A 57,671-nucleotide genomic window follows, 5' to 3' on the forward strand; every position below is an offset into this window, starting at 1 on the left:
GACGTACGCAACGCCTCCGTCAAGGAAGCCCTGCGCGAAGGCCAGGAAATCATGGTGCAGGTGGAAAAGGAAGAGCGCGGCAACAAAGGCGCGGCCCTGACCTCCTTCGTCTCGCTGGCGGGCCGCTACCTGGTCCTGATGCCCAACAATCCACGCGGCGGCGGCGTGTCGCGCCGGGTCGAAGGTGAAGAGCGCCAGGAATTGCGCGAAACCATGGACAAGCTGGACTTGCCGCCAGGCATGTCCGTGATCGCCCGCACGGCCGGCATCGGCCGCAATGTGGAAGAGCTGCAGTGGGACTTGAATTACCTGATGCAACTGTGGCGCGCCATCGAAGGGGCCGGCAAATCGGCCTCGGGCGCGTTCCTGATCTACCAGGAATCGTCGCTGGTGATCCGCGCCATCCGCGATTACTTCCAGCCCGACATCGGTGAAATCCTGATCGACACGGACGACATCTACGAGCAGGCCCACCAGTTCATGAGCCACGTGATGCCCGACATGGTGCACCGCGTGAAACGTTACAGCGACGACGTGCCGCTGTTCTCGCGCTTCCAGATCGAACACCAGATCGAGACGGCCTACTCGCGCACCGTGCCGCTGCCATCGGGCGGCGCCATCGTGATCGACCACACCGAAGCGCTGGTGTCGGTGGACGTCAACTCGGCCCGCGCCACCCGCGGCTCCGACATCGAAACCACCGCCTTCAACACCAACTGCGAAGCGGCCGAGGAAGTGGCCCGCCAGCTGCGCCTGCGCGACCTGGGTGGCCTGATCGTGATCGACTTCATCGACATGGAAGTGGCCAAGAACCAGCGCGAAGTGGAACAGCGCCTGAAGGACGCGCTGCACCATGACCGTGCGCGCGTGCAGATGGGCAAGATTTCCCGCTTCGGCCTGATGGAACTGTCGCGCCAGCGCCTGCGCCCTTCGCTGTCCGAAGGTTCGCACGTGACGTGTCCGCGCTGCTCCGGCACCGGCCACATCCGCGATACGGAATCGTCCGCCCTGCAGGTGCTGCGCATCATCCAGGAAGAGGCCATGAAGGAAAACTCGGCCACCATCCACGTGCAAGTGCCGGTGGATGTGGCCGCCTTCCTGCTGAACGAAAAACGCGGCGAAGTGCTGAAGATCGAGAACCGTCACCGCATCGCCGTGATCCTGATCCCGAACAAGCACCTCGACACCCCGCACTACAAGCTGGAACGCATCAAGCACGACGATCCACGCCTGGAAGACAGCCAGGCCAGCTACACGCTGGCCGAGCAGGCCGAAACCGACATGGCCTACAGCAAGCGCCAGAAGGAAGAAGCCAAGCCGCGCCAGGAAGCCGTGGTCAAGACCATCACCCCGGAGCAGCCAGCGCCGATGGTCGAGCGCACCGCCAAGCCAGCCGAGCCGGTCAAGGCCGCCGCGCCAGCCCAGCCAGTGGCCGAACCCGGTTTCTTCGACAAACTGTTCAGTTTCTTCCGCGCCAAGCCGGCAGCGCCGGTCATGCCGGTGGCCCCGACCATCGTCGTCAAGCCCGTGCCGACCGATCGCGGCGACCGCAACGCCCGTGGCCCACGCGGCCGCAGCCGTAACGGCAAGCCAGGCGGCCGCGAGCGCGACGAGCGCGAACCAGGCGCCCGCCCAAGCCAGGAAGAAGGCGCCAAGGCGGCCGACAGCGGCCGTCCAGCCCGTCCACCGCGTCCACCACGCGAAGGCCGTGAAGGCCGTGAGCCACGCGAAAACCAGGCAGCCGAAGGCCAGCGTGAGCGCGGCGAACGTGGCGAGCGCGCCGAGCGCCCACCGCGCCCACCCCGTGAGCCACGCGGCGAGAAGCCACAGGTAACGGAAGCGAAAGTGGAGGAATTGGCATTGACGGCAGCTGTCGGCGCCGCCGTGGTCGCACCAGCGGCTGCGGCAGCGGCAGCAGGCACCGGCCCTGTCGTCGAAGCAACGTCCATCCTGAAAACGGCACCACTGACGGGTCCGGAAGGTGAGGAATCGGACGCCGCTGACGGCGAAGAGCCGCGCCGCCGCCGCCGTCGTGGCGGCCGCAACCGCAACCGCCGCGAACGCGAAGGTGGCGAAGGCATGGAAGCGGGCGCCAACGAAGGTGACGCACCGGTCGTGACCTTCACCGTGGCACCGGAAACGAACGCTGAAACCGTCGCCGCCGTGGCGCCAGTGGCAGTGGCCACGCCAGCAGTGGAAACCGCTGCCCCGGCAGCGGTCGCCGCCGAGCCGGCAGCCCCTGTGGCGGAAGTCGTCGCAGCGGCCGCTCCCGTGGCCCACATCGCGCCAGTGGCCGAAGCCGCACCGGTCGTCGCGCCAGTGGTGGAAGTGGCACCAGTCGCCGTCGCACCGGCAGCCGTAGTCGAAGCCGCCGCAGCTACTGTGACCGAGGCCGCCGCGCCTGTGGTGGCCGAAGTGGCCAAAGTGGCCGAAGTCGCTGCCCCAGCCTTCGAAGTGGCGCAAGCCGTGGCCGTGGCTCCGGCCGCGCCTGCGGTTGAAGCCGTCGTCGCCGCACCCGTCGTGGCCGCACCCGTCGTCGCCGAGCCAGTGGTGGTGGCAGCCGCCGCGCCAGTGGCAGCGCCCGCCCCTGCTCCAGCGCCGGTGGCCGCCGCGCCGGTAGCGCCGATCGACCTGCAAGCCGTACTCGGCTCCGCCGGCCTGACGCTGGCGGCCACCGACCCGGCCAAGCTGCGCGCCGCCCAGGAAGCCGCCGCCAAGGCAGTGGCTCCCGTGCGCGTGCCACGCGAGCGCAAGCCGCTGCCACCGCAAGCGGACGAGCCGCTGGTGCAAGTCGACACCCGCCGTTAAGTCCAGCCGTGCGGGGTCATCCCCGCCGGCTGTACACAGAAAAGGGAAGCCGCGCGCTTCCCTTTTTTTCGCCCTTCCCAAGCCGCTCTTTTGCGGGCAGACTGAGGGCCGCATTGATTTCCCGCCCATGACAGGATGCCACGCCGATGAACCAGCCTGACTTGCACCGTCCCGCCCCCGTTAGCCTGCGCACCGCATTCCGGTACTGGCTCAAGCTGGGCTTCATCAGCTTTGGCGGCCCGGCCGGCCAGATCGCCATGATGCACACGGAACTGGTGGAACGGCGCCGCTGGATCTCCGAACAGCGCTTCCTGCACGCGCTGAACTATTGCATGTTGCTGCCCGGCCCGGAAGCGACCCAACTGGCCATCTACATCGGCTGGCTGCTCCACAAGACGCGCGGCGGCATCGTCGCCGGCGTCCTGTTCGTCTTGCCATCGCTACTGATCCTGACCGCTTTATCGTGGATCTACATGGCCTACGGCAGCGTACCGGCGGTCGCGGCGGTGCTGTACGGCATCAAACCGGCCGTGGTCGCCATCGTGCTGGCGGCGGCCTGGCGCATCGGCAAACGAACCCTGAAAAATGGCGCGCTGATCGCGCTGGCCGCCGCCGCTTTTGTCGCCATCACCCTGTTTCATCTGCCATTTCCGCTCATTGTCGCCGGCGCGGCGCTGATCGGACTGATCGGCGGCCGGTCCTGGCCGGCGCTGTTCCAGGTGGGCGGCGGCCATCCCGGCCAAGCCGCATCCTACGGCCCGGCCCTGATCGACGACGACAGCCCCACACCAGATCATGCCCGCTTCTCCTGGCCGGCCCTGCTCCGCGTGGCCCTGGCCGGCTGCGCGCTGGGCACGCTGGCGTGGCTGGCGCTGGCCCTGTCCACCGGCGCGCGCGCGCCGCTGGCGCAAATGGGCTGGTTCTTCACCAAGGCCGCCATGCTGACCTTTGGCGGCGCCTATGCGGTGTTACCTTATGTCTACCAAGGCGCCGTGGACAACTTCCACTGGCTGCTGCCGGCGCAAATGATCGATGGCCTGGCGCTGGGCGAGACCACGCCCGGCCCGTTGATCATGGTGGTCGCCTTCGTCGGTTTCGTGGGCGCGTGGAGCAAGGCCGTGTTCGGCACCAAGCTGCTGGCGGCCGGCGCGGCGGGCGCCACGGTGGCCACCTTCTTCACCTTCCTGCCCTCCTTCCTGTTCATCCTGGCCGGCGGCCCGCTGGTGGAAGCGACGCGCGACAATATCCGCATGACCGCCCCGCTGACGGCCATTTCCGCCGCCGTGGTGGGCGTGATCGTCAGCCTGGCCGTGTTTTTCGGCATGCATGTATTCTGGCTGGATACCCCAACGCCGCACCTCGACTTGCGGGCGGTATTGCTGGGCGGTATGGCCAGTATCGCCTTGCTGCGCTACCAGATGGGAACGATCAAGCTGATACTGGCCTGTGCGATCTGCGGCCTCGTGCTATCGTATCTCCGTTAGCGGCATCCTGATGCCCGTGTTCTTTGCTGTACCCGGCAGTAATTGTGTAATCATTCATGACTGAAAAAATCATTTTCGTGGCCAACCAGCGCCATCAGGTGCCAGCCATCCCCGCCGTGCCGGAAGCGCCCACCGGCCGCGTGACGGACCAGCTTGCCCGTCCCTTGCACGACCTGCGCATCTCCGTCACCGACCGCTGCAACTTCCGCTGCGTGTACTGCATGCCCAAGGCCGTGTTCGACCAGAATTACAGCTACCTGCCGCACAGTTCGCTGCTCTCGTTCGAGGAGATCACCCGCGTGGCCCGCCTGTTCGTGGCCCATGGGGTCGAGAAAATCCGCCTGACGGGCGGCGAACCGCTGTTGCGCAAGGATGTGGAACGGCTGGTCGGCATGCTCAGCGAGCTGAAGACCGTCAGCTGCCAGCCGCTCGACCTGACGCTGACCACCAACGGCTCGCTGCTGGCCAGGAAAGCCCAATCGCTCAAGGATGCCGGCCTGCGCCGGGTCACCGTGTCGCTGGACGCGCTGGACGACGCCATCTTCAAGCGCATGAACGACGTCGACTTTGCCGTCGAGGACGTGCTCAAGGGTATCGACATGGCGCACCAGGTGGGACTGGGCCCGATCAAGGTCAACATGGTGGTCAAGGGGGGCATGAACGACGACCAGATCCTGCCCATGGCGCGCCACTTCAGAAATACGCCCTACATCCTGCGCTTCATCGAATACATGGACGTGGGCGCCTCGAACGGCTGGAACCTGGACGAAGTGATTCCCTCGGCGGAAGTGCGGCGCCGCATCCACGCCGAATTGCCGCTGCTGCCGGCCGACCCCAACTACACGGGCGAGACGGCGGCCCGCTGGCGGTATGCGGACGGCGGCGGCGAAATCGGCCTGATCTCCAGCGTGAGCCAGGCGTTTTGCAGCGATTGCACGCGGGCCCGCCTGTCGACGGAAGGGAAGTTGTATACTTGCCTGTTCGCCAGCCATGGCCACGACTTGCGCGCCCTGCTGCGCGGCGGCCACAGCGACGACGACATCGCCGGCGCCATCGCGCTGCTGTGGCGCGCGCGCGCCGACCGCTATTCGGAAACGCGCACGCAGCACACCAGCGGACTGGGCGAGCGAACCAAAAAAGTTGAAATGTCTTACATCGGGGGATAGTTTGTCTTTGAACAGCAAGGTAAGTGGCCTGATACTGGCCGGTGGTCGTGGCACCCGCATGGGCCGTGTGGACAAGGGCTTGCAGCCATTCCGTGGCAGCACGCTGGCGGCCCATGTGCTGCAACGGCTGGCGCCCCAGGTGGCCAGCGTGGCCATCAACGCCAACCGCAACCTGCCCCAATACGAGGAATATGGCTGTCCCGTGCTCAGCGACGAGCTGACCGGCTTCGAAGGCCCGCTGGCCGGCCTGCAAACGGGCTTGCGCCACTGCGCCACGGAACTGCTGCTGACGGCGCCCTGCGATTCGCCCTTCCTGCCGCCCGACCTGGCCCAACGCCTGGCCAGCGCCCTGCAGTCGCAGGATGCGGAGGTGGCCGTGGCCGTCACGCTGGAAGCGGACGAGCAAGGCGTGGTCCAGCGCCAGCTCCATCCCGTGTTCGCGCTGCTGCGCGCCGGCCTGCTGCCGCAACTGGATGCCTACCTGGCCACCGGCGCGCGCCGCATGGAAGGCTGGTACAAATCGCTGCGCCTGGCCGAAGTGGTGTTCGAGGACGCCGCCGCCTTCCGCAACATCAACACACTGGGCGAGCTGCAGCAGCTTGAAGCGGCCAACGGCCAGGCCGACCAGCCGCTCACGCTGGCTGCCGTGGCCAGTTGCCTGGACGCCTACGACCCCGACGCCATGTCCGTGCGCGACGCCCAGCGCATCATCGGCGACTTCATCACCCCCATTCAGTCGGCCGAAAAAGTGGCGCTGCGCAGCGCCCTCGATCGGGTGCTGGCGCAGGATGTGATCTCGCCCATCAACGTGCCGGCCTACGACAATTCGGCCATGGACGGCTACGCGCTGCGCGGCGCCGACCTGCCGCAGGAAGGCAACGTGACGCTGGACGTGATCGGCATCGTCTACGCGGGCCGCCCCACGGCGCTGGCCTGCGGCGCCGGCCAGTGCGTGCGCATCATGACCGGCGGCGCCATGCCGGAAGGCTGCGACACGGTGCTGCCGCAGGAACTGGCCGCCGCCATCGGCGACGGCACGGTCACCATCGCGGCCGGCGTGCTGCGCGCGGGCGACAACCGCCGCTTCAAGGGCGAGGATTTGGCCGAAGGCGGCGTGGCCATCGCGCGCGGCAAGCTGGTGCGCCCGGCCGACCTGGGACTGATCGCCTCGCTCGGCCTGGCCGAAGTGGCCGTGCAGCGCCGCCTGCGGGTGGCCTTCTTCTCCACCGGCGATGAGCTGCGCTCGGTCGGCGAGACGCTCGACACGGGCTGCGTCTACGACAGCAACCGCTACACCCTGTTCGGCATGCTGCAACGGCTTGGTTGCGACGTGATCGACATGGGCATCGTCAAAGATGACACGGTGGCGCTGGAAGCGGCGCTGCGCAGCGGCTGCGAGAACGCGGACGCCATCATCACCTCGGGTGGCGTGTCCGACGGCGCGGCCGACTACACGCGCGCCATGATGGCGCGCCTGGGCGACGTGGCGTTCTGGAAGCTCAACATGCGCCCCGGCCGCCCGCTCGCCTTCGGCAAGATACTGTCCAACGGCCGCAGCGCCTGGCTGTTCGGCCTGCCCGGCAATCCGGTCGCGGTGATGGTGTCGTTCTACTTCTTCGCCCGCGCCGCCCTGCTGCACATGATGGGCGCCAACGCCCCGCTGCCGCTGCTGCGCGCGCGCGCCCAGTCCGGCATCCGCAAGCGTCCCGGCCGCAGCGAATTCCAGCGCGGTGTGCTCAGCACTGGCGCGGACGGCCAGCCGCAAGTGCGCCTCACGGGCGCCCAGGGCTCGGGCATCCTGCGCTCCATGTCGGAAGCCAACTGCATGGTGGTGCTGCGCGACGACCAGGGCAACGTGGCCGAAGGTGACATGGTCGACGTGCTGCCGTTCGAAGGCTTGCTGTAAGCGACGCCGCGGTTCGTCCCAGCTATTGGTCCCGGCGGTTCGTCCCTACTCGTCTTTCTGTAATCGCGCCAGCGCCTCGGCCGGATCGGCATACAACGAAGGATCGGTGGCCGCGCGCCGGAACGCCCGTCCCAGGCTGGCGCGCATGAAGGTGCTGTGGGCGAAGCGCGTCACCTTGCTGTAGTAGCGCTCGTGCAGGCCGTTGACCATGGCCACGTAGTCGTCCATCAGGTCCGGCGCGATCGAGAAATTGTCGTAGTTGATCACGGCCGGCACCTTGTGCCCCAATCCTTCGAGCCGCTGCGCCACCAATGCCCGTATGGCTTCGATGGTGGCCCGGTCGGCCACTTCATAGCCCTCGAAATTGGCGAAGAACAGTTGCTGCTGCGGGTCGTAGACGAGGCGCTCTTCCAGTGGCCGCGCCAGGAAATCGGCCCGCCAGCCCATGGCGGCGGTACCAAAGATGCGCGCATCCATGGTCTTCAAGCCGGCACTGATGGCGGGCCGGAAGCTCATGTGAGCCAGGATGTCGCGCTCCAGGTCGATGCCGGGTGCGATCTCGATCAGTTCCAGTCCCTGCGGCTGCAAGCGGAACACGCAGCGCTCCGTCACGTACAGCGCGCTCTGGCCGCGCCGCAGCGCATATTCTCCGCTGTAGGTACGGTGCTCGACCTCGTCGACGAACTTGCGCGCCTGCCCTTCCCGCAAGATGCACAACTGCCCATCGCGCACAGCCACCTGCAGCGCGCCGGCCGTAAACGTGCCCACGAACACCACCTTCTTGGCGTTCTGGCTGATGTTGATGAAGCCCCCCGCACCGGCCAGCCGCTCACCGAATTTGCTCACGTTCAGGTTGCCGTGGCGGTCGGCCTGGGCCAACCCCAGGAAAGCCACATCGAGCCCGCCACCGTCATAAAAATCGAACTGGTAGGGCTGGTCGATGATGGCGTCGGCGTTGGTGGCGGCGCCAAAATTGAGGCCACCGGCCGGCAGCCCGCCGATCACGCCCGGTTCCGCCGTCAGCGTCACCAGGTCGAACACCTTTTCCTCGGCCGCCACGGCGGCCACGCCTTCGGGCATGCCGATGCCCAGGTTGACGACGTAATTGGGCTTAAGTTCCATCAGCGCGCGGCGGGCGATGATCTTGCGCTCGGACAGAGGCATGGTGGCCAGTGTCCCCAGCGGTACCCGCAGCTCGCCCGCGAACGCCGCGCTGTAGGGTTCGGCGAAGGTCTGCATGTGGTATTCGGGCTGCTCGGCCACCACCACGCAATCGACCAGGATGCCGGGAATCTTGACCTCGCGCGGCGGCAGCGTGCCCCGTTCGGCGATGCGCTCCACCTGCACAATCACGATACCGCCTGAATTATGGGCCGCCATGGCGATGGCCAGCGCTTCCAGCGTGAGCGCCTCGCGCTCCATGGTCACGTTCCCGTTGGCGTCGGCCGTGGTGCCGCGGATGATGCCCACGTGAATGGGTTGGGCCTTGTAGAACAGGTGTTCCTTGCCGCCCACCGTCATCAGCTCGACCAGCTCCTCCGTGGTGCGTTGATTGATCTTGCCGCCGCCGTGGCGCGGATCGACGAAGGTGCCCAGGCCCACATGCGTGAGCAGGCCGGGCTTGCCGGCGGCCGTGTCGCGAAACAGCTGGCTGATCACGCCCTGCGGCAGGTTGTACGCCTCGATCTTGTTGGAGGTGGCCAGCTGCTGCAGCTTGGGCACCAGCCCCCAGTGCCCGCCCACCACGCGCTTGAGCATGCCCTCGTGGGCCAGGTGATTGAGGCCGCGCTCCTTGCCGTCGCCCTGCCCGGCCGCGTACACCAGCGTCAAGTCGCGTGGATGGCCGCCGCTGTCGGGCGCCAGGAAGCGCCGCTCCAGCGCCACCGCGATGTTCTCCGCGAAGCCCACGCCGACAAAGCCACCGCTGGCGATGGTGTCGCCGTCGCGGATCAGGCCCACGGCGTCGGCCGCGCTCACGATCTTGTTGCGCCGCACGGCCGGCATGGCCAGCGACGAGAAATCCGGGCTACGAACAGGCATGACAGTCTCCGCTCAGAATGACGCCGGGGGATGATTCCCCTCTATCGATCCGTACCGCTGTACTCCTTGTACTCGCTGCTTCTACTGCGCCGCTTCCCTACGCTACTTCTGATTCATTCACATCCTGGTCAGGCCCCAGCAGCAGCTGCGCCGCCTCACTGGGCAAAGCTTCCACCGACTTGAGCTTGCGCGCCATCTGGCGGCTGCGCGTCTCGGCCGATTCGATATTCTTGGCGGCCCGTTCCAGCGTCAGCTTGGTGGCCGACAGCACGTCGCCGAACTTGGAGAACTCCGTCTTCACGGCACCCAGCACCTGCCACACTTCCGACGAGCGTTTTTCCAGCGCCAGCGTGCGGAAGCCCATCTGCAGGCTGTTGAGCAGTGCCGACAGCGTGGACGGACCGGCGATGCTGATGCGGTTGGTGCGTTGCAGTTCGTCGGCCAGGCCGGGGCGGCGCATCACTTCCGCGTACAGGCCTTCGGTGGGCAGGAACAGGATGGCGAAATCCGTCGTATGCGGCGGCGCCAGGTATTTGTCGGCGATGGTCTTCGCTTCGCCACGCACGGCCCGTTCCAGTTCGCGTCCGGCCGCCGCCACGCCGTCGGCATCGGCCCGCTCGGCCGCATCCAGCAAGCGTTCGTACTGCTCCTTGGGGAACTTGGCGTCGATCGGCATCCACACGGGCGGACCGCCTTCCACATGGCCCGGCAGGCGCAGCGCGAACTCCACCCGCGCGCCGCTGCCGGCGATGGTCTCCACGTTGCGCGCATACTGTTCCGGCGTCAGCACCTGTTCCAGCAGCATTTCCAGTTGTACCTCGCCCCAGGTGCCGCGCGTCTTGACATTGGTCAGCACCCGTTTCAGGTCGCCCACGCCCAGCGCCAGCTGCTGCATCTCGCCCAAGCCCTGGTGCACCCGTTCCAGCCGTTCCGACACTTGCTGGAACGACGCCGACAGGCGCGACTCCAGCGTGGCATGCAGCTTCTCATCCACCGTCTTGCGCATCTCCTCCAGCCGCGCGCCATTGTCGGCCTGCAGGTCGCGGATCTTCTCCTCCAGCGTGGCGCGCACTTCCAGCATGCGCTGCGCGTTCGATTCCGTCAGCCGGATCAGCGCCAGATTCATGCTCTCGCCAAAACGCTTCAAGCTTTGCGCCTGTTCCTCGCGCCCGCTCTGGCCCTGGCTATCGATCTGGCGCCGCATCGCTTCCAGCTGCTGGGCATTGGCCGCTTGCGCCTGCGCCAGCAACTGCGCCATGTCCTGGCGGCTGGCCTGGGCCGTCGCCTGCAGCTGCATGCGCACTTCCCGCTCCACGCGTTCAATGCGCTCGGCCAGCGCGGCCTCGCCCGCGCCCGTGCTGGCCTGCCCGCGCGCGCGCAGCAACGCCAGCACCTGCAAGGCCAGGACGGCGATACCCACGGCCAGCAGGACGATGAATTCAGTGGTGGTCATGGTCAATCCGGCTTGTTGCGCATCCAGTCGGCCGTCTGATAGAACGATTCCATCAGCCGCAGCCGCAAGTCTTCGGCGATGCCCACGTCCTCCATGGCCCACGCCATGGCACGCAGCCACTGGTCGCGTTCCTGGGTGCCGATGGCGAACGGCATGTGGCGCGCCCGCAAGCGGGGATGGCCGAAGCGTTCAATATAGGCGTCCGGCCCGCCCATCCAGCCGCACAGGAACCAGAACAGGCGGTCACGCGCGTTGTCCAGCGACGGCGGGTGGGAGGCGCGCAGCAACGCGAATTCCGGCTCCAGTTCCATCAGGTCGTAAAACCGGTCGACCATCTCGCGCACGCGCGTTTCGCCGCCGATCACATCGTAGAGAGTTTGAGGTTCAGTCATAACCCCCATCATAGCGCACGCGGGGCCGCCATCACAGCGCGGCGGCCCCGGTGGCGCGATGGACGCCCGTCCGGCCCACGTTCGACTCACCTGGGGCTCGAGTTCAGCTCACGCGGGGCGCATGCCGGGCCCGTGACGGGCTCATGACGAGCTCACACCAGCGCCAGCCGGCGCGAACGGCGGCTGGACGACCAGCTCTCCAGTTCCACCTGCTCGCGGATGGCGGCGCAGCCGGCCAGCACCCGCGCTTCCTGCGCCGGGTCCAGCCCCGCGTTCAGCGTCAGGCGCACCAGCGCGCGGTTCTTGGCCGTGGCCGGCGCGCAGAACATGGCGCCGTATACACCCTGCCGCTCCAGCGCCTTGCGTAGCGCCAGCGTGCGCGGTTCGGTGCCCGCTTCGAGCGCGATGATCTGCTCGGTGCCGTCGCTCACGTTGTAGCCCAGCGCGTCCAGCCCGGCCCGCACGCGCGCGGCGATGCCGGCCAGCGCGGCGCGCCGGCCGTCGGCCGCCGCCACGAAGTCGATGGCCGCGTCGAACCAGGCCAGTTCGTGCTCCAGCAGGCAGGAACTGAAAATGGCGGGGCGCGACTCGGACAGGAAATAGCCCTTGAATTTGCTGGAGCAGGTGATGATGCCGGCCCGGCCCGCGAACGCCTTGGCCAGCGAGGCGGTACGGAAGTGCACGCGCTCGGCCAGGCCCAGTTGCGCCACCAGTCCGGCCCCGCGCGGGCCATGGGTGCCCAGCGAGTGCGATTCGTCCACCACCAGCAGGCAGCCGGTGTGCTCGGCCAGTTCCACCAGTCCCACCAGCGGGGCCACGCTGCCGTTGGTGCTGTACAGGGCGTCGACGGCGATGATGCCGGGCCCGCGCCGGGTCACCTGGCGCCGCAAATGGTCAAGGTCGTTGTGGAGATAGGCGATGGCCTCGGCGCCTGCCGACTGCACGCCCTCCCACAGCGAGGCGTGGGCTTGCATATCCAGGTAGACGGGCACGCCGGGACCCGCCAGGCATTGCACCAGCCCCACGTTGGCGGCCCAGCCCGATTGGCTCAGGATGCCGTCCTCGGCGCCCATCAGCGCCGCGAACTTGCGTTCCAGCCGGTGCTGGGGGCTGCCTTCCTGCAGGTAAACGGCCGACATCAGCAATGCGGCGCCACCGGCCAGGCGCTCGGCTTGCGCCCGCACCAGGGCTGGCTCGCCGCCCAGGCACAGATAGTCGTTCCCGGCCAGGATGATGGCGTCAGCCGGGGTGGGTTGCCAGGCATGGGGATGCTCCCCTCCCAGCAATTGTTCGATACGGCGCACGTAATGGGCGTCCATACGGCTGGTGACGTAGTCGGGCAAATGATGTTCGGCGGCAGGCAGGCGCGCGCGGACGGGGGCGGGGGCCGGAGCGATAGCAAAGGACATATATTCCTCTTCTGGAATGGTTGTTTTATTTGAACTACACCCAAGACACTGCCGTTTCGTCACGCAGTGGGGTTGATACGGATCAACGAGGTGCGCGAAAGGCCCTGATCCGTTGCGAATCCGGCGCATCATGAAATTTTGATAAAAATCAAACCACCATGCCCCCTCTTGCTCGCGCGCAGTGGAAGCACTGGCGACACGGCCTGCTGCTGTCGCTGCGCCGTTACCATTGCCACGACGAACACACCACCGCCCGCGTGCTGTTGCTGGCGGCCATGGGCACGGTGGGCATGCCGCTGTATTACGTGATCTGGCACTATTTCTTTCCGCAGGAATATGACAGTCTGACGCTGCGCGGCATCGGCCTGGTGCTGTGCGCGCTGGGCCTGCGGGCGCGCCATTTCAGCCGCCGCTGGCTGGAGCGCTACCTGCTGCTGACGCTCAGCTACAACTTTTCCTTCTTCTTCAGCTACATGTTCCTGATGAATCACGCCTCGGGCGTGTGGGGCGAATCGCTGTTGATCGCGCTGGTGGTGCTGTTCCATTTCGACACGGGACTGGCCTGCCGCGCCTACGTGGCCGGCACGGTGGCGGCCTGCCTGGCCGTGGTGGTGCCCGGCCATGGCGACTTATTGCTGAGCCGCAATGTGCTGCAACAATTGCCGATCCACTGGTTCACCATCGCCGTGCTGTCCGTGGCCAAGGTCAGCCGCGACGTGCTGGAGCAGGAAAAGCTGGCCGGCCTGGGCGCCGGCCTGGCCACGGTGGCGCACGAACTGCGCACCCCGCTGGCCAGCGTGGACGCCAACGTGCGCGGCCTGGGCCGGCTGGCGCGCAATGGCGCCAATGGTGGCGATGGCGCCGGCCGGCTGGACGCGCTGGGCCGCATCCAGTTCGAAGTGCGCCATATGCACCACATGATCGACCTGTTCCTGCTCAGCGCCACGGCCGTCAACCGCAACCTGCGGCCCACCGAGTCCGTCTCCATGGCCGAGGCGGTGAACGCGGTGCTGCAGCGCTATCCGTTCACCAGCGCCAGCCAGCGCCAGACCGTCGTGTGCGAAGTGCGGCACGACTTCCGCTTCGCCGGCCAGAACGAGCTGACCGTGGTGATCCTGCTCAATCTGCTGCGCAACGCCCTCAAGGCCATCCACCGCGCCGGCAAGGGCCGGGTGCGGATCGTGATCGACGGCGCCCGACCCACGCCGCGCCTGCTGTTCATCGACACCGCCTGCGGCGTGGCGCCGCGCCAGTTGCCGCTGATCTTCCGCCGCTTCTATTCCTACCCCGCGCATAACGGCACAGGAATAGGTCTTGCGCTATGCAAAGAAATCATGGAGGCATGGGATGCTACTATTCGCTGTGTCTCGCGGGAGACCGCCTACGCGATCTTCATCCTGGAATTTCCTACGTTTAGTGCAGCAGACCTTAGGTGAACCATGCAATTGCCCGTTTATACTCATCCGACCCTGACTGTCCTGGTGGACGACAGCGACTCGTTCCTGAAAAGCCTGTCGTTCCAGCTCGACCCCATGCTCGCCAGCAAGACCTTCCACGACACCAGCGTGGCGCTGGACTGGCTGACCCAGAGCCGGCCCGGCGACGAGGTGCCGCTGCACGTCAATTTCGACACGCAAAACCAGCCGCCCGACCAGTGCAATGTGGCGCTCGACCTGGAGCGCATCTACCGCATCAGCGAACAGCGCCAGCGCTTCGCCACGCCGTCCGTGCTGGTAGTCGATTATTCGATGCCGCAGATGAACGGGCTGGAGTTCTGCCAGGCGGTGCAGCACCTGCCCTGCAAGAAGATCCTGTTTACCGGCGCGGCCGACGAGAAGATCGCTGTCACCGCCTTCAACCGCGGCCTGATCGACCGCTACATCAAAAAGAGCGACGATAACGCGCTCGACATCCTGGAAATCGAGATCGCCGCCCTGCAAAAAGCCTACTTCGTGGAACAGTCGGAAACGCTGCGCGAGATGGTGGTGCTGCACAACTACCAGTTCCTCGGTGATCCGGCCCTGGTGCAACTGGTGGAGGAACTGAGCCGCAGCAAGGGCTTCGTCGAACACTACATCTTCCCCAACCCGACCGGCATCCTGTTCTTCGACAAGGCCGGCCACCCCACGCTGATGATGATCGAGACGGAACAGGGCATGAGCGCGCAGTATGAGATCGCGCGCGACAGCGAAGCGCCGCCGTCGCTGCTGAACGCGCTGCAAGAGCGGCGCGTGATTCCCTTCTTCAGCGATGCCGATGGCGACGGCATGTATTCCAGTGCCGTGGGCGAGCACTGGCACCGCTATTGCCAGCCGGCCCAGGTTTGCCAGGGCCGGGAAACCTATTACTGGGCGCTGTTCCCGCTGCCCGCCCATTACTTCGATGGCCCCTTGTTCTCCTACGCCCAGTTCCTGCAGGAGCAACACGAACCTGCCTGATGGCGGCGTGACGGCGGGCGCCGGCCGGCGCGCCGTCCACACATCATCGACGCCCCCATCACAGCGCCGTCAGGCCGCCTCGCGCAGCGTCTGCAAAGGCGGCCGGCGCAGCACGCGGCGCAAGCCCAGCCAGCCGCCCACCATGGCGCACAGCGCCCCGGCCAGCAAGCCGGCCAGCCACACGGTGGGCTGGAAAGTCCAGTCGAACTTGAACTGGTAAGTGGCCAGGCCCCAGCCCATGGCGGCCGCGCCGGTGGCCGCCAGCAGGCCGGCCAATCCCCCCACCAGCGCGAACTCGATCAATTGCGCCTGCGACAACTGGCGCCGCGTGGCGCCCAACGCCCGCAGCAGGCCCGCCTCGCGGCTGCGCTCATCCTGCGATCCCATCAACGCCGCATACAGCACCAGCACGCCCGACGCCAGCGTGAACGCGAACAGGAATTCCACGGCCGCCACCACCTGGTCCAGCACCGCTTGCAACTGACGCAGCAAGCCGCCCACGTCCACGATGGTCAGGTTGGGATAGTCGCGCGTGAAGGCATTCATCAGCGCGCCCTGCCCGGGCGGCAGATGGAAGGCCGTGATCCAGCTTTGCGAGGTGCCTTGCAGCGCATGCGGATTGAGAATCACAAAGAAGTTGACCCGCATCGAGCCCCACTCCAGCTTGCGCAGGCTGGTGATGGTGGCCTCCACCGGCGCGCCGGCGATGTCGAAGCGCAGCTTGTCACCCAGCTTCCAGCGCAGCGTCCTGGCGATCCCCTCCTCCACCGACGCTTCGGCCACGCCGGGCCGGTCAGCGAACCAGGCGCCTGCGCTGATGCGGTTACCCTGCTGCGGCTGGGTCATGGTGGACAGGTTGAATTCGCGGTCGGCCAGGTTTTTCGCGCGGTCTTCCGTGTAGGTGTCGGCCGTCACGGGCTGGCCGTTCACGGCCGTCAGCCGGCCCCGTATCATGGGGAACTGGGGCGCCTCGTGCACGCCCGCGCGCGCCAGGCGGGCCGCCAGTTCGTCGCGCTGCTCAGGCTGGATATTGATGATGAAACGGTTGGGCGCGTCGGCCGGCGTGGCGTTGCGCCAAGCTGTCATCAAATCGCCCCGCACCACCGTCAACAACAACAGCGCCATCAAGCCCAGCGACAGCGAGACGATCTGCACCAGCGTGGCGCCGGGCCGGCGCTGCAAGGAAGTGAGCGCGAAGCGCCAGCTTTGATGGTCGATGGCGCCGCGCAGCGGCTTGAGCGCGGCCAGGCCCAGCCAGCCGGCCAGGCCGAACAGGGCGAACGCGCCCACGAAACCGAGCGCCGTGTAGAGCGCCAGCTGGGTATCGCCGGCCTGCCACAGCAGCAGCACGACGAAGCTGGCCAGCCCCAGGCCATAGGTGGCCAGCGCCAGCGGCTGGGGCGCGGCCTGCTCGCGCCGGATCACGCGGTTGTGCGGCACGTTGCGCAACTGGAGCACGGGCGGCAGCGCGAAGCCCACCAGCAGCAGCATGCCGGCCGCCAGTCCCTGCAAGGCCGGCGCCACCGTGGGCGGCGGCAGCGCCACCGCCACCAGGCTGCCCAGCGCCTGCAGCAGCACATAATGGGCCGCGTAGCCAATCGCCACGCCCAGCGCGCTGCCGGCCAGGCCCACCACCAGGAATTCGATCAGGTACAACGCCGTCACCTGGTTCTGGCTCAGGCCCAGGCAACGCAGCATGGCGCAGGCGTCCAGGTGGCGCAGCATGAAGCGGCGCGCGGCCATCGCCACGGCCACGGCGGCCAGCAGCGCCGACAACAGGCCCACCAGCGCCAGGAAGCGCTCGGCCCGGTCCAGCGTGGCCCGCATTTCCGGCCGCCCCGTCTCCAGCGATTCGATCCGCACGCCCTTCACGTTATGGCGCTGGATCTGCTCCTGCAGCCACAGGCCGTAGGCGGCGGCCTGTTCCGCCTGGGCCGGCGTGGGCGCGGCCACCAGCAGCCGGTAGCTCACGCGCGAACCGGGCTGGATCAAATGGGTGGCTTCCAGGTCGGACAGGGCCAGCATCACGCGCGGCGCGAAATTGAGGAAGCCGGCGCCGCGGTCCGGTTCGGCGGAAATCAGCCGCGCCACCGTGAACGCGCGGTCGCCCAGCCGGATCGTGCCGCCCAGGCCCACGTTCAGGCTACCCAGCAGGCCGGGATCGAGCCACACCGTGCCGGCGGCGGGGATGCCGGCGGCGGGCTGGCCTATGCTTTGCTCGGCTTGGGCCGGGTCGTCACTGAGTTTGAGTTGCCCGCGCAGCGGGTAGCCGGGGCTGACCGCTTTCAGCGCGGCCAGCTGGGCCTGCGACTGCGCGCCCTCGCCGGCTTGCGCCATGCTGGCGAAACCGACCGTGTCGGCCAGCAGCAGGCCACGGCGCTGCGCTTCCGCACGCCAGGCCGGGTCCACCGGCAGGTCGGCGTTGATGACCACGTCCGCGCCCAGCAACTGGTGCGCGTCGCGCTCCATGCCCGTGCGCAGGCGGTCGATGAAAAAACCGGACGCGGCCAACGCCGCCACCGCCACCGTCAACGCCACCAGCAGGAAGCGCAACTGGCCGGCGCGCCAGTCGCGCGCCGTCATCTTCAGGGCCAGGGTCAGCATGCCGCGTCCGCCTTACAGCTGGGCGAAGAAGGCGTCCACCTCGTCCAGGTAGCGCTGCTTGACGTCGGCCGGCAGGAAGGCCGCCGCGAAGCTGTTACGGGCCAGGCGCTGGGCGTGCGACAGGCCCAGCGGCAGCGCCTCGAAGGTGGCCAGGAAGTTGGCGTTCATGTAGCCGCCAAAATATGCCGGGTCGTCCGAGTTGATGGTGGCCATCAGGCCGGCGTCCAGCAACTGCACCATATTGTGCTGCTCCATACGGTCGAACACGCACAGCTTGACGTTCGACAGCGGGCACACCGTCAGCGCCACCTGCTCGCGGGCCAGGCGCGCCGTCAGGGCCGCGTCCTCCAGGCAGCGCACGCCGTGGTCGATGCGCTCCACATGCAGCACGTCGAGCGCCGTCTCGATGTAGGCCGGCGGGCCTTCCTCGCCCGCATGGGCCACCAGGTGGAAGCCCAGCTCGCGGCAGCGGGCGAACACGCGCGCGAATTTCTCGGGCGGGTTGCCCACTTCGGACGAATCGAGGCCGATGCCGATGAACTTGTCACGCAACGGCAGCGCCGCCTCCAGCGTGGCGAACGCGTCCTCCTCGGACAGGTGGCGCAGGAACGACAGGATCAGGGTGGCGCTCACGGGGCTGTCCTGGCAGGCGCGGTAGATGCCGTCGATCACGGTTTGCATAGGCACGCCGCGCGCCGTGTGGGTTTGCGGGTCGAAGAAGATTTCCGTGTGGCGCACATTGTCGGCCTCGGCGCGGCGCAGGTAGGCGGCCGTCATGTCGTAGAAGTCCTGCTCCTTGAGCAGCACGCTGGCGCCGGCATAGTAAATGTCGAGGAACGATTGTAGGTCGGTGAAGGCATACGCTGCGCGCAGCGCTTCCACGGACGGATAAGCGAGCGCCACGCCGTTGCGCTCGGCCAGCGCGAAGATCAGTTCCGGCTCCAGCGAGCCTTCGATGTGGATGTGCAGTTCGGCCTTGGGCATCTGTTGCAATGCGGCGCGCAATTGGTCGTTCATCATGTTTTTTTCCTTGGTCTGGCAGGGTTGACGCGGCGTTGTTACAGCCATCAACAGCCATCTTAGCGCATGCGCGCCGCGCCTGCGGGCGGGCGCCGCTGTTGCGGCGCCATTTCTCATTTCGCGGCGTGTGATGCGCGCTCTCGGCAGCCGTGATATGGTGATATCCATGGGTCGGAAAAACGCCGGAAACGCCATCAAAAACACATTGAAAATACCATAAGCCGCTCATTTTAATCTTTTAGAATCAATGGCTTATAAAGTATTATTAAGAATGAAGTGACATAGCGCTTGACTTCCTGAACCAATAGAGCAATGATAAATTTCATAGACGTAAGATGCGTTACGACGAACTAACATAAAGCCGGCCAACATCCATCGCGCGGCGATAAACGTCAGCTCCAAGGGCCGGGCAATCCGGACCGCCACAGGGAAGCGGACGAGAACAACAAAAACCATCAGGAGTCAGTAAAGACCAAGAAAATCAGGCAGAGACCACAACACCGACTGCCGGGACACAGTGACTTGTAGGCTTACATTAAAGGACATTCAAATGACCATTTTTGACAACTACGCCGCACGGTACGAACGGACTCGCGAAGAGGAAATGTCGATGTCGGAATATCTTGCCCTGTGCAAGAAGGACCGCCTGACCTACGCCAGCGCCCCCGAGCGCATGCTCGCCGCGATCGGCGAGCCGACCTTGGTCGACACCCGTAACGATACCCGGCTGTCACGCATCTTCGCCAACAAGGTCATCAAGATCTACCCCGCGTTCCGCGAGTTCTACGGCACCGAGGAAGTGATCGAGCAAGTGGTGTCCTACTTCCGCCACGCGGCCCAGGGCCTGGAGGAACGCAAGCAGATCCTGTACCTGCTCGGTCCCGTCGGCGGCGGCAAATCGTCGATCGCGGAGAAGCTCAAGTCGCTGATGGAACATGTGCCCTTCTATTGCCTGAAAGGGTCGCCCGTCAACGAATCGCCGCTGGGCCTGTTCAACGAGGAAGAGGACGGCACCATCCTGGAAGAGGATTACGGCATCCCGCGGCGCTACCTGCGCAACATCCCCAGCCCATGGGCCGTCAAGCGCCTGCATGAATTCAACGGCGACATCAACCAGTTCCGCGTCGTCAAGCGCTATCCGTCCGTGCTGAAACAGGTGGCCATCTCCAAGACCGAACCGGGCGACGAGAACAACCAGGACATCTCCTCGCTGGTGGGCAAGGTCGACATCCGCAAGCTGGAAGACTACGCCCAGGACGATCCGGACGCCTACAGCTATTCGGGCGGCCTGTGCCTGGCCAACCAGGGCTTGATGGAATTCGTGGAAATGTTCAAGGCCCCCATCAAGGTGCTGCACCCCTTGCTGACGGCCACCCAGGAAGGCAACTACAAGGGCACGGAAGGCTTCGGCGCCATCCCCTTCGACGGCATCATCCTGGCCCACTCCAACGAATCGGAATGGAAGTCGTTCAAGAACAACCGCAACAACGAAGCGTTCCTGGACCGGATCTACATCGTCAAGGTGCCGTACTGCCTGCGCGTGACGGACGAGATCAAGATCTACGACAAGCTGGTGGCCAATTCCTCGCTGTACCAGGCCCCATGCGCGCCCGGCACCCTGAAGATGATGGCCCAGTTCGCCATTCTGTCGCGCCTGAAGGAACCGGAGAATTCCAGCGTCTACAGCAAGATGCTGGTGTACGACGGCGAGAACCTCAAGGATACCGATCCCAAGGCCAAGTCCATCCATGAATACATGGACTACGCGGGCGTGGACGAAGGCATGAACGGCCTGTCGACCCGCTTCGCGTTCAAGATCCTGTCCAAGGTGTTCAACTTCGACACGACGGAAGTGGCGGCCAATCCGGTGCACCTGCTGTACGTGCTGGAACAGCAAGTGGAACGGGAACAATTCCCGCCCGAGACGGAACAGAAATACTTCTCCTATATTAAGGAGTACCTGGCGCAGAAATACGTGGAATTTATCGGCAAGGAAATCCAGACCGCCTACCTGGAGAGCTATTCCGAATATGGCCAGAATATCTTCGACCGTTACGTGACGTTCGCCGACTTCTGGATCCAGGACCAGGAATACCGCGATCCGGACACGGGCGAGAGCTTCGACCGCGAGTCGCTCAACAACGAGCTGGAGAAGATCGAGAAGCCGGCCGGCATTTCCAATCCGAAGGACTTCCGCAACGAGATCGTCAACTTCGGACTGCGGGCGCGGGCCAACAACGGGGGCAAGAACCCGGCCTGGACCAGCTACGAGAAGTTCCGCACCGTGATCGAGAAGAAGATGTTCTCCAACACGGAGGAATTGCTGCCCGTGATCTCGTTCAACGCCAAGGCCAGCGCCGAGGACGCCAACAAGCACGCCGACTTCGTGGCGCGCATGGTGGAAAAAGGCTATACGGCCAAGCAGGTGCGCCTGCTGTGCGAATGGTACTTGCGCGTGAGGAAGTCGTCGTAAGACGGTTGTGGGCTTCAGCCGGGACGCGCCGCGCGCGTCCCGCCCCGACCGCCGGATCAATAGCAGCAGGAGGCATCTTTTGACTTACCTCATCGACCGTCGTTTGCAGGGCAAGAACAAGTCCGCCGTCAACCGCGAGCGTTTCCTGCGCCGTTACAAGGCTCAGATCAAGGACGCCGTGGGGCGCGCCATCAAGGGCCGTTCCATCACCGATATCGAGAACGGTGAAAAAGTCTCCATTCCCGTCAAGGACGTGGGCGAGCCGTCGTTCGGCCACGCCCATGGCGGTGTGTGGGAGACCATCAACCCCGGTAACGAGGAATACCAGAAAGGCGACCTGATCAACCGGCCCAAGGGTGGCGGCGGGGCCGGCCGCGGCAAGGCCGGCAATAGTGACCAGCTGACCGAGGATGATTTCATCTTCGAATTGTCGCGCGAAGAATTCATGAATTACTTCTTCGAAGACCTGGAATTGCCGCACATGGTCAAGACCCAGTTGACGGCCACCACGGAATTCAAGAACCAGCGGGCCGGCTACACGGTGTCGGGCACGCCCTCGAACATCCACGTGCTGCGCTCCTTGCGCGGCGCGCTGGGGCGGCGCATCGCCGTGGGCGGCACGTCGCGCAAGCGGGTGATCGAAGCCGAGCGCGAGCTGGAGGAATTGCTGCTGGCCGGCGCCCCGCTGGAAGATCCGCGCGTGGTGGAACTGAAAAAACTGATCCACCACCTGCACACGCGGCTGCTGGCGATACCCTACATCGACCCGTTCGACCTGCGCTACAGCAACCGCATCAAGGTGCCCAAGCCCATGACCCAGGCCGTGATGTTCTGCATCATGGACGTGTCGGGCTCCATGGACGAGACGCGCAAGGATACGGCCAAGCGCTTCTTCATCCTGCTCTACCTGTTCCTCAAGCGGGCCTACGACAAGATCGACGTGGTCTTCATCCGCCACCACACGGCCGCGGCCGAGGTGGACGAGGAGGAATTCTTCCACTCGCGCGAGTCGGGCGGCACGGTGGTGTCGTCGGCGCTGCACCTGCTCACCAAGATCATCGACGAGCGCTACGGCGGCGGCCAGTGGAACAGCTACGTGGCCCAGGCCTCGGACGGCGACAACTGGGACAACGATTCCGTGCTGTGCCGCCAACTGTTGATCAACACCATCATGCCCAAGGTGCAGTACTACACCTATGTCGAGATCACGGACGGGCCGCCGCAAAACCTGTGGGAGCAATACGCCCAGGTGCCCGACCACCATCCCAATTTCGCCATGCAGAAAATCGTCACGCCGGCTGACATCTACCCGGTGTTCCGTGAACTTTTCAAGAAGCAGCCGAAATGATGAACCAGATGCTAAAAAAACCGCGCCACCCCAACGCCCTGCCGGAACAATCGGAATGGACGTTCGACCTGATCGAGCAGGCGCACGAGGAAATCCGCCGGGTGGCCGAGAATTTCGGACTGGACACCTATCCCAATCAGCTGGAGATCATCACGGCCGAGCAGATGATGGATGCCTACACGTCCGTCGGCATGCCCGTGTCCTACAACCATTGGTCGTTCGGCAAGCACTTCCTGGCCACGGAAAAGGGTTACAAGCGCGGCCAGATGGGGCTGGCCTACGAGATCGTCATCAATTCCAACCCCTGCATCGCCTATTTAATGGAGGAGAACAGCCTGACCATGCAGGCGCTGGTGATCGCGCACGCGGCCTATGGCCATAATTCTTTCTTCAAGGGCAACTATCTGTTCCGCACCTGGACCGACGCCGAAGCCATCGTCGACTATATGGTGTTCGCCAAGAACTACATCGCCGAGTGCGAACAGCGGCATGGCATCGACGCCGTGGAATTGCTGCTCGATTCCTGCCACGCGATCCAGAATTACGGCGTGGACCGCTACAAGCGCCCGGCCAAGCTGTCGCTGGCCCAGGAATACGCGCGCCAGAAGGAACGCGAAGCCTATGTGCAGTCCCAGATCAACGAGCTGTGGCGCACCGTGCCGCGGCGCGAGGAAGAGGAAGTGGACAAGACCAACCACCGCTTCCCGCCCGAGCCCGAGGAAAACCTGCTGTACTTTATCGAGAAGTACGCGCCGCTGCTGGAACCGTGGCAACGCGAGATGGTGCGCATCGTGCGCAAGATCTCCCAGTACTTCTACCCGCAGCGCCAGACCCAGGTGATGAACGAGGGCTGGGCCACGTTCTGGCACTACACCATCCTCAACCAGTTGTATGACGAGGGCGTGGTGGGCGACGGCTTCATGATGGAATTCCTCAAGAGCCATACCAACGTGGTCTACCAGCCGCCCGTCAACAGCCCTTATTACAGCGGCATCAACCCGTACGCGCTCGGTTTCGCCATGATGACGGACATCCGCCGCATCTGCGAGCATCCCACGGCCGAGGACAAGGAATGGTTCCCCGACATCGCCGGCAGCGACTGGCGCAAGACGCTGGACTTCGCGATGCGCAATTTCAAGGATGAAAGCTTCATCGCCCAATACCTGTCGCCCAAGCTGATCCGGGAATTCCACTTCTTCGCCGTGCTCGACGACGACAACAACGAGAAGCTGGCCGTGTCAGCCATCCACGACGACCTCGGCTACCGCTACGTGCGCCAGCAACTGGCCGAGCAGTACAACCTGGGCAACCGCGAGCCCAATATCCAGGTGTGGTCCGTCAATACCCGCGACGACCGCGCACTCACCCTGCGCCATACCCAGTTCCAGCGCCGGCCCTTGAACCAGCAGGCCAACGAAGTGCTCAAGCACGTGGCGCGGCTGTGGGGCTTCGACGTGCACCTGGAAACGGTGAGTCCGAGCGGCGAAGTGGTCAGCTCGCTGGAAGTCAAGCGCGAAAAACGGGCCCGCAACAGCTGACCCGGCAGCCGCCCAACGGCCGCCCCGGCGGCCTCCCCCATGCGCGCGGAGGCCGCCGTTCTCAACCCGGTTTGAATCGGCAATGCATGCTGCGGTGCGGAAGTCAAATTTTTTTTGATGAAATTTGTATAGCGCATTCAGAACAAGTTTCATCGAAGCAACGGAAATCACAGAATTTTCCATCGATATACAAAAAATCTGCCACACAAAATTCCGCGTTATTTGAATTTGAAAAACAAAGTAACGCTCTCAATTATCTTGCATCAAAAACGCGCTGAAGTTACTTGCTTTTTGTACCAGAACGGTGCAGACGCACCGCAACAAAGCACCGCCCACAGAGGCTAAGCGCATGAAATTTAACCGGTTTTAGGCTTGAAAATTCTATGTAAAATCAAGAATTCGTATGTATAATTCGCCGACGTCCCGGATGCGACTGTTGTTTTGTGTCGCCATTTTGGGGTTTGGTAGCAACAAAAAAGAGTTGGTATTGGAGAAAGCAGGCATGAATTTCACGCACAACGAGAAAAGCGCCGGGAAGAACGTAACAGGCATCACAATCGTGGTTCTTCTGCACATCCTGGTCGCTTACGGGATCGTGTCAGGCTTGGGCAAACGGATGGTCAGCAAGATGATCGAGCCGGTTGAAACCAAGATTATCGAGGAAGTGAAACCTCCTCCACCGAAAGAGCTCCCACCGCCACCCCCGCCGCCGGAAATGAAAGCGCCACCGCCGCCTTTCATCCCGCCAGTTGAGGTGAACGTGCAGCAACCGCCACCGGTACAAAACACGATCGCCAACGCGACCAACGTGAAACCGGCGACGAATGACCTGCAGAAGGCGCCACCGGCCCCGCCGGCAGCCCCTCCTGGCCCGGCCAAGTCGGTGCATATTCCAGCAGTTTACGATTTCAACGCTTGCGCAAAACCAGAATGGCCTAAGTCATCGCTGCGCAACGAAGAAACCGGTACGGTGACCTTACAGTTCCTGGTGGGCACGGACGGTCACGTACTCGAATCCAAGGTCCTGAAATCGAGTGGTTTCAGAGAACTGGACAAAGCGGCCGTGGCAGGGATTAGCAAATGCAAATTCAAGCCAGGCATGACCGACGGCAAGCCAGAACAGTCGTGGACGCAAGTGCAATACGTTTGGACGCTGGAGTAAACCGAGACCTCTCGTCTCACCGAAGTTCGTTGTTAACCTACATTCAGCGATCTGATTATTTTATCAATTTGGAGGAAGCATGTTTAAGAATACCCGTTTGTCCGCTGTACTGGCCGCTGTGCTGTTTTCGGTGACCGCAGCTACCGCCCTGGTAAGCGCACCAGCCATGGCTGAAGACGCGCCAGCTTCGGCAGCCGCTTCGGCACCAGCAGCAGCGCCTGCAGCGGATGCGGCAGCAGCAGCACCGGAAGCGTCCGCTCCAGCCGCCAAGGTCACCAAGGAAGAAGTGGAAAACCCATACGGCTTCGAAGCGGTCTGGAACGGCGGTTTCGTGTCGCGCGGCACCCTGATCATCCTGTCGCTGATGTCGATGGGCTCGTGGTACATCATCATCACCAAACTGATCGACCAGATGAAGATCTTCAAACAGTCGAAAGAAACGTCGGCCAAGTTCTGGAAAGCTTCGTCGATCGCCGCTGGCTCGACCGCGCTGACCGATGGCTCGCCTTTCCGTTTCATCGCTGAAACCGGCACCAAGGCCACCGCGCACCACGACGGCGCCCTGCTGGAACAAATCGACCTGTCGACCTGGGTCACCATGTCGATCCAGCGCGCTGTGGACAAAGTCCAGTCGCGTCTGCAAGATGGCCTGTCGTTCCTGGCAACCGTTGGTTCGACCGCACCGTTCATCGGTCTGTTCGGTACCGTGTGGGGTATTTACAATGCACTGATCGCCATCGGCATGTCCGGTAACGCGTCGATCGACAAAGTGGCAGGTCCTGTGGGTGAAGCGCTGATCATGACCGCCTTCGGTCTGTTCGTCGCCGTTCCTGCCGTGCTGGGCTACAACTGGCTGGTGCGTCGTAACAAGGCCGCCATGGAAGACGTACGTTCCTTCAGCGCCGACGTGCACTCCGTGCTGATCTCGGGCGCCATGTCCACCAGCGAAGCTGGCCGTGCCGCCGGCGCTAAAAAGATCGGGTAATCATCATGTCGATGTCCGTAGGCTCCGATAGCGGAGATGAAGATCAAGTCATGTCGGAAATCAACACGACGCCCCTCGTGGACATCATGTTGGTTCTGCTGATTATCTTCCTGATCACGAGCCCGGTTGTTCTGAAGCTGATCAAGATCAAGCTGCCAGAAGAAGCCAACCAGGTTATTCAGACCAAGCCGGAAGATGTCAACATCGTAGTGAGCAAGGATGGCGACATCTACTGGAATCAGAAGAAAATGAAGGACACGAATGAGTTGTTCGATTTTCTGAAGCTGGAAGCAGTCAAGCTGCCGCAGCCGGAAGTACACGTACGTGGCGACCAGGAAACGCGCTACGAAGCGATCGGCAAGGTGATTTACACGACCCAGCGTGCTGGTATCCAGAAGGTCGGCTTCATCACCGAACCGCCTGATAAGGGTTAATGCCCTGCCCGCCCCGGACGGCCACAGCGCGCCGGGGCGGATCCAGCCCCCTTCTTAAAAGGAAACACCATGAGTATGAATGTCGGTTCGGGCGGCGCCCAAGGCGCGGATCCGGAACCAATGATGGAAATGAATATGACGCCCCTCATCGACGTGATGCTGGTGCTGATTATCATGATGATCATCACGATTCCTAAGGCTAACCACTCGGTGAACTTGAACATGCCGGTCGGCACCCCGCCGCCACCGACCAAGGAACCCGTTGTGGTCACCATCGACGTGGACTTCGACGGTACGATTCTGTGGGACAACGCGGTCATTCCTGACCGTCACTCCCTGGAAGCGAAACTGATGGATGTGGCGGCGCAAGCCGACCAGCCGGAAGTGCACCTGCGCCCCAACAAGCTGGTGTCGTACAAGGTTGTGGCAGGCGTGATGGCTTCGGCCCAGCGTCTGGGCGTGACCAAGATTGGCCTGGTCGGCAACGAACAGTTCCAATAAGAAGTTGGTTCAAAGTGACCATGGCGCCACTCCGACGCCATGGACTATTTGAGCACTTCTGCAGTACGTTCCCTTTACAGCAATGATAGGCAGGATTATCCTGCCTATTTCGCATTTTGAAGAAAGATTCCTCCCCATGACCAAGTTTCGTCTCGCTCATCTCGGCCTGGTAATGGCCGCCATCGGTTTCACCGCGGCAGCTCCCATCGTTGGCCTGAGCCCGGTCGCCTACGCCGCCGACGCCGTGCGCGCGGAAATCGGCAAGCCCCTGCAGGAAGCGCAGAAACTGGCACAGGCAGGTAAGAACAAGGAAGCGCTGGCCAAGCTGAAGGAAGCCGACGCCGTGGGCGGCAAGACCCCCAACGAAATCTACATGATCGAGCGCACCCGCGCTTCGGCCGCCGCCGCCGCCGGCGATAACGACGCCGCCGCCAAGGCCTTCGAAGCGGTGATCAATTCCGGCAAGCTGTCGCCTGCCGAAGCCCCCAAATTCACCCAGGCCCTGGCCGGCATCTACTACCGCGCCAAGGACTACCCGAAAGCCATCATCTGGATCCAGCGCTCGCTCAAAGACGGCGACAATCCGCAGATGCATGAACTGCTGGTACAGACCTACTACATCAGCGGCAAATACGCGGAAGCGGCCAAGGAACTGCAATCGTCGCACGCCAACAGCGAAGGCTCGCTGCAGATGCTGGCCAATATCCAGCTGAAACAGAACGACAAGGCCGGCTACGTGCAGACCCTGGAAAAACTGGCCGGTTCCTATCCGAAGACCAGCTACTGGGCCGACCTGCTGAACCGCGTGTCGGGCAAGCCTGGCTTCTCGGGCACCCTGTCGCTGGACGTGCTGCGCCTGCGCCTGGCCAACGGCCTGCTGGCCAAGCCGGGCGAATACATGGAAATGAGCCAGCTGGCCCTGCAAGCTGGCAATCCGGCTGAAGCCCTGAAAGTGATCGACCAGGGTTACAAGAAGAATGTGCTGGGCGTCGGTTCCGACGCGGCCCGCCACCAGCGCCTGAAGGACCTGGCTGTCAAGACGGCCGCCGATAGCGAGAAGACGGCCGCGGCGCAGGAAGCGGAACTGACCAAGAACAAGGATGCCGATGGCTTGAGCAACCTGGGCTTCGGTATGGTCACGGCAGGCAAGGTCGATAAGGGCCTGGATCTGATGACCAAGGCCGCCAAGATGGACGAGGCCAAGCACCCTGAAGAGCTGAAGCTGCACCTGGGTATCGCCCAGGCTCAGGCCGGCAAGAAAGCGGCCGCCCTGGCGACGCTGAAGACGGTCAAGGGCACGGACGGCGCCGCCGACCTGGCCCGTTACTGGACGCTGCAGATCAATCACCCAATGTAAGGTGGTGGGAGGCGATCAAGGGCGGCTCCGGCCGGTTCTCGATCCGTCCCTCTAAAAAGCGCGGTTTATCCGCGCTTTTTGCGTTTACAGGGCCGAAATCGGCCCCTCACTGCCCCTTGCGGCTGTGCTTAGTCCAAACAGTCCGTATAATCCTCCATTTAGCGACAGTTTTCCTCACATCCCATGAAGGTATTTCGCGGACTCCCCAACGCGGCGGCGCGCGCGCCGTGCGCGTTGACAATTGGCAACTTCGACGGCGTGCACCGGGGCCATCAGGCCCTGCTGGCGCATGTGCGCGCCGCCGCCGACCGGCTCGGCCTGGAAGCGGCCGTGATGACGTTCGAACCCCACCCCCGTGAATTCTTCGCCCGCCGTGCCGGCGACCTGTCCAAGGCCCCGCCCCGCATCGCCAACTTGCGCGACAAGCTGCAATCGCTGGACAACAACGGCATCGACCGCGTCATCGTCGAGCACTTCTCGGAACACTTCGCGGCCTTGACGCCGCAGGAGTTCACGGAAAAAGTGCTGGTCGACGGCTTGCACGTCAAATGGCTGATGGTGGGCGACGACTTCTGCTACGGCGCCAAGCGCGCCGGCAACGTCGCCCTGCTGCAGGAGGCGGGCCGCCACTACGGCTTCCAGGTCGAAACCCTGCCCACCGTGATGAATGGCGAGATCCGCATCTCGTCCTCGGCGGTGCGCACCGCGCTGGCCGCCGGCGACTTCGCCCACGCCCAACAGTTGCTGGGCCACCCGTACGCCATCTCCGGCCACGTGATCCACGGCGCGAAACTGGGCCGCACGCTGGGCTTCCCCACCCTCAACCTGCGGGTGCCGCACCGGCCCGCGCTGGCCGGCATCTTCATCGTCCAGGTGCACGGCCTGGCCGACGCGCCGCTGCCAGCCGTGGCCAGCCTGGGCGTGCGCCCCACGGTGGAGGACAGCGGCCGGGTGCTGCTGGAAGTGCACGTATTCGACTTTAACCAGAGCTGCTACGGCCGCCAGGTGCGGGTGGAATTCCTGCACAAGCTGCGCGACGAGGAAAAATATGTGGACCTGCCCACGCTGACGGCCGCCATCGATCGCGACGCCGAGCAGGCGCGCGCCTGGTTCCGCGAGCACGCCGGCGCGAGCAATGGCGCGACCGGCGCCACCGACCGAATTTGAGTGCGCAACGCAAAGCCAAACGCGCCGGCACTCCCAAGCAAATACGATAGACGTCACCTAGAAGATAAACATGTCCGATAACAAACCAGCCAATCCGAAACAAGACAAGCAAGGCAAGAAGCCCGAGAGCAAATACCCCGTCAACATGACGGAAACCCCCTTCCCCATGCGCGGCGACATGGCCAAGCGCGAGCCGCAATGGGTCAAGGAATGGCAGGACAAGAAGATTTACCAGCGCATCCGCAAGGCGGCCGCCGGCCGGCCGAAATTCGTGCTGCACGACGGCCCACCGTACGCCAACGGCGACATCCACATCGGCCACGCCGTCAACAAGATCCTCAAGGACATGGTGGTCAAGTCGCGCACCCTGGCCGGCTTCGACGCGCCCTACGTGCCGGGCTGGGATTGCCACGGCATGCCGATCGAGATCCAGATCGAAAAACTGTACGGTAAAAACCTGCCCACGGCCGACGTGCTGACCAAGGCCCGTGCCTACGCCCACGAACAGGTGGAGCGCCAGCGCAAGGACTTCATCCGCCTGGGCGTATTGGGCGAGTGGGAAAACCCTTACCTGACCATGAACTACTCGAACGAGGCCGACGAGCTGCGCGCCCTGGGCCAGCTGCTGGAGAAGGGCTTCGTGTATCGCGGCCTGAAGCCCGTCAACTGGTGCTTCGATTGCGGCTCGGCCCTGGCCGAAGCGGAAGTGGAATACGCCGACAAGCGCGATCCAGCCATCGACGTGGGCTTCAAGTTCGCCGAGTACGACAAGCTGGCCACCGCCTTCGGCCTCGATAAGCTGCCGACCGAGAACGGCTTCATCGTGATCTGGACCACCACGCCGTGGACCATCCCGTCCAACCAGGCCCTGAACGTGCACGCCGAAGTCAAATACGCGCTGGTGGAAACCGTGCGCGACGGCCAGCCGCTGCTGTTGATCCTGGCGCAGGACCTGGCCGTGTCGTGCCTGGCCCGCTACAAGCTGGAAGGCACCACCATCGCCACCTGCGACGGCCAGGCCCTGGCCGGTATCGGCTTCCGCCATCCGCTGCACGCGCGCGACGCCTTCTTCGACCGCCTGTCGCCGATGTACATCGCCGACTACGTGACCACCGAAAGCGGTACCGGCGTGGTGCACTCGGCACCCGCCTACGGCCTGGACGACTTCATCTCCTGCAAGGCGCACGGCATGAAGGATGACGCCATCCTGACCCCGGTGCTGGGCGACGGCAAATACGCCGAATCGCTGCCCCTGTTCGGCGGCATGACGATCTGGGAAGCGTCCAAGCCGATCTGCGCGGCCCTGAAGGAGAAAGGCGCGCTGTTCGAAGTGAAGATGTTCGACCACAGCTACATGCACTGCTGGCGCCATAAGACCCCCATCATCTACCGGGCCACCTCGCAGTGGTTCGCCGGCATGGACGTGCATCCCAAGGATGGCGGCCCGACCCTGCGCCAGACGGCCCTCAAGGGCATCGACGCCACCCGGTTCTTCCCGGACTGGGGCCAGGCGCGCCTGCACGGCATGATCGCCAACCGTCCCGACTGGACTTTGTCGCGCCAGCGCCAGTGGGGCGTGCCGATGGCCTTCGTGGTGCACAAGGAAACGGGTGAACTGCACCCGCGCACCCCGGAACTGCTGGAACAGGTGGCCAAGCTGATCGAAAAGAGCGGCATCGACGCCTGGCTGCAACTGGACCTGAAAGACCTGATCGGCGACGAGGCGGCCCACTACGACAAGAACAAGGACACGCTGGACGTGTGGTTCGACTCCGGCACCACGCACCAGACGGTGCTGCGCGGCTCGCACCAGCAGCAGTCCCACTTCCCGGCCGACCTGTACCTGGAAGGCTCGGACCAGCACCGCGGCTGGTTCCACTCCTCGCTGCTGACGTCGTCCATGCTGAACGGCGCCCCACCGTACAAGGCGCTGCTCACGCACGGCTTCGTGGTCGATGGCGAAGGCAAGAAGATGTCCAAGTCGGTCGGTAACACCGTCTCGCCGCAGGACGTGTCCAACAAGCTGGGCGCCGATATCCTGCGCCTGTGGGTAGCCGCCACCGACTACACGGGCGAACTGTCGATCTCCGACGAGATCCTCAAGCGCGTGACGGAATCGTATCGCCGCATCCGCAACACGCTGCGCTTCCTGCTGGCCAACACCTCCGACTTCGACCCGGCGCAGCATGCCGTGCCGGTGGCCGAACTGCTGGAGATCGACCGCTACGCGATCGCCAACATGGGCGCGCTGCAGGCGCAGATCACGCAGCACTATGAACAGTTCGAATTCCATCCGGTCGTCTCCAAGCTGCAGAACTTCTGCTCGGAAGACCTGGGCGGCTTCTACCTGGATATCCTCAAGGACCGTCTGTACACCTCGGGCCTGACTTCGCACGGCCGCCGTTCGGCGCAAACGGCCTTGTGGCACATCACGCAAAGCCTGCTGCGCCTGATGGCGCCGGCCCTGTCGTTCACGGCCGAAGAAGCATGGGCCATCTTCGCCGGCCCGGCCTCGTTCCAGGCCAGCGACGAAACCATCTTCACCCAGACCTGGTGGCAACTGCCGGAACTGGCCGATGGCGCCGCCCTGCTGGCCAAGTACGAGGCCCTGCGCGCCGTGCGCGCCGACGTCACCAAGCAACTGGAAGACCTGCGCACCTCGGGCGCGATCGGTTCGTCGCTGCAGGCGGAACTGAGCATCAAGGCGGCCGGCGACAAGTACGCGCTGCTGGCCAGCCTGGAAGATGACCTCAAGTTCGTGTTCATCACCTCGCAGGCCAAGGTGGCCAAGGTGGCGGGCGAAGCGGAGGAAACGGTGGAAGTGGCCGCATCGGCCGCCGATAAGTGCGAGCGCTGCTGGCACTACCGCGCCGACGTGGGCAGCCACGCCGACCACCCTACCCTGTGCGGCCGCTGCCACAGCAACCTGTTCGGCGCAGGCGAGCGCCGCAAGTTCGCTTAAGTCTGTACTATGCCTGCCTCCGCCGCCGCGCCGCCCAGCACCCGCTGCGCACGGCGCGGCGGCGGTCACGAAACCAACCGACATTCCATGGCCACCAACAAATCCCGCTTTTCCGCCAAACCCCAATCCAGCCTGACGCCATGGCTGGGCATCGCCGCCATCGTGATCCTGCTCGACCAGCTGTCCAAGATCACCATCACCAAGCTGTTTACGCTCGGTGAGGAAAAAGTCGTCACCTCCTTCTTCAACCTGGTGCTGGCCTACAATCCCGGCGCCGCCTTCAGCTTCCTGCGCGACGCGGGCGGCTGGCAGCGCTACTTCTTTACCGCCATCGCGCTCGGCGCGGCGGCCTACATCATCTTCCTGCTCAAGAAGCATGGCGGCCAGCGCCTGTTCTGCTGGGCCCTGGCCCTGATCCTGGGCGGCGCCATCGGCAACGTGATCGACCGCCTGCTGTATGGCCACGTGATCGATTTCCTCGATTTCCACCACAAGGCATTCGGCCACTTCCCGGCGTTCAACCTCGCCGATTCGGCCATCTGCCTTGGCGCCGGCCTGTTCATCCTCGATGAACTGCGCCGCGTGAACCGCTAAGCACGGAGCACCAGCATGGACCTCACCGGTAAGAAAATCGTCCTCGGCCTGTCCGGCGGCGTGGCCTGCTACAAGGCGGCCGAACTGTGCCGCCTGCTCACTGGCCAGGGTGCCAGCGTGCAGGTGGTGATGACGGACGCCGCCGCCCACTTCATCACACCTGTCACCATGCAGGCCCTGTCGGGACGGCCCGTGTTCTCCAGCCAGTGGGATCCGCGGGTGGACAACAACATGGCCCACATCGACGTCACCCGTGGCGCCGACGCCATCCTGATCGCGCCCTGCTCGGCCGACTTCATGGTCAAGCTGGCCCACGGCGTGTGCGACGACCTGCTGTCGACCATGTGTCTGGCCCGCCCACGCCAGTTGCCGCTGCTGATCGCGCCGGCCATGAACGTGGAGATGTGGCAGAACCCGGCCACCCAGCGCAACGTGGCCCAGCTGCGCGAGGACGGCATCGTCCTCTTCGGCCCCGGCGCCGGCGAACAGGCTTGCGGCGAAGTGGGCCTGGGCCGCATGCTGGAACCGCAGCAGCTGCTGGAGGAAGTGATCGCCGCCTTCCAGCCCAAGACCATGGCCGGCAAGCGCATCCTGGTCACGGCCGGCCCCACGTTTGAAGCCATCGACCCGGTGCGCGGCATCACCAATCTGTCTTCCGGCAAGATGGGCTACGCGGTCGCGCGCGCGGCGCGCGAAGCGGGGGCCGAGGTGCTGCTGATCTCCGGCCCCACCGCCCTGCCCACGCCCTACGGCGTGCAGCGCGTCAACGTGCAAAGCGCGCAGCAGATGCACGACGCCGTGATGGCGGCCGTGGAAGGCCAGCACGTGTTCGTGGCCGTGGCGGCCGTGGCCGACTGGCGCGTGGCCAACAGCAGCGCCCAGAAAATGAAGAAGAAGGGCGACGGCTCCGTGCCCGAACTCAAATTCGAACAGAACCCGGACATCCTGGCCACGGTGGCCGCCCGCACCTCGCTGGCCGGCCATCCCTATTGCGTGGGCTTTGCCGCCGAATCGGAAAACCTGCTCGAATACGGCGCCGTCAAGCGCGAGAAGAAAGGCATCCCGCTATTGGTCGGGAATATCGGCCACCACACCTTCGGCCAGGACGACAACACCATCATCCTGTTCGACGAAAACGGCCACACCATCCTGCCGCGCGCCGACAAGCTCACGCTGGCGCGCCAGCTGGTATGCGAAATCTCCAAGCGGATCGACAAGTACTCGCTGTTCCAGTGACGCTTGCGCTCCATCACCACCTGAATCACCTGAAACCGCAACAATGAAAAATATCGACGTCAAGATCCTCGACCCACGCATGAAGGACATGCTGCCCGCCTACGCCACGCCCGGCAGCGCCGGCCTGGACCTGCGCGCCTGCATCGACGCCCCCATCGTCATCGAGGCCGGCCAGACCGTGCTGATTCCCACCGGCCTGGCGATCCACGTGGCCGATCCTGGCTACGCCGCCATGATCCTGCCGCGCAGCGGCATGGGCCACAAGAACGGCATTGTGCTGGGGAATCTGGTAGGCTTGATCGATTCCGACTACCAGGGCCAGTTAATGGTATCGACCTGGAACCGCGGCCACAGCGCCTTCACGCTGCAGCCCATGGAGCGCCTGGCGCAATTGATCATCGTACCGGTGCTGCAGGTCGGGTTTAATATCGTCGAGGATTTCGACGCCAGCGAACGCGGTGCGGGCGGTTTCGGCAGCACCGGCAAACACTAAGGACAGGACAGACCATGCCTCACTCCGGCCAGCAGCCAGGCGCACCGCGCCGCCAAATCGCCAAACCATGGGCCGCCATGACGGCGGTGCTGCTGCTGTCGGCCTGCTCCATGTTCAAGACGGCGCCGCCGGCGCCCGCGCCCACCATCACGCGCCCCGCGCCGGCGCCCGAACCGGTGGTGGTCACGGCCCGCATGCTGGAAGCGCGCGACACGGTGAGCCGCATGGTGGCCACCCAGGAACGGCTGTACCAGATCGTGGCGCCGCTGCTGATCAACAACGCGGACCTGTGCCGCACCCACGCCCACGAATTATTGGGCTTCACGGCCAAGAACAAGTACTCCTATCCCGGTGAATTCGCCGACGCGGCCCAGGCCGCGCTGGGCTACGGCGAACAGCTGCAGGTGTCGGGCGTGCTGCCCGGCAGCGGCGCCGCCCGCGCCGGCCTGCGCAAGGGCGACGAGCTGGTGTCAGTAGAAGCGCAGCCGCTGCCCACTGGTCCCAATGCGGAAACCCAGGCCGCCCGCATCCTCGGTCCGCTGGTGGGCCGCCATTCCGCGCTCAGCATCACCGTGCGCCGGGGCAGCGCCGTGCGGGCCATCACCGTGCCCGTCACCCGCGCCTGCGCCTTCAAGGTCGACCTGGGCAACGCGGACAACATCAATTCCTATTCGGACGGCCAGCGCGTGCTGATCACGCGCGGCATGGTCAACTTCGCCCAGAGCGACGAGGCAATCGCCTTCGTGCTGGCCAAGGACATCGCCCACAACGTGCTGGGCCACGCCAACACCACGCGCCAGGCTTACACCGTGGGCGGCATGATCGACAACCTGGTGGCCGTACGGCCCGACACTTCGCTGCTGATCGGCAGCGCCGGCATCAAGCCCGTGCCGCAGGATCTGGACGCGGCGGCCGACTACCTGGCGCTGTACCTGCTGGCCCGCGCCGGCTACAACATCGAACACGCGCACGCCTTCTGGCAGCGCCTGGCCGGCCAGTACCCGCCGACGGTACTGAACGGCTACACGGCCATCCATCCCGCCACCAGCTACCGGCTGGGCGTGATCGACAAGACGGTGGCCGAGATCAAGGCCAAGCAGGCCGCCCGCAAGCCGCTGCTGCCCTGATCCGGGAGCCAGTCATGCGCGCCCTGCTCCTGCCCTTGCTGCTGCTGATCTGCTGCGGCACGGCGCAGGCGGCGAAAGGGGCGCATGGCAGCGCGGCCCACCACCGGACCCACTGGCACCGCGTGGGACGGGCCGAAGGCGCCACGCTGTACCTGGACCGGGCCAGCATCGCGCGCCTGGAACAGGGCCGGCGGGCGTGGACGCTGCGCAGCTTCCGCCGCCCGCAGAACACGCCGGGCGGCAAACCATTCCGCTCCATCAAGGCGCAGCACGTGTATGTATGCGGGGCGCGCAGCGCTATCCTGCAGGCGCAGATCTACTATCCCGAAGCGATGGGCCGTGGCGAGCCGGTGGAGAACTACCGCTTCGAACAATTCAGCCCCGAAGCCATCGCCCCCGGCAGCCCATACGCGGCCGCGCTGGCCGCCGTATGCCGCCGCCGCTAGCGGGCGACGCCTCTTGCCATCTACTTGAAGTTGGGGAAGTCGGGGAACACTGCGCCCATCACCCACGTGAGGGCGACGCAGAACAACACGGCGATGATCAGCACGATCAGCAGGCGCCCGAACTTGGGATTGCCGTCATCGTGGTTGGCGGATTGGGTCATCAGGGCTTCCTGCAGGCTTTGGAGAGCCATAGTATAGTCGAATGGCTGCATCCGGGGCGGGCCACCGACATGAGCAGCCTAGCCCGCACGGCCCATGAGTTCAACAGCAAGAACCAGGTGGCGCGCACGCCGCCGATACCCGACAATCACGCTTTTTCAATGGGACGCCGTCCATGAGCACCGCCAACCTGTTCCGACTGATCCTGCTGGCCGCCATCTGGGGCGGCTCCTTCCTGTTCATGCGCATCGCCGCGCCGGTGCTGGGCGCGGGGCTGCTGATCCAGTACCGGGTGCTGTTCGCCGCCTTGTTCCTGGCCATTGTGGCGCTGACGCTGCATAAGCCCTTGAACTTGCGCCAGCACTGGAAGCATTACCTGATCCTGGGCCTGTTCAATTCCGCCCTGCCCTTCCTGCTGTTCGCGTACGCCGCGCGCAGCCTGTCCGCCTCGCTGATGGCGGTGCTCAACGCCAGCACACCGCTGTGGGGCGCCGTCATCGGCGCCGCCTGGTCGCGCCGCATGGTGTCGCCCACCGTGGTGGCGGGGCTGCTGCTGGGCGCGGCCGGGGTGGCGCTGCTGGTCAGCTTCGACCATGTGAGCGCTGGCCCGGGCGCCGGCATCGCCATCGCGGCCGTGCTGTTCGCCTCCTTCAACTACGGCATCGCCAGCAACTACGCCAAGTCGGCCAAATCGGCGCAAGCGGTGCCGCCGTTCGCCAACGCCCACGGCAGCATGTGGGCCGCCACCTTGCTGGTGCTGCCTGTACTGCCGTGGTTCCCGGCGCCGGCCACGCCCACCATCGGCATCATGGGCGCCGTGCTGGCCTTGGGCGTGTTGTGCAGCGGCGTGGCTTACCTGATCTACTTCCGCCTGATCGAGGATGTGGGGCCGGCGTCCGCGCTCACGGTGACCTTCCTCAGCCCCATGTTCGGCATCCTGTGGGGCGTGCTGTTCCTGGGCGAGACGACCGGCTGGTACACCTGGGCCGGTGCCGCCATCGTGCTGTTGGGGACGGCGCTGGTGACGGGCTTCCGCCCCAGCCTGGGCGCGCCGCGCAAGGCCAGCGCGACATGACGCAGTCCGCCGCCGCACAATTCACGCTGCCGCTGCCGGCCAGCTACCGGCTGGACGACGTGCTGGCCTTCCACCGGCGCGACGCGGAAAGCGTGGCCGAGCAGGTCAGCGCACGGCAGCTGCGCAAAGGCATGCTGCTCGACGGTGTGCCGGTGGTGCTTGAGATTGCGCTCAACCTCGCGCCCGACATGGAGCACGACCGCGCGCACACCGGCGCGCGATCGAGCGCCACCTGCACCGTGCTGGCCGACGGCCCCTGCACGCCAGCCATCGTGGCCTACGCCCGCGCCGCCGCCGACGCCGTGCTGGGCCTGCGCATCGATCCCCAGCCATTCGCCGAGTTCACGGCCGCCGATCCCCTGTTCGGCCCCCTCACGCGCGCACAGGCAGGCCTGCGCGTGGTGCAGTCGGCCACCGTGTTCGAAGCGCTCACCTGGGCCATCATCGGCCAGCAAATCAACCTGCCGTTCGCCATCGCCCTGCGCCGCACCTTTATCCTGCAGGCGGGACGCCAGCACAGTTCCGGCCTGTGGTGCTACCCGGACGCGAGCAGCGCGGCCAAGCTCGGACCGGACGTGCTCACGACACGCAAATTTTCGCGCGCCAAGGCCGAGACCGTGCTGCGCCTGGCGCAATTGGTGGCCAGCGGCGAACTGCGGCTGGCGTTGGGGCCGGATTATGGCATCGAGGAAGTATCGGCCGCACTGCTGGCCGTGAAAGGCATCGGCCCGTGGACCGTCAATTATGGCCTGCTGCGCGGCTACGGCTATGCCGACTGCTCGCTGCATGGCGACGTGGCCGTGCGCGCCGCGCTGCAGCGCTTACTGGGTGAGCAGGACAAGCCCGACCTGGCGCGCACCGAACAATTCCTGGCCCGCTACCGCCCCCACCGCACCATGGCCGCCGCCCACCTGTGGGCCAGCCTGCATCCACCCGCAAATGGGCAGGACACGACGCCACAGAGCTGAGGGGCCGAGGCTTGGTGCCCGGTCCCGCGCCACTTATTCCCCGGTCCACTGCCACGGCGCCCGGCGCCGGTAGATGACATGACCGCGCTCCCGTTCGCACGGCGCGGGACGACGCGCGCGGCGCCGCAGTACACGATAAGCTCTTATGCCGCGCATGCTTCCACCTCCCGGGCGAAGTGGCCGAACTGCTCGGCCGTAAGGGGCTTGCTGTAGTAGTAGCCCTGGATTTCATCGCAGCCGTGCTCGCGCAGGAACTCCAGCTGGGCCTGCGTTTCCACGCCCTCGGCGATGGTGCGCAAGCCCAGCCCGCGCGCCATGGCGATGATGGCCGTGACGATGGCCCGGTCCTCCGAATCGGCGCTGATGTCGCGCACGAAGGACTGGTCGATCTTGAGCTTGTACACCTTGAACTTCTTCAGGTAGCTGAGCGAGGAATAGGCGATGCCGAAATCGTCGATCGCCATGCGCACGCCATGCTCGTGCAACTGGTCCATCACGGCGACGGCGGCCGGCGGATCGTGCATGGCGCCGCTCTCGGTCAGTTCCAGCTCCAGGTACTGGGGCGGCAACTGTTCCTCGGCCAGGATGGTGGCCACCATGGCCGGCAGGTTGGGATGGCGGAACTGCACGGTCGACAGGTTGACGGCCATCACGAACGGCGCCATGCCTTCGTCCAGCCACGCCTTCATCTGGCGTACGGCGCGCCGCAGCACCCATTCGCCGATCGGCACGATCAAGCCGCTATCCTCGGCGGCCGGAATGAATTCGTCCGGCGACACCTGGCCCAGCACCGGATGGTGCCAGCGCAGCAGCGCTTCGGCGCCGATCAGGCGCCCATCGCGCGCGCTGACCTGGGGCTGGTAGTGGATGGTCAGCTGGTGCTGCTCGAGCGCGTGGCGCAGCGCGCTCACCAGTTGCATGCGGCGCACCGTCAGCGCTTCGATCTCGGCGGTAAAGAAGCAGTAGCGGTTACGGCCATTCTCCTTGGCCCGGTACATGGCGGCGTCGGCGCACTTGACCAGCCCTTCCGGGATGCCGCTGTCGTCCGGGTACAGGGCGATGCCGATCGAACCGCTCACCGCCAGTTCATGCTGTTCGATGGAGAAGGTCTCCTCCACCACGTCCAGGATACGCTGTGCCGTCTGCGCCAGGCCGGCCACGTCCACTCCTTGCAGCAGGAACACGAATTCGTCGCCCCCCTGGCGCGCCACCATGTCGTCGGCGCGCATGATGGTGCGCAGCCGCCGCGCCAGCGCCACCAGCAGCGCGTCACCCACGCTGTGGCCCAAGCTGTCGTTGATGTCCTTGAAATGGTCCAGGTCCAGGAACAGCAGGGCCAGTTGCTGGCCGCTTTCCGCGGCCTGGGCGATGGCGTGCTGGATGCGTTCGTCCAACTGCACCCGGTTGGGCAGGCCCGTCAACACGTCGTAATGGGCCAGGTACTGGATGCGTTCCTCGGCCGCCTTGCTCTTGGTGATGTCGCGTGACACGCCGAACAGGCCCACCACGTTGCCGGACGGGTCATGGATGGGTCCCTTGGTGGACTGGAACAGGATGCGCTCGCCATCCTGGTTGACCATGTACTCCTCCTTGGTCTGGGTACGGCCCGACGCGATGATCTCGCGATCCAGCTTCAGCAGCGCCAACGCCGTGTCGACCGGCAACATGGCCAGGTCGTCGCACCCCAGTACTTCGTCCTGGGTGCGGCCAAGGTAGGCGGCCGCCGCGCCATTGGCCAGCAGGTAGCGGCCTTGCAAGTCCTTGACGTAGATGGCGTCCGAGGTACCGCTGACGACGCTGGTCAGCAGGTTGCGGTCCACGTCGCGCCGGTGCAGGGCGCGGCGCAGCACTTCGCTCAGCACGCTGACCACGACGCCGTTCAGCACCAGCAAGCTCCACACGAGCAAATCGGTGCCGCTGTTGAAGCGCATGGTGTACAACGGTTCGATGGCCAGCAGCTTGTCGCCCACCGTCGCCACCGCCGTGGCCAGCAAGCCCGGCCCCAGGCCGCCAAGCATGGCGCTCAGGATGATGGGCAGCACGAACAGGATCAGCCAGGGATGATGATGGTCGATCATCACCATGTTGAGGCGGGCGAACAGGGTGGCGCCGGACAGCGCGGCCGCCAGCACGTAGGCCAGCGCGCTGTTGCCGCGCTCGGGCGCCAGGCCGATCGCCATCATGGACAGCAGCGGTTGCGCGCGGCCCTCGTCGCCGCCCACGGCACGCAAGGCGAGGAAATAACCGACCGCCGTGCTGACGACGAAAAACACGCCCTTGGCGGTGGACAGCCAGGCGGCGTCCCGCACATTGAGCACACTCAACAACATCTGGTCGGACAGGAAGATCCAGGCCAGCGCCAGGATGGTGTAGCTGACGGTGACGAGGGTGATGAAACGATTGCGCGAGCTGGCCATCTCATCCCCCTTTCAGGTATCGGCAGCGGTGAATCCACGAGGCGTCCGGCCGAGGGCGGGACGGCGGTTCCGGGTGGTCCCGGCGGGTTCAAACGGCTGGCACGGTGTTTGGGGGCGCAGACTGGCGTTTCAGGAGCGACAACCCGCGGGACAGAGGGGGATTGCCAACTCAACGCATATTATTGAAGAGTAGCACCGATCTTCCATTATGACCACGCATCTTGCGCTGGCTCAATAACGGAGTGGCATTTCCATGATCTGGGTCAAATCATCGCCCGACAGTGTTGTGGTTGGTCGCGGCAATAAAAAAACCGTCACCAGCTTAGCACGGATGACGGTTTTTTTGGAATTTGGTTGCGGGGACAGGATTTGAACCTGTGACCTTCGGGTTATGAGCCCGACGAGCTGCCAGACTGCTCCACCCCGCGTCTGATGTGATCATTATAGGACAGTTCAGCGATTTAGGCAATATCAATCCCGAAATCGCCGCTGATAGGCCATATAAATATCGAGACTGGGCCAGCGGCGCGCCGCCCGGCCCGGTTTTCCCTCTGGCGTGGCCGCCGCGGACATGCCGCGACGGCTGCAATGGGTGTAAAGTAAGCACATCACGACTTGAGCTACCGTCCCATGAAATTTTGTTCCGAATGCGCCCACCCCGTGTCCCTGACCGTGCCGGCCGGCGATAACCGTCCGCGCTATGTCTGCACCCACTGCGCCACCATTCATTACCAGAACCCGAAAATGGTGCTCGGTTCGATTCCCGTGTGGGAGCGCGACGGCCAGACCCAGGTGCTGCTGTGCCGGCGCGCCATCGAACCGCGCTACGGCTATTGGACCCTGCCGGCCGGTTTCATGGAAAACAATGAAACCACTTCCCAGGCCGCCGTGCGCGAAACGGTGGAGGAAGCGGGCGCCAACGTCGAACTGGGCCAGTTGTTCACCTTGCTCAACGTGGCGCGCGTGCACCAGGTCCACATGTTCTACCTGGCCACGCTGCGCGACCTCGATTTCGCGCCCGGCGAGGAAAGCCTGGAAGTGAAGATGTTCACGGAAGCGGAGATCCCTTGGGATGAGCTGGCCTTCCCCACGGTCCGCACCACGCTGGAGCTGTTCTTCGCCGACCGCGCCCGCATGCGCGAAGGCGGCGGCCACGGCTTTTATACCCAGGACGTCGACCGTCCCATGCGCAGCGACGTCTGAGGCGGCCGTGATTCCCTGGCTCGAAGCGCACAGCCCCTTCCCGGACGTGGCCAGCGCCCTCACGACGGACGCGCCCGGCCTGCTGGCGGCCGGCGCCGACCTGTCGCCCCAGCGCTTGCTGGCGGCTTACCAGCGCGGCATCTTCCCCTGGTTTTCCGAAGGCCAGCCCATCCTGTGGTGGAGCACCGACCCGCGCATGGTGCTGATGACGGAACAATTCCGCATCAGCGACAGCCTGAAGAAAACCCTGCGCAAGGTGGAACGCAGCCGCCACACGGATGGCCGCTGGCAGGTGCGCTTCGACAGCGCCTTCGAACAGGTGATGCGGGCCTGCGCCGCGCCCCGCAAGGATGGCCCCGGCACCTGGATCTCGGAAGACATCATCGCCGGCTACACCGGATTGCACCAGCTCGGTTACGCCCACTCGTCCGAGCTGTGGCTGGATGGTAAGCTGGTCGGCGGCGCCTATGGCGTGTGCATCGGCCGCATGTTCTACGGCGAATCCATGTTCGCCCGCGTCAGCGACGGCTCCAAGGTGGCGCTGGCCTATCTGGTGCAATTCCTGCGTAGCCAGGGCGTGGCCATGATCGACTGCCAGCAAGAGACGGGCCACCTGGCCTCGCTGGGCGCCGCGACTATGCCGCGCGCCCGCTTCCTGGCGCATCTGCGCAACAGTATCGCCTTGCCGCCAATTTCCACTTGGGAACCAATTGCGCCCTTGCCGTGCGCCGGTTAAGCTGGACCTGCATGCGCGTGCGCACGCCACGGCGGCCGCGACGCGTTAAGATATGCCTGAACGCACTTCTGTTTTGCCACCGTATCGATAGGACACGTGCATGACGCACCTGAACGACCTGCCTTTCGCGACGCTGCAGTTTTACACCACGGCGCCCTACCCTTGCAGCTACCTCGATGGCCGCCAGGCCCGCTCGCAGGTGGCGACCCCGTCACACCTGATCAACGCCGACGTGTATTCAGAGCTGGTCAAGAACGGCTTCCGCCGCAGCGGCATCTTCACTTACCGCCCGTATTGCGACGGCTGCCAGGCCTGCATCCCCGTGCGCGTGGTGGCCGACCTGTTCACGCCCAGCCGCACCCAGCGCCGCGCCTGGATGCGCCATGGCCAGTTGCGGGCGGCCGTGGCCACGCTGTCGTTCTCGGACGAGCACTACGCGCTCTACCTGCGCTACCAGAGCGCGCGCCACGCCGGTGGCGGCATGGACCAGGACAGCCGCGACCAGTACGCCCAGTTCCTGCTGCAAAGCCGGGTCAACACGCGGCTGGTCGAATTCCGCGATCCGGACGGCACGCTGCGCATGATCAGCATCATCGACATGCTGTCGGACGGCCTGTCGTCCGTGTACACCTTCTTCGACCCGGATGTGGAAGGCGCCTCCTACGGCACCTTCAACGTGCTGTGGCAGATCGAGCAGGCGCGCGAACTGGGCCTGCCCTACGTCTACCTGGGCTACTGGATCGAGGACAGCCCCAAGATGAGCTACAAGATCAACTTCCGGCCGTTGGAAGCGCGCATCCGGGGCCAGTGGGGCGTGTTGCAACCAGGACGCTAACGAACAGTCCCATCTAGGGCTTGCCGGCCGGACACGGTAAAATATCGCACCTCATTCAAAGTGCCCCCATGTCCAACCATTTCCTGTATTCCCTGGCCCGCCCGCTGCTGTTCTCCATGGACCCCGAGTCGGCCCACCACCTGACCCTGCCAGCCCTGAAGCGCGCCGCCGCGCTGGGCTTGACCAAGTGCCTGCCGCAACCGCAGCCCGATCCGCGCACCGTGATGGGCCTCACGTTCAAGAACCCGGTCGGCCTGGCCGCCGGCCTGGACAAGGATGGCGCCTATATCGACGCGCTGGCCGACCTCGGCTTCGGCTCGATCGAAGTGGGCACCGTGACCCCGCGCGCCCAGCCCGGCAATCCCAAGCCGCGCATGTTCCGCCTGCCGGCCGCGCACGCCATCATCAACCGCATGGGCTTCAACAACGGCGGCGTGGACGCCTTCGTGGCCAATGTGCAAGCGTCGCGCTTCTACCAGGACAAGGCCGGCATACTGGGCCTGAACATCGGCAAGAACGCCGACACCCCGATTGAACGGGCGGTCGACGACTACCTGCTGTGCCTGCAAAAAGTCTACCCTTACGCCAGTTACGTGACGGTCAACATTTCCTCGCCCAACACCAAGAATCTGCGCCAGTTGCAAGGCGGCTCGGAACTGGATGGCCTGCTGGCCCAGCTCAAGGACGCCCAGTCGCGCCTGGCCGACCAGCACAAGCGCTACGTGCCGCTGGCCTTGAAGATCGCGCCGGACATGGATGGCGAACAAGTCAAGAACATCGCCGACGCCCTGCTGCGCCACAAGATCGACGGCGTGATCGCCACCAACACCACGCTCAGCCGCACCGCCGTGCAAGGCATGCGCCATGGAGAGGAAGCGGGCGGCCTGTCGGGCGCGCCCGTGTTCGAACTGTCGAACCAGGTGATCCGCCTGCTCAAGGCGGAACTGGGCGACGCCCTGCCCATCATCGGCGTGGGCGGCATCATGAAGGGTGCGGACGCCTGCGCCAAGTTCGACGCCGGCGCCCAGCTGGTGCAACTGTACAGCGGCCTGATCTACGCCGGTCCGGCCCTGGTGCGCGACTGCGCGGCCGCCCTTCGCAAGCGCTAAGCCATGCTCTACACTACTCTCGGTAAGACCGATGTGAAGGTCAGCCGCATCTGCCTCGGCACCATGACCTTTGGCGAGCAGAATACGGAAGCGGACGCGCACAGCCAGCTCGACCTGGCGCTCGAGCGCGGCATCAACTTCATCGACACGGCCGAGATGTACCCCGTGATGCCGCGCGCCGCGACGCAAGGCAGCACGGAGCGCCACATCGGCAGCTGGCTCAGGAAGTCCGGCAAGCGTGACCAGGTGGTGCTGGCCACCAAGGTGGCGGGGCCGAATCCCAATATGCACTGGGTGCGCGGCGGCCGCAACAACCTGGATGCGGCCAACATCCGCGCCGCCATCGACGACAGCCTGCGGCGCCTGCAAACGGACTATATCGATTTATACCAATTGCACTGGCCCAGCCGCAACGTGCCCATCTTCGGCGCCAGCGTGTTCAATCCCGACCAGGAACGCACCCATGTGGCGATCGAGGAAACGCTGGCCGTGCTGGGGCAGTTGCAGCAGGAGGGCAAGATCCGCCACATCGGCGTGTCGAACGAATCGAGCTGGGGCGTGAGCGAGTTCATCAAGCAGTCCGAGCTGAAGGGTTTGCCCCGCATCGCCACCATCCAGAACCTGTACAACCTCACGGCGCGCCATTTCGAAACCAGCCTGCTGGACGAAACCTGCTACCGCGAGCAGGTCAGCCTGCTGGCCTACAGCCCGCTCGCGTTCGGCCAGCTCAGCGCCAAGTACCTCGACGATCCCAAGGCGCACGGCCGCCTGACCATCTTCCCGCCCAACTGGAGCCCGCGCTACCTGCGGCCCGGCGTGCTGGCCGCCGTGGCCCAATACGCGGCGCTGGCGCGCGAGCACGGCATGACGCCCGCGCAGATGGCGCTGGCGTGGTGCTACACGCGCTGGTTCGTGGCCTCCACCATCATCGGCGCCACCAGCCTGGCGCAGCTGGAGGAAAACATCGGCGCGCTGGACGTCAAGCTCACGCCGGACGTCATGGCGCGTATCGACGCGATTCACGCCAGCCTGCCCAATCCGGGCCAGTAAGCGGCCGCGGACCGGGAACCCTAAGCCACCGGGGCCGGCAACCGCCGCGCCTCCGGTCTGGCCACTGCCGCTGACTGCTGCCCCGCCAGCCTGAACACACTCACCGCCTCGGCCAGTTGCTCGGCCTGGTCGCGCATCGATTGCGCGGCCGCCGCCGCTTCCTCCACCAGCGCCGCGTTCTGCTGCGTGACATCGTCGATCTGCACGATGGCCTGGTTGACCTGGGCGATGCCTGAACTCTGCTCCTGGCTGGCCGCGCTGATCTCGGTCATGATGTCGGCCACCTGCCGCACCGCCTTGACGATGCCGTCCATCGTCACACCCGCCTCGTCCACCAGGCGCGCGCCGGTATCCACCGTCTCCACCGAATCCACGATCAAGGCCTTGATCTCCTTGGCCGCCGCCGCCGAGCGTTGCGCCAGGTTGCGCACTTCGCTCGCCACCACCGCGAAGCCGCGCCCCTGCTCGCCCGCGCGGGCCGCTTCCACCGCCGCGTTCAAGGCCAGGATGTTGGTCTGGAATGCGATGCCGTCGATCACCGCGATGATATCGACGATCTTGGTGGAAGACTCCTTGATGGCGCCCATGGTGGCCACCACTTCGCCCACCACCTTGCCGCCCTTGGTGGCGAACTCGGACGCCGATACCACCAGCACCGTGGCCTGGCTGGCGTTCTCGGCATTCTGGGTCACGGTGGAAGTGAGCTCCTCCATCGAGGACGCGGTTTCCTCCAGGCTGGAGGCTTGCTGTTCCGTACGGGACGACAAGTCCAGGTTGCCGCTGGCGATCTCGTTGGAAGCAGTGCTGATGGTGTCGCTGCCGGAACGCACCCGGCCCACGGTGCGCGCCAGGCTGTCGTTCATATTGCCCAGCGCGCGCAACAAACGCCCCGTTTCATCCATGCTGGCCGATTCGATCTTCATGGTGAGGTCGCCGCACGCCACCGCTTCCGCCACGCTCACGGCGCGGCTCAGCGGCCGGGTGATGCTGCGCGTGAGCCAGTAAGCGATAAACACTGCCAGCGCGGCCGCGATCACCGTCAGTGCGATCATCATGGTGCGTGCGCTGGTATAGGCAGTGTGCGCCTCCAGCGCGGCCTTATTGGTGGCCGCGATCTGGTACTTGACCAGCTCCTGCAAGGCATCCAGGTAGGCGGTCTGCTCCTTGCGCACGGTGCTCAGGAGGTAGGCCACATTCTCATCGCGTTTGGTATCGTCGGCCGATTTGGCGACGAAAGCACTCTGCACCACCATGTAACGGTCGCGCGCCGCCAGGACGGCCTTCAGTTTCGCCTTGCTTTCGGCGTCGACATCGTCCTCGATCAGCTTGTTCAGTTTATCGAGGTGGAGGGCGATATCGGCCTTCTTGTCTTCAACCCGCTTGAGCTCTTTCTTCACCGTGTCCGGATCGGTCGACAACATGGCGTTGCGCATGGCGCGCGCGATGTCGTTCACGTTGCCCACCGTCTCATAGGCTTCGATCACCTTGGGCACCTTGTCGGTGGCCAGATCGTCCGTGCCGTCATTCAGCTTGCCCAGATTGCCGATGCCGACCACCGACATGCCGATCATGAAGAGCAGCGACAGACCCAATCCAGCAGCCAGGCGCGTCCCTATCTTCCAGTTTCCGATATCCATTTGACGCTCCTTAAAAAGAGGCTTCAGACGTATGGCAACAACCGTGTTTCAGCATAGCTTGAAAATTTCTGCCCGAGATGGCCTTGCCGCGTCATTGGGCCGCCAACCGGACCCGTGCGCGACGCCCGCGAGGGACGGTATCCATGGCGTCTGGTGCCCTGTTTCGTTTCCACCACAAATCGCCTTTCCTTGACCATGCGACGTCCACGCACGCCGTCCCCGCCGGCAACTTATTTCATTACTGTATATCATTAGTCGAAACGATTCGTGGGCGGCAATTTTGCCCGCTGTTAAGCTTTTTTTTCCACCAATTCCGGAGAGAGCCGCATGCGTTTCCGCCCCCGCCATACCCCCACCCCGCCGGCCGTGCTGGCCACCACCCTGATCGCCACCCTGGGCTTGCCCGCCGCCGCGCAAGAGAGCGCGCCGCTGGAAGGCGAATTGCCGTCCGTCGTGGTGGTCACCGGCACCTATGCCAAGAACCGCCGCACGGTCGATTCCGAATCGCCGATCGACATCATCGGCGCGCGCGAACTGCAAGCGACGGGCTCGACGGAACTGGCCACCGTGCTGGGCCGGCTGCTGCCCTCGGTCAATTTCCCCCGCCCATCCGGCGCCGACGGCAGCGACGCCGTCCGGCCCGCCCAGTTGCGCGGCCTGTCGCCCGACCAGACTTTGGTGCTGGTGAACGGCAAGCGCCGCCATACCTCGGCCGTGGTCAACGTCAACGGCACCCAGGGCCGCGGCTCGGCGCCGGTGGACTTGAACGCCATCCCGCTGTCGGCCATCGACCACATCGAAGTGCTGCGCGACGGCGCCGCCGCCCAGTATGGTTCCGACGCCATCGCCGGCGTGATCAACATCATCCTGAAAAAAGGCCCCACCGGCGGCGATGCCGAACTGGGCTTCGGCGAATACCAGAAGCGCGATGGCAAGCAAGTGTCGCTGAAAGGCTCGACCGGCTTCGCGCTGGGCGACAGCGGCTGGCTGCGGCTGGCCGTCGAAGCGGCCGACCGCGATCCCACCAACCGCGCCGGTCCCGACCTGCGCAACGTCAAGGACCCGCGCTACGGCCAGGTCAACCAGCGTTACGGCGATCCGGAAACCCGGCCCCGCACCGTGTTCGTCAACAGCCAGGTCACCATCAACGACGACCTGGAGTGGTACGCCTTTGCCAACTACGGCCAGCGCGACACCTCGGCCGCCGCCACCTGGCGCACCTTCGGACGCTCACCCATTTATCCGGAAGGTTTCCTGCCACTGGAAAACAGCAGTTCCACTGACCAGTCGCTGGTGACGGGCTTGCGCGGCGAGGCGGGCGGTTGGCGCTGGGATGCCAGCTTCAACTACGGCAACAATGAATTCCAGCTCGACCTGGACCACACCGTCAACCTCGATTTGTTCGCCAACAGCCCCACGCATTTCTATGCAGGCAAGCTGGAGAACACGCAAACGCTGCTGAACCTGGACGTGGCGCGCGAATTTCCCGTGGCCGCCTTCAGCGGTCCGCTGACGGTGGCGCTGGGCGCGGAAGCGCGGCATGAAAAATACGAGATCGGCGCCGGCGACCCGGCGTCCTACCAGGGCAGCGGTTCGCAAGGCTTTTCCGGCTTCCGTCCCGTCAACGCGGGCAGCAACAGCCGCCACAACGAATCGCTGTACCTGAACCTGGAAGCGGAAATCAGCCGCCGCTTCTCCGGCTCGGCCGCGCTGCGCCATGAACGCTACAGCGATTTCGGCAGCACCACCTCCGCCAAGGGCTCGACCCGCTACGCAGTCAACGACGCCGTCTCCGTGCGCGCCACGGCCTCGTCGGGCTTCCGTGCACCGTCGCTGGCGCAGCAGTTCTACACCATCACCACCACCAACTTCTCCGTCATCAACGGCGTCAACACGCCGATCGAAACGGGCACCTTCGCCGTCGGCAGCGCGGCCGCCACGGTGCTGGGCGCCACCCAGCTCAAGGCCGAGAAGGCGCGCAACTATAGCCTGGGCCTGCAAGTACAGCCGACCAGCAACTGGAACGCCACCATCGACGCCTACCGCATCGACGTGGACGACCGCATCGCGCTCTCTTCCAACATGACGCTGTCGGACACGCTCAAGCGCTCGCTGGCCGCGCAAGGCATCCCGGTGGGCGCGGGCCGCTACTTCACCAACGCCATCGACACCCGCACCACGGGCGTGGATGTGGTGAGCACCTATCGCTGGAACCTGGCGCTGGTGGGCCGCTTCGACTTCACGCTGGGCTACAACCACAACAAGAACACGGTGGAGCGGGTGGCGCCCAATCCCGCTCTGCTGACGGCCAACGGCTTGACCCTGATCGACCGCCAGACCACCAACCGCATGACGGTCGGTTCGCCGCGCGACAAGTTCAGCCTGGCCACCGAGTACACGGCCGGCCCATGGAACGGGCGCGCCACCGTGACCCGCTACGGCAGCTTCACCGTGCCGCAGAACAATCCCACGCTGGACCAGGTGTACGCCCCGCAATGGGTGCTGGACCTGGCCGCCAGCGTCAAGCTGGGCGACCGCTGGAAGCTGACGGCCGGCATCGACAACGCCACCAACCGCTATCCGGACCAGGTGACGTCAGCCGGTAACCTCAACAACAACGGCATCAATCCCTACAGCGTCTTCGCGCCGAACGGCTTCAACGGCCGGTTCTACTACGCGAAAGCCGGCTACAGCTGGTAATTGGCCATGTCAAAAAGCCCATGGCGTTGTTGTCGCTGCGCCTCGCCATGGTCAATTTGAGACAGCTAAAAAAAATGGATCAGGCGGCGGCGGCGCCCAGTGCGGCGTCGATTTCCGCCCGGGTCAGCCCGGGTGCGAACTGCTGGATGAAGTCATAGGCGTAGCAGCGCAGGTAAGCGCCGCGCCGCACGGCCAGGCGGGTGGTGTTGGTGGCGAACAAATGGGAGGCTTCCACGGCGCGCAAACCTTGATCGCGCCCATGGTCGAACGCCATCGAAGCCACGATGCCCACGCCCAATCCCAGCGACACGTACTGCTTGATCACGTCCGAATCCATGGCCGTCAGCACGATGTCCGGTTGCAGGCCGGCCTGGGTGAAGGCGGCGTCGATGTGGCCGCGGCCCGTGAAGCCCTGGTCGTAGGTGATCAGGGGCACGTCGGCCAGATCCTCCAGCCGGATCGGGGTGCGCGTGAGCAGCGGGTGGCCATCCGGCACCACGATCAAATGGCTCCAGCGGTAGCACGGGAACGACACCAGTTCCGGATATTGCGACAAGCCCTCGGTAGCGATGCCGATATCCGTCTTGCCCGACAACACCCACTCCGCGATATGCTCCGGCGCGCTTTGCTGCAGGCCGATACGCACTTCCGGGTACGCCGTGCGGAACGACTGCACCACGCGCGGCAGCGCGTAACGGGCCTGGGTGTGGGTGGCCGCCACGTTCAGCGTGCCGCTGCGCTGGCCCGCGTATTCCAGGCTGGCCTGCTGCAGGTTTTCCGCCTCCACCAGCAAGCGGTCAATGATCTTCAGGATGCCTTTGCCCGGCTCCGTCATGCCCGTCAAACGCTTGCCGTTGCGCTCGAAAATGATCACGCCCAGCTCATCCTCCAGCTCGCGGATCTGGCGGCTCACGCCCGGTTGCGACGTGAACAGGGCGTTGGCCACTTCCGTCAGGTTGTAGCCGCGCCGGGCCGCCTCGCGCACGGAGCGCAATTGTTGAAAATTCATATCAAACTCCTTGATTCACAAAAACCTGCAAGCGCCGGGGCCGCACCACCAGCGTTTCGCCTTCCTGCAGCCGCAGCTGGCGAAAATGCTCGTGCGGCAGCACGGCTTCAATCAGTTCAGCGTTGTCGCCCCGCTCCAGGTCCAGCTGGGCCAGCGGGCCGACCGCATGCGCGCGGCGCAGCTTGACGACGATGCCGGGCGCGCCCGGCGTGTAGCGTTCGATATCGAGCTCGTGCGGACGGACATAGGCCGTGCCATGGCCGTCGGCCCCGCCATGGCCGACCACGGCCAGGTTGGCCTCGCCGGTGGCCAGGAAGCCATCCTCCACGCGCCCGTGGAACGTATTCACATTGCCCAGGAAGCTGAACACGAATGGCGAGGCCGGATGGTTGTACACCTGCTCCGGCGCGCCCGTCTGCTCCACCTGGCCCTTGTTCATCAACACCACCTGGTCGGCCACTTCCAGCGCCTCCTCCTGGTCGTGGGTGACGAAGATGCTAGTCACATGCAACTCGTCGTGCAGGCGGCGCAACCAGCGCCGCAATTCCTTGCGCACCTTCGCGTCCAGCGCGCCGAACGGTTCATCGAGCAGCAGCACGCGCGGTTCCACGGCCAGCGCGCGGGCCAGTGCGATCCGCTGGCGCTGCCCGCCCGACAACTGGGGCGGGTAACGGTCGGCCAGCCAGTCCAGCTGCACCAGTTCCAGCAAGGCCTTGACCTTGTTGCGGATCTGATGTTCGGTGGGGCGCTGGTCGCGCGGCTTGACACGCAGCCCGAAGGCCACGTTTTCGAACACGGTCATGTGCTTGAACAGCGCGTAATGCTGGAACACGAAACCGACCTGGCGCTCGCGCACATGGCGGGCCGAGGCGTCCTCGCCGTCCAGCAGCACCTGGCCGCTGTCGGGATGTTCCAGGCCGGCGATGATGCGCAGCAGCGTGGTCTTGCCGCAGCCCGATGGGCCCAGCAGCGCCGTCAGTTCGCCGGCGGGAAAATCGAGCGAGACGTCGTTCAGGGCCGTGAACGCGCCGAACTGCTTGTGGATATGCTTGACTGCTATCGTCATGATCAGTGCTCCTGGGAAGATGTGTGGTCGGCGCTCGCGGTGAGGCGCCAGGCGATGAACGATTTCAGGGCCAGCGTCACCAGCGCCAGCAAGGCCAGCAGCGACGCCACGGCGAACGCGGCGGCGAAGTTGTACTCGTTGTACAGAATCTCCACCTGCAAGGGCATGGTGTTGGTTTCGCCCCGGATGTGGCCGGACACCACCGACACGGCGCCGAACTCGCCCATGGCGCGGGCATTGCACAGGATCACCCCGTACAGCAGCCCCCACTTGATATTGGGCAGCGTGACGCGGCGGAAGGTTTGCCAGCCCGACGCGCCCAGCACGATGGCGGCCTCCTCCTCCTCGCTGCCCTGGGCCTGCATCAGCGGGATCAGTTCGCGTGCCACGAACGGGAAGGTGACGAAGATGGTGGCCAGCACGATACCCGGCACGGCGAACAGCAGCTTGATGTCATGCGCCTGCAGCCACGGCCCGAACCAGCCCTGGGCGCCGAACAGCAGCACATAGATCAGGCCGGAAATGACGGGCGAGACGGAGAACGGTAAATCGATCAGCGTCAGCAGCAAGCTCTTGCCGCGGAAGTTGAACTTGGCGATGCACCACGAGGCGGCCACGCCGAACACCACGTTAAGCGGCACGGCGATGACAGCCGTGAGCAAGGTCAGGCGGATGGCGGCCAGCGCGTCGTCCTCGCTGATGGCGTCCAGGTAGGCGTGCCAGCCCTTGCTGAACGCTTCGGCGAACACGGCCGCCAGCGGCACGAACAGGAACAGCGTCAGGAAGCCGAACGCCACGGCCAGCAACAGGGCACGCACCCAGCGCGGTTCCAGCGTCGCCTCCGGCGCGCGCGTGGCGGAGGACGACAACTGCGCGGACGGCGCGCCTGGCGCGGCGGATGGCAGGTTTGTAAACACGGCACTCATCGTACTTTCCCTCCATTGCCGCGCGCCCACGCTTGCAGCAGGTTAATCGACAGCAGCATCAGGAACGAGGCCGCCAGCATCACGACAGCGATGGCGGTGGCGCCCGCGTAGTCGTATTGTTCCAGCTTGGTGATGATGAACAGCGGCGTGATCTCGGACACCATCGGCATATTGCCGGCGATGAAAATCACGGAACCGTATTCACCGGTGGCGCGCGCGAACGCCAGCGCGAATCCCGTCAGCAAGGATGGCAAGATGGCCGGAAACACCACCCGCCCGAAGGTCTGCAGCGCGCTGGCGCCCAGGCTGGCGGCGGCCTCCTCCAATTCGCGTTCTGCCTCTTCCAGCACCGGTTGCACGGTGCGCACCACGAATGGCAGGCCGATGAAGGTCAGGGCCACCACCACGCCCAACGGCGTGAACGCCACCTTCCAGCCCAGCATGCCTTCCAGCACGCGGCCGAACCAGCCGTTGGCCGAGTACAGAGCCGTCAGCGTGATGCCGGCCACGGCGGTGGGCAGCGCGAACGGCAGATCGACCAACGCGTCCACCAGGCGCTTGCCGGGAAATTCATAGCGCACCAGCACCCAGGCCACGATGCCGCCGAACACCACGTTGAGCGCGCCGGCGATCAAGGCCGCGCCGAAAGTGAGCCGGTACGACGCCAGCACGCGCGGCGAGCTGACGGCGGCCCAGAAGCCGTCCCAGCTGAGCGTGAACGTTTTCAGGAACACGGCCGACAGCGGAATCAGCACGATCAGCGTCAGATAGAAAACCGTGAAACCCAGCGATAAGCGAAAACCTGGCAGCACCCGGTACGGTGCGGCCGTTGCGGCGAGTGTCGCAGACATGATGCCCCCTTAATTACAAATTCATCTAAAGAGGCTAAATACTCTCATCGTTCGAACATATAACAAACGAAGCATTTGGCATGTCGATAGTTGTTTCCGCTATAAGGTGGGCGCTGAGCTGGACGCTAAGCTGGACACCGTCCGCGCAGGGTTCACGCCATAAAGGCAACGGCCCGGCGCCGCACGTAGCGGGCCGGGCCGGAAGCGCCGGCGGACCGGCGATGCGCATCCTGCGCACAAATTCAGGAAATCAGTTTGGCGGCCACGCTGACCAGGGTGAAGGCCAGCAGCCCGCGCAGCACCCGCTCAGGCACGGCGCGCGCCGCGTAGGCGCCCAGCGTGATGCCGGGCACGGAGCCGACCAACAGGGTCAGCAGCAATTCCCAGTTGATGGAGCCGAGCCACCAGTGGCCAACGGCGGCGATGGCCGTCAGCGGCACGGCGTAGGCGATGTCGGTGCCGGCCACTTCGGCCGCCGTCAGGCGTGGGTACAGCATCACCAGCAGCGTGGCGCCGATGGCGCCGGCGCCGATGGAGGAAATGGTGACCAGCGTGCCCAGCAAGGCGCCGGAAGCGATGGTGGCCGCCGTCAACGCCCCGCCCTGCAACTGATACTCGGGATGGGTGTTGATCCAGGCCAGCATCTTACGCTTGAACAGCAACGCGACCACGGTCAGCATGACGGAGACGGCGATCACGTAGCGGATCACCTGGCCAATTTCCTTGTCCAGCACGCCGAACTGCTTGAGCGCCAGGCTGGCCAGCACGGCCGCCGGCAAGGCGCCGATGCACAGGCGGCGCACGATGGGCCAGCGCACAGTGCCGCGCATGCGGTGCGTGAACGTGCCCACGCCCTTGGTCAGCGACGCGAACGCCAGATCAGTGCCCACCGCGATCGACGGCGATACGCCGAACATCAGCGTCAACAGCGGCGTCATCAACGAACCGCCGCCCACGCCCGTCATACCGACCAGCAGGCCCACCGCAAATCCCGAAATTACAAACGACAAGGTCATACCATCCCCCTAGAGTAAGCGTCAGGGTAATGACTCCAGCCGAAAAACCAAAGGACGAAGTTCCTATTTGCTTATGCCATATCGACATAGGCGCGCCATGGGCAAGGTCCCGCGTCCCCGGTCGCCGCTACTTATTCGGTTGCGGCGTGAGGCGCAGATAGGGGCGTTCCGCCTTGTAGCCTTTGGGATATTTTTGCTTGATCAGGTCGGGATCCTGCACCGTCAGCGGGATGATGACATCGTCGCCATCCTTCCAGTTGCCCGGCGTGGCCACGGTGTGGCTGTCGGTCAGTTGCAGGGCATCGATCACGCGCAACACCTCGTCGAAATTGCGGCCCGTGCTCATCGGATAGGTGATGGACAGGCGCACTTTCTTGGCCGGGTCGATCACGAACAGGGTGCGCACGGTGGCCGTGACCGAGGCGTTGGGGTGGATCATGTCGTACAGTTCAGACACTTTGCGGTCCACGTCGGCGATGATGGGGAAGCCCACCACCGTGTGCTGGGTTTCCTCGATGTCGGCGATCCATTCGCGGTGGGCGTCGGCCGGGTCCACCGACAAGGCGATGGCTTTCACGTTGCGCTTGTCGAATTCGGGCTTGAGCTTGGCCGTCAGGCCCAGTTCCGTGGTGCACACCGGCGTGAAGTCGGCCGGATGGGAAAACAGGACCACCCAGGAATTGCCGGCCCACTCGTGGAAGTGGATCGGGCCGATGGTGGAGTCCTGCGTGAAGTCAGGCGCGGTATCGCCCAGGCGTATGGTCATGGTGTCCTCCTGTCAGATGGTAGCGGTGGCGAGCAGCACATTGTGCGCCTTTTCTATTCAAATTAGCAACACAATTGCATGCTGCAAGGGGCTGTTTCCCCCCTGTTTTGGATTGATGCAAAACAAAGAAATGGCCGGCGGCCAGAGGCTGCCGGCGCGCGCCGTTCACTTGCCGGGCTGGTAAATCTGGTCGAACACGCCACCGTCCGCGAAATGCGTCTTGTGCGCCGTGCTCCAGTCGCCGGCCACCTGGGCCAGGGTGAACAGTTTGACGTTGGGGAACTGCGCCGCGTATTTCTTCGCCGCCTTGTCCTGCACGGGGCGGTAGTAATTCTTGGCGATCAACTCCTGCCCTTCATCAGTGTAGAGGAATTGCAGATAGGCCTGCGCCACCTTGCGCGTGCCGTGGCGCTCGGCCACCTTGTCCACCACGGCCACCGGCGGCTCGGCCAGGATGGACGACGACGGCGCCACCACTTCCACCTTGTTCGGCCCCAGTTCCTTGATGGCCAGCAAGGCTTCGTTCTCCCACGCGATCAGCACATCGCCGATGCCCCGCTCCACGAAGGTGGTGGTGGCGCCGCGGGCGCCGGAATCGAGCACCGGCACGTTCTGGTACAACTTTTTCAGGAAGGCGCGGGCGCTGGCATCATTGCCGCCCGGCTGGCGCAGGGCGTAGCCATAGGCGGCCAGGTGGTTCCAGCGCGCGCCACCAGAGGTTTTCGGGTTGGGCGTGATGACGGCCACACCCGGCTTGACCAGGTCGTTCCAGTCGCGGATGCCCTTGGGATTGCCCTTGCGCACCAGGAACACGATGGTGGAGGTGTAGGGCGCGCTGTTGTGCGGCAAGCGTTGCTGCCAGTCGGCCGGCAACAGATTGTGCGCCGCGACGGCGTCGATATCGTAGGCCAGCGCCAGCGTCACCACGTCCGCCTCCAGGCCATCGATGACGGCCCTGCCCTGCTTGCCCGAGCCACCGTGGGACTGGCGGATCTTGACCGTGTCGCCGCTGCTGGCTTTCCAGCTTTTGGCGAACGCCGCGTTGATATCCTGGTACAACTCGCGGGTGGGGTCGTAGGAGACGTTCAGCAGGGAAACGTCAGCCGCCATGGCGGTGGCGGCCGGCAGGAAGGCGGAGGCGGCCAGTACGGCCGCGGCGAGGAAGTTCTTGGTCAGCATCGGTATTCCTTGTGGTTGAAACGTCAGGAACACCAGCGTAAGACGCGGCACTAATAAACAGAAGGAATCATTTCGACGTTTTATATACCGAAAACGTATGTAAGGCGGTCAAGCAAACCGGTCCAGCAACACCACGGCCCAGGCGGCGGCGGCCAGCAGGCAAGCCAGCAGCACGGCGGCGCTGCCGAAGTCCTTGGCATTTTTCGACAGGGGATGGCGTTCCAGCGACACCCGGTCCACCACCGCCTCCAGCGCCGAATTGATCAGTTCCACGATCAGGATCAACACCAGCACACCGATCAGCAACAGTTTTTCGAACGAGGAAACGCGCAGCGCCAACGCGATGACGGTGCCGACGACGAATAACGCCAATTCCTGGCGGAATGCATGTTCGTGGCGCCAGGCCGCCTTGAGCCCATCGAGGGA

The 57,671-nt window shown here is 64.8% G+C and carries 46 protein-coding genes and 1 tRNA gene (2 of these 47 running past the window's edge); 29 read left to right on the forward strand and 18 right to left on the reverse strand.

Annotated features, from left to right (window positions below; translation table 11 throughout):
- The 4 genes from H3H39_RS05265 to moeA form a co-directional block, all read left to right on the forward strand.
- A protein-coding gene (locus H3H39_RS05265) for an Rne/Rng family ribonuclease (RefSeq protein WP_182152254.1) crosses the window boundary here: on the forward strand, positions 1-2,808 show its 3' portion. The gene continues 246 nt to the left of window position 1, outside the view; only the last 2,808 of its 3,054 coding nucleotides appear in the window; its start codon lies beyond the left edge, outside the window; its stop codon occupies positions 2,806-2,808.
- A 146-nt stretch (positions 2,809-2,954) separates the two neighbouring features.
- Positions 2,955-4,292, forward strand: a complete 1,338-nt coding sequence (gene chrA / locus H3H39_RS05270; protein WP_182152255.1) for a chromate efflux transporter — start codon at positions 2,955-2,957, stop codon at positions 4,290-4,292.
- Positions 4,293-4,348: 56 nt separating this feature from the next.
- Positions 4,349-5,458: a GTP 3',8-cyclase MoaA gene (gene moaA, locus H3H39_RS05275; protein WP_182152256.1), complete on the forward strand. Its 1,110-nt coding sequence runs from the start codon at positions 4,349-4,351 to the stop codon at positions 5,456-5,458.
- A gap of 7 nt (positions 5,459-5,465) precedes the next feature.
- Complete coding sequence (moeA, locus tag H3H39_RS05280; protein ID WP_311196858.1) at positions 5,466-7,364, forward strand: molybdopterin molybdotransferase MoeA; 1,899 nt, start codon at positions 5,466-5,468, stop codon at positions 7,362-7,364.
- A gap of 45 nt (positions 7,365-7,409) precedes the next feature.
- Here the strand turns inward: moeA and H3H39_RS05285 are convergent, their stop codons facing one another.
- The 4 genes from H3H39_RS05285 to cqsA form a co-directional block, all read right to left on the reverse strand.
- The gene (locus tag H3H39_RS05285) at positions 7,410-9,404 is read right to left on the reverse strand and encodes an acyl CoA:acetate/3-ketoacid CoA transferase (protein ID WP_182152259.1); all 1,995 of its coding nucleotides are present in this window, start codon (positions 9,402-9,404) and stop codon (positions 7,410-7,412) included.
- A gap of 97 nt (positions 9,405-9,501) precedes the next feature.
- The gene (locus H3H39_RS05290; RefSeq protein WP_182152261.1) at positions 9,502-10,857 is read right to left on the reverse strand and encodes a DNA recombination protein RmuC; all 1,356 of its coding nucleotides are present in this window, start codon (positions 10,855-10,857) and stop codon (positions 9,502-9,504) included.
- A 2-nt stretch (positions 10,858-10,859) separates the two neighbouring features.
- A complete protein-coding gene (locus H3H39_RS05295; RefSeq protein ID WP_182152549.1) occupies positions 10,860-11,258 on the reverse strand; it encodes a group II truncated hemoglobin in 399 nt (132 codons plus the stop codon).
- A 143-nt stretch (positions 11,259-11,401) separates the two neighbouring features.
- Positions 11,402-12,658, reverse strand: a complete 1,257-nt coding sequence (cqsA, locus tag H3H39_RS05300; protein ID WP_182152262.1) for an alpha-hydroxyketone-type quorum-sensing autoinducer synthase — start codon at positions 12,656-12,658, stop codon at positions 11,402-11,404.
- Between the two features lie 158 nt (positions 12,659-12,816).
- On the opposite strand from cqsA, the gene H3H39_RS05305 reads away from it, so the two are divergent.
- Positions 12,817-14,094: a sensor histidine kinase gene (locus H3H39_RS05305; RefSeq protein ID WP_182152263.1), complete on the forward strand. Its 1,278-nt coding sequence runs from the start codon at positions 12,817-12,819 to the stop codon at positions 14,092-14,094.
- A 3-nt stretch (positions 14,095-14,097) separates the two neighbouring features.
- Positions 14,098-15,096, forward strand: a complete 999-nt coding sequence (locus tag H3H39_RS05310; RefSeq protein WP_182152265.1) for a response regulator — start codon at positions 14,098-14,100, stop codon at positions 15,094-15,096.
- 69 nt (positions 15,097-15,165) lie between these two features.
- Here the strand turns inward: H3H39_RS05310 and H3H39_RS05315 are convergent, their stop codons facing one another.
- Both H3H39_RS05315 and H3H39_RS05320 read right to left on the reverse strand, forming a co-directional pair.
- Positions 15,166-17,700 carry an ABC transporter permease gene (locus H3H39_RS05315; protein ID WP_182152267.1) on the reverse strand — a complete coding sequence of 845 codons (2,535 nt, stop codon included), beginning with the start codon at positions 17,698-17,700 and terminating at the stop codon, positions 15,166-15,168.
- Positions 17,701-17,712: 12 nt separating this feature from the next.
- The gene (locus H3H39_RS05320) at positions 17,713-18,720 is read right to left on the reverse strand and encodes an adenosine deaminase (protein WP_182152269.1); all 1,008 of its coding nucleotides are present in this window, start codon (positions 18,718-18,720) and stop codon (positions 17,713-17,715) included.
- Positions 18,721-19,270: 550 nt separating this feature from the next.
- Here H3H39_RS05320 and H3H39_RS05325 point away from each other — a divergent pair.
- From H3H39_RS05325 to H3H39_RS05395, 15 genes are all read left to right on the forward strand, one after another.
- Entirely contained in the window at positions 19,271-21,193 is a 1,923-nt protein-coding gene (locus H3H39_RS05325; RefSeq protein WP_182152271.1) for a PrkA family serine protein kinase, read from the forward strand.
- A gap of 79 nt (positions 21,194-21,272) precedes the next feature.
- On the forward strand, positions 21,273-22,541 hold the full coding sequence (locus H3H39_RS05330) for a YeaH/YhbH family protein (protein WP_182152272.1): 1,269 nt from the start codon (positions 21,273-21,275) through the stop codon (positions 22,539-22,541).
- Positions 22,541-24,079, forward strand: a complete 1,539-nt coding sequence (locus H3H39_RS05335; RefSeq protein WP_375540405.1) for a SpoVR family protein — start codon at positions 22,541-22,543, stop codon at positions 24,077-24,079. The genes H3H39_RS05330 and H3H39_RS05335 overlap by 1 nt, the downstream gene beginning before the upstream one ends.
- A gap of 502 nt (positions 24,080-24,581) precedes the next feature.
- Positions 24,582-25,241, forward strand: a complete 660-nt coding sequence (locus H3H39_RS05340; RefSeq protein ID WP_182152550.1) for an energy transducer TonB — start codon at positions 24,582-24,584, stop codon at positions 25,239-25,241.
- Positions 25,242-25,320: 79 nt separating this feature from the next.
- On the forward strand, positions 25,321-26,226 hold the full coding sequence (locus H3H39_RS05345; RefSeq protein WP_220461437.1) for a MotA/TolQ/ExbB proton channel family protein: 906 nt from the start codon (positions 25,321-25,323) through the stop codon (positions 26,224-26,226).
- A gap of 5 nt (positions 26,227-26,231) precedes the next feature.
- Positions 26,232-26,660, forward strand: a complete 429-nt coding sequence (locus H3H39_RS05350; protein ID WP_182152276.1) for an ExbD/TolR family protein — start codon at positions 26,232-26,234, stop codon at positions 26,658-26,660.
- A 69-nt stretch (positions 26,661-26,729) separates the two neighbouring features.
- The gene (locus tag H3H39_RS05355; protein ID WP_182152278.1) at positions 26,730-27,161 is read left to right on the forward strand and encodes an ExbD/TolR family protein; all 432 of its coding nucleotides are present in this window, start codon (positions 26,730-26,732) and stop codon (positions 27,159-27,161) included.
- Between the two features lie 136 nt (positions 27,162-27,297).
- Positions 27,298-28,518: a tetratricopeptide repeat protein gene (locus H3H39_RS05360; protein WP_229217876.1), complete on the forward strand. Its 1,221-nt coding sequence runs from the start codon at positions 27,298-27,300 to the stop codon at positions 28,516-28,518.
- 183 nt (positions 28,519-28,701) lie between these two features.
- The gene (locus tag H3H39_RS05365; RefSeq protein ID WP_182152280.1) at positions 28,702-29,685 is read left to right on the forward strand and encodes a bifunctional riboflavin kinase/FAD synthetase; all 984 of its coding nucleotides are present in this window, start codon (positions 28,702-28,704) and stop codon (positions 29,683-29,685) included.
- 70 nt (positions 29,686-29,755) lie between these two features.
- Positions 29,756-32,647, forward strand: a complete 2,892-nt coding sequence (ileS, locus tag H3H39_RS05370; RefSeq protein WP_182152281.1) for an isoleucine--tRNA ligase — start codon at positions 29,756-29,758, stop codon at positions 32,645-32,647.
- A gap of 87 nt (positions 32,648-32,734) precedes the next feature.
- A complete protein-coding gene (lspA, locus tag H3H39_RS05375; RefSeq protein WP_182152283.1) occupies positions 32,735-33,241 on the forward strand; it encodes a signal peptidase II in 507 nt (168 codons plus the stop codon).
- Positions 33,242-33,256: 15 nt separating this feature from the next.
- Positions 33,257-34,477 carry a bifunctional phosphopantothenoylcysteine decarboxylase/phosphopantothenate--cysteine ligase CoaBC gene (gene coaBC / locus H3H39_RS05380; RefSeq protein WP_182152285.1) on the forward strand — a complete coding sequence of 407 codons (1,221 nt, stop codon included), beginning with the start codon at positions 33,257-33,259 and terminating at the stop codon, positions 34,475-34,477.
- Positions 34,478-34,520: 43 nt separating this feature from the next.
- Complete coding sequence (gene dut, locus H3H39_RS05385) at positions 34,521-34,970, forward strand: dUTP diphosphatase (RefSeq protein ID WP_182152287.1); 450 nt, start codon at positions 34,521-34,523, stop codon at positions 34,968-34,970.
- A gap of 14 nt (positions 34,971-34,984) precedes the next feature.
- Positions 34,985-36,097 (forward strand): M48 family metalloprotease, encoded by a 1,113-nt coding sequence (locus tag H3H39_RS05390; RefSeq protein WP_182152289.1) that lies wholly within the window; start codon positions 34,985-34,987, stop codon positions 36,095-36,097.
- Between the two features lie 14 nt (positions 36,098-36,111).
- Positions 36,112-36,543: a surface-adhesin E family protein gene (locus tag H3H39_RS05395; RefSeq protein ID WP_182152291.1), complete on the forward strand. Its 432-nt coding sequence runs from the start codon at positions 36,112-36,114 to the stop codon at positions 36,541-36,543.
- Between the two features lie 20 nt (positions 36,544-36,563).
- On the opposite strand, the gene H3H39_RS05400 is transcribed toward H3H39_RS05395, so the two are convergent.
- Positions 36,564-36,704, reverse strand: a complete 141-nt coding sequence (locus H3H39_RS05400) for a hypothetical protein (RefSeq protein ID WP_182152293.1) — start codon at positions 36,702-36,704, stop codon at positions 36,564-36,566.
- A 173-nt stretch (positions 36,705-36,877) separates the two neighbouring features.
- Between H3H39_RS05400 and H3H39_RS05405 the strand changes: the two genes are divergently transcribed.
- Both H3H39_RS05405 and H3H39_RS05410 read left to right on the forward strand, forming a co-directional pair.
- A complete protein-coding gene (locus H3H39_RS05405) occupies positions 36,878-37,777 on the forward strand; it encodes a DMT family transporter (protein WP_182152295.1) in 900 nt (299 codons plus the stop codon).
- Positions 37,774-38,745, forward strand: a complete 972-nt coding sequence (locus H3H39_RS05410; protein WP_182152297.1) for a DNA-3-methyladenine glycosylase 2 — start codon at positions 37,774-37,776, stop codon at positions 38,743-38,745. The genes H3H39_RS05405 and H3H39_RS05410 overlap by 4 nt, the downstream gene beginning before the upstream one ends.
- Before the next feature lie 143 nt (positions 38,746-38,888).
- On the opposite strand, the gene H3H39_RS05415 is transcribed toward H3H39_RS05410, so the two are convergent.
- Both H3H39_RS05415 and H3H39_RS05420 read right to left on the reverse strand, forming a co-directional pair.
- Positions 38,889-41,162 (reverse strand): putative bifunctional diguanylate cyclase/phosphodiesterase, encoded by a 2,274-nt coding sequence (locus H3H39_RS05415; RefSeq protein WP_220461438.1) that lies wholly within the window; start codon positions 41,160-41,162, stop codon positions 38,889-38,891.
- Positions 41,163-41,513: 351 nt separating this feature from the next.
- Positions 41,514-41,590: transfer RNA gene (locus H3H39_RS05420), tRNA-Met, on the reverse strand.
- 202 nt (positions 41,591-41,792) lie between these two features.
- Between H3H39_RS05420 and H3H39_RS05425 the strand changes: the two genes are divergently transcribed.
- The 5 genes from H3H39_RS05425 (at position 41,793) to H3H39_RS05445 (ending at position 46,095) form a co-directional block, all read left to right on the forward strand.
- A complete protein-coding gene (locus tag H3H39_RS05425) occupies positions 41,793-42,365 on the forward strand; it encodes an NUDIX hydrolase (protein ID WP_182152299.1) in 573 nt (190 codons plus the stop codon).
- 7 nt (positions 42,366-42,372) lie between these two features.
- Positions 42,373-43,101, forward strand: a complete 729-nt coding sequence (aat, locus tag H3H39_RS05430; RefSeq protein ID WP_182152301.1) for a leucyl/phenylalanyl-tRNA--protein transferase — start codon at positions 42,373-42,375, stop codon at positions 43,099-43,101.
- Positions 43,102-43,201: 100 nt separating this feature from the next.
- Positions 43,202-43,936, forward strand: coding sequence for an arginyltransferase (locus tag H3H39_RS05435; protein ID WP_182152303.1), 735 nt, complete (start codon positions 43,202-43,204; stop codon positions 43,934-43,936).
- 68 nt (positions 43,937-44,004) lie between these two features.
- A complete protein-coding gene (locus H3H39_RS05440) occupies positions 44,005-45,045 on the forward strand; it encodes a quinone-dependent dihydroorotate dehydrogenase (protein ID WP_182152305.1) in 1,041 nt (346 codons plus the stop codon).
- 3 nt (positions 45,046-45,048) lie between these two features.
- On the forward strand, positions 45,049-46,095 hold the full coding sequence (locus H3H39_RS05445; RefSeq protein WP_182152307.1) for an aldo/keto reductase: 1,047 nt from the start codon (positions 45,049-45,051) through the stop codon (positions 46,093-46,095).
- A gap of 20 nt (positions 46,096-46,115) precedes the next feature.
- Here the strand turns inward: H3H39_RS05445 and H3H39_RS05450 are convergent, their stop codons facing one another.
- The gene (locus H3H39_RS05450; protein WP_182152309.1) at positions 46,116-47,732 is read right to left on the reverse strand and encodes a methyl-accepting chemotaxis protein; all 1,617 of its coding nucleotides are present in this window, start codon (positions 47,730-47,732) and stop codon (positions 46,116-46,118) included.
- 327 nt (positions 47,733-48,059) lie between these two features.
- On the opposite strand from H3H39_RS05450, the gene H3H39_RS05455 reads away from it, so the two are divergent.
- Positions 48,060-50,432: a TonB-dependent receptor plug domain-containing protein gene (locus H3H39_RS05455; protein WP_182152311.1), complete on the forward strand. Its 2,373-nt coding sequence runs from the start codon at positions 48,060-48,062 to the stop codon at positions 50,430-50,432.
- A gap of 79 nt (positions 50,433-50,511) precedes the next feature.
- Here H3H39_RS05455 and H3H39_RS05460 read toward each other — a convergent pair whose 3' ends face one another.
- The 8 genes from H3H39_RS05460 to H3H39_RS05495 form a co-directional block, all read right to left on the reverse strand.
- A complete protein-coding gene (locus tag H3H39_RS05460; RefSeq protein ID WP_182152312.1) occupies positions 50,512-51,441 on the reverse strand; it encodes a CysB family HTH-type transcriptional regulator in 930 nt (309 codons plus the stop codon).
- A 1-nt stretch (position 51,442) separates the two neighbouring features.
- Positions 51,443-52,507, reverse strand: coding sequence for a sulfate/molybdate ABC transporter ATP-binding protein (locus tag H3H39_RS05465; RefSeq protein WP_182152314.1), 1,065 nt, complete (start codon positions 52,505-52,507; stop codon positions 51,443-51,445).
- 2 nt (positions 52,508-52,509) lie between these two features.
- Entirely contained in the window at positions 52,510-53,433 is a 924-nt protein-coding gene (gene cysW / locus H3H39_RS05470) for a sulfate ABC transporter permease subunit CysW (protein ID WP_229217877.1), read from the reverse strand.
- Positions 53,430-54,284, reverse strand: coding sequence for a sulfate ABC transporter permease subunit CysT (gene cysT, locus H3H39_RS05475; RefSeq protein ID WP_182152316.1), 855 nt, complete (start codon positions 54,282-54,284; stop codon positions 53,430-53,432). Before cysT ends, cysW begins: the two co-directional genes overlap by 4 nt.
- A gap of 242 nt (positions 54,285-54,526) precedes the next feature.
- Complete coding sequence (locus tag H3H39_RS05480) at positions 54,527-55,300, reverse strand: sulfite exporter TauE/SafE family protein (RefSeq protein ID WP_182152318.1); 774 nt, start codon at positions 55,298-55,300, stop codon at positions 54,527-54,529.
- A 127-nt stretch (positions 55,301-55,427) separates the two neighbouring features.
- Complete coding sequence (locus H3H39_RS05485) at positions 55,428-56,066, reverse strand: peroxiredoxin (protein ID WP_182152320.1); 639 nt, start codon at positions 56,064-56,066, stop codon at positions 55,428-55,430.
- A gap of 165 nt (positions 56,067-56,231) precedes the next feature.
- Positions 56,232-57,245 carry a sulfate ABC transporter substrate-binding protein gene (locus tag H3H39_RS05490; RefSeq protein ID WP_182152321.1) on the reverse strand — a complete coding sequence of 338 codons (1,014 nt, stop codon included), beginning with the start codon at positions 57,243-57,245 and terminating at the stop codon, positions 56,232-56,234.
- Between the two features lie 108 nt (positions 57,246-57,353).
- Positions 57,354-57,671, reverse strand: the 3' portion of a protein-coding gene (locus H3H39_RS05495; protein ID WP_182152322.1) for a diacylglycerol kinase. The gene runs 66 nt beyond the window's last position; only the last 318 of its 384 coding nucleotides appear in the window; its start codon lies off the right edge, out of view; it ends in the stop codon at positions 57,354-57,356.

The organism is Rugamonas apoptosis, from assembly GCF_014042355.1.
Taxonomy (GTDB): Bacteria; Pseudomonadota; Gammaproteobacteria; order Burkholderiales; family Burkholderiaceae_D; genus Rugamonas; species Rugamonas apoptosis.

Excerpts from the sequence above, each read along its gene's own strand:
- H3H39_RS05285 (WP_182152259.1), bottom strand. The coding sequence starts at position 9,404 with ATGCCTGTTCGTAGCCCGGATTTCTCGTCGCTGGCCATGCCGGCCGTG.
- moaA (WP_182152256.1), top strand. The coding sequence starts at position 4,349 with ATGACTGAAAAAATCATTTTCGTGGCCAACCAGCGCCATCAGGTGCCA.
- H3H39_RS05290 (WP_182152261.1), bottom strand. The coding sequence starts at position 10,857 with ATGACCACCACTGAATTCATCGTCCTGCTGGCCGTGGGTATCGCCGTC.
- H3H39_RS05390 (WP_182152289.1), top strand. The coding sequence starts at position 34,985 with ATGCCTCACTCCGGCCAGCAGCCAGGCGCACCGCGCCGCCAAATCGCC.
- H3H39_RS05460 (WP_182152312.1), bottom strand. The coding sequence starts at position 51,441 with ATGAATTTTCAACAATTGCGCTCCGTGCGCGAGGCGGCCCGGCGCGGC.
- cysW (WP_229217877.1), bottom strand. The coding sequence starts at position 53,433 with ATGAGTGCCGTGTTTACAAACCTGCCATCCGCCGCGCCAGGCGCGCCG.
- cqsA (WP_182152262.1), bottom strand. The coding sequence starts at position 12,658 with ATGTCCTTTGCTATCGCTCCGGCCCCCGCCCCCGTCCGCGCGCGCCTG.
- H3H39_RS05295 (WP_182152549.1), bottom strand. The coding sequence starts at position 11,258 with ATGGGGGTTATGACTGAACCTCAAACTCTCTACGATGTGATCGGCGGC.
- H3H39_RS05340 (WP_182152550.1), top strand. The coding sequence starts at position 24,582 with ATGAATTTCACGCACAACGAGAAAAGCGCCGGGAAGAACGTAACAGGC.
- H3H39_RS05485 (WP_182152320.1), bottom strand. The coding sequence starts at position 56,066 with ATGACCATACGCCTGGGCGATACCGCGCCTGACTTCACGCAGGACTCC.
- H3H39_RS05320 (WP_182152269.1), bottom strand. The coding sequence starts at position 18,720 with ATGATGAACGACCAATTGCGCGCCGCATTGCAACAGATGCCCAAGGCC.
- H3H39_RS05410 (WP_182152297.1), top strand. The coding sequence starts at position 37,774 with ATGACGCAGTCCGCCGCCGCACAATTCACGCTGCCGCTGCCGGCCAGC.
- H3H39_RS05325 (WP_182152271.1), top strand. The coding sequence starts at position 19,271 with ATGACCATTTTTGACAACTACGCCGCACGGTACGAACGGACTCGCGAA.
- H3H39_RS05350 (WP_182152276.1), top strand. The coding sequence starts at position 26,232 with ATGTCGATGTCCGTAGGCTCCGATAGCGGAGATGAAGATCAAGTCATG.
- lspA (WP_182152283.1), top strand. The coding sequence starts at position 32,735 with ATGGCCACCAACAAATCCCGCTTTTCCGCCAAACCCCAATCCAGCCTG.
- coaBC (WP_182152285.1), top strand. The coding sequence starts at position 33,257 with ATGGACCTCACCGGTAAGAAAATCGTCCTCGGCCTGTCCGGCGGCGTG.
- H3H39_RS05490 (WP_182152321.1), bottom strand. The coding sequence starts at position 57,245 with ATGCTGACCAAGAACTTCCTCGCCGCGGCCGTACTGGCCGCCTCCGCC.
- H3H39_RS05400 (WP_182152293.1), bottom strand. The coding sequence starts at position 36,704 with ATGACCCAATCCGCCAACCACGATGACGGCAATCCCAAGTTCGGGCGC.
- H3H39_RS05455 (WP_182152311.1), top strand. The coding sequence starts at position 48,060 with ATGCGTTTCCGCCCCCGCCATACCCCCACCCCGCCGGCCGTGCTGGCC.
- dut (WP_182152287.1), top strand. The coding sequence starts at position 34,521 with ATGAAAAATATCGACGTCAAGATCCTCGACCCACGCATGAAGGACATG.
- H3H39_RS05425 (WP_182152299.1), top strand. The coding sequence starts at position 41,793 with ATGAAATTTTGTTCCGAATGCGCCCACCCCGTGTCCCTGACCGTGCCG.
- H3H39_RS05440 (WP_182152305.1), top strand. The coding sequence starts at position 44,005 with ATGTCCAACCATTTCCTGTATTCCCTGGCCCGCCCGCTGCTGTTCTCC.
- chrA (WP_182152255.1), top strand. The coding sequence starts at position 2,955 with ATGAACCAGCCTGACTTGCACCGTCCCGCCCCCGTTAGCCTGCGCACC.
- H3H39_RS05435 (WP_182152303.1), top strand. The coding sequence starts at position 43,202 with ATGACGCACCTGAACGACCTGCCTTTCGCGACGCTGCAGTTTTACACC.
- H3H39_RS05345 (WP_220461437.1), top strand. The coding sequence starts at position 25,321 with ATGTTTAAGAATACCCGTTTGTCCGCTGTACTGGCCGCTGTGCTGTTT.
- H3H39_RS05315 (WP_182152267.1), bottom strand. The coding sequence starts at position 17,700 with ATGCTGACCCTGGCCCTGAAGATGACGGCGCGCGACTGGCGCGCCGGC.
- H3H39_RS05395 (WP_182152291.1), top strand. The coding sequence starts at position 36,112 with ATGCGCGCCCTGCTCCTGCCCTTGCTGCTGCTGATCTGCTGCGGCACG.
- cysT (WP_182152316.1), bottom strand. The coding sequence starts at position 54,284 with ATGTCTGCGACACTCGCCGCAACGGCCGCACCGTACCGGGTGCTGCCA.
- H3H39_RS05445 (WP_182152307.1), top strand. The coding sequence starts at position 45,049 with ATGCTCTACACTACTCTCGGTAAGACCGATGTGAAGGTCAGCCGCATC.
- H3H39_RS05335 (WP_375540405.1), top strand. The coding sequence starts at position 22,541 with ATGAACCAGATGCTAAAAAAACCGCGCCACCCCAACGCCCTGCCGGAA.
- H3H39_RS05365 (WP_182152280.1), top strand. The coding sequence starts at position 28,702 with ATGAAGGTATTTCGCGGACTCCCCAACGCGGCGGCGCGCGCGCCGTGC.
- H3H39_RS05480 (WP_182152318.1), bottom strand. The coding sequence starts at position 55,300 with ATGACCTTGTCGTTTGTAATTTCGGGATTTGCGGTGGGCCTGCTGGTC.
- H3H39_RS05465 (WP_182152314.1), bottom strand. The coding sequence starts at position 52,507 with ATGACGATAGCAGTCAAGCATATCCACAAGCAGTTCGGCGCGTTCACG.
- H3H39_RS05310 (WP_182152265.1), top strand. The coding sequence starts at position 14,098 with ATGCAATTGCCCGTTTATACTCATCCGACCCTGACTGTCCTGGTGGAC.
- H3H39_RS05415 (WP_220461438.1), bottom strand. The coding sequence starts at position 41,162 with ATGGCCAGCTCGCGCAATCGTTTCATCACCCTCGTCACCGTCAGCTAC.
- H3H39_RS05450 (WP_182152309.1), bottom strand. The coding sequence starts at position 47,732 with ATGGATATCGGAAACTGGAAGATAGGGACGCGCCTGGCTGCTGGATTG.
- H3H39_RS05360 (WP_229217876.1), top strand. The coding sequence starts at position 27,298 with ATGACCAAGTTTCGTCTCGCTCATCTCGGCCTGGTAATGGCCGCCATC.
- H3H39_RS05355 (WP_182152278.1), top strand. The coding sequence starts at position 26,730 with ATGAGTATGAATGTCGGTTCGGGCGGCGCCCAAGGCGCGGATCCGGAA.
- H3H39_RS05405 (WP_182152295.1), top strand. The coding sequence starts at position 36,878 with ATGAGCACCGCCAACCTGTTCCGACTGATCCTGCTGGCCGCCATCTGG.
- ileS (WP_182152281.1), top strand. The coding sequence starts at position 29,756 with ATGTCCGATAACAAACCAGCCAATCCGAAACAAGACAAGCAAGGCAAG.
- H3H39_RS05305 (WP_182152263.1), top strand. The coding sequence starts at position 12,817 with ATGCCCCCTCTTGCTCGCGCGCAGTGGAAGCACTGGCGACACGGCCTG.